We start from the raw sequence: 57,384 nt of genomic DNA, 5'->3' as shown, positions 1-57,384 counted from the left end.
GCGCGGTACGTGCTTTTCAGGGGACTATTTCCAGGCGAAGACAGGTTGTTCGAGCTCGTCGACGGGATCGTGACGGCCTTCCAGGCACAGCCACCGAAGTTGAAGCAGCACAGCACCTGTGGGCGCATGGATGAGGTCGTTGCCCAACGGCATCTGCACGACGGGACGCGGGCTCTCCGGGATGGTGATGAACCGCGGCGAATCCGGGCGCTGCAATTGGTGCAGTCCTACCCGATAGACGGCGACAACCTCGTCGGGCGCCGGACGCGGGTCCAGGCGCCCGCCTCCCCAGATCACCACCGGGGTGATGATGTAGCCCGACCGCGTCGGGTAGTCGTCGAGCACACCGAGCACCGATGAATGGGGCAGCGTGATCCCGACTTCCTCGTCGAGCTCACGCAACGCCGCGTCGATCGCGGTCTCCCCCGGGTCCAGCCTGCCGCCGGGAAGAGCCCACTGCGCAGCATGCGAGTTCAACCGGGAAGCCCTGCGACACAACAGAAATGCGGCACCGCCCGAGACTTCGACCATCCGGCCGTCCAAGCCGGGTTCCATCGGCCGGCCGGCAATCCAGTCGTCGACGGGAGCCGGGTCGACCCTGTCCTCACCCGCGTCGGAGTCGACGAGCACCACCGCGACGGCGGCATGCCGCTTGGTGGGGTCGGCCGCCGAGCGACGTTGATGGCCGCTCAAGTGATCGCGGATCTGGTCCCGCAGCGCATCGTCGTAGGTGATCGTCACTGTTCGACCATAGAGCGATGTCCCGGATGCCCACACGCGAGGACGCCGCGGGTGCCGTCACCCCAGGCGATCAGACGGCATCCCGCGGCGTCATGCGGCGATCAGTAGGTCGGGACGAAGACCCCGTTGATCCAGACGCCCCAGTGATTCCAGCCCTCGTCCCACACCTGCTTGTTGCCGGCGGCCCAGGTCGGGTCCACGGGCTTCGGCGGCGCCCAGGCCGGCGGAGAGCCCGCATCGGGTCCGGCCGGCGGCAGCGCGGGCTGGACAGGGCCGGGAGGCGGGGTCCAGCCGGGGTCGGCGCCCGCGGTCGCGGCGCTCAATCCCAGTGCGGTTGCAGCCAATCCGCCGGCGACAGCGGCACCGGCGACAATCTCGATCAACTTCATGGCTTCGTGCTCCAATCGTGCGTCAATCGTGCGTGAGTAACGACCTGCCTGGTACCGGTACTAGCTATCCAGATCTGAGATCGGTAAACATGCGACGCACTGAACAGGGCAAAAACCCGAGCGTCAGTTCGGTCCCATTGCCGCGGTGATCGACTGTGCCATCAGCCGCGCCGCGTCGTTGCGATCCATCGATGCCAGCAACTGCCCGACACCGCGCATCTGCTCACCGACGAGCACCGTCGGCCCGTTGGTGAGGTTCGCGAAGGCTTCGGCCACCACGTCTTCGACCGGTACCGCGTCCTTGGGTGTCTCGTCTTCCGAGGCAAGGGTGCCGCGTTGGTGTTCGAGCTTGCGCAGCGCGGGGGTGTCGGTCTTGCCGAGGATCAGCCCGATGACGTCGACGCCCTTGTCGTGCAGCTCGCTCCAGAGCGCTTCGGCGAACACCATGTCGAAGGCCTTTGACGCGCCGTAGGCCACCATGTTCGGCCCGCCGAAAAAGCCGGCCCCGGAGCCGAACACGACGATCCCGCCCCGGCCCCGCTCGACCATCGGTGCCGCGTAGTGGTGGCACAGCTGCATCGGCACAACGCAGTTGCGCTGCACCATGTTCTCGGCCGCCTCGATCGAATTGCTCAGGAACGGCCTGAAGTCGGGGTCAGCGCCCGCGCAGTACACCAGAAAGCCGATGTCGAGATCTGCCGTCGCCTCGACCACGGCGGCCGCCGCACCCGCTCCTGCGAGATCGATTGCCAGCGTCCTGGTTTCGATTCCGTGCCGGCCGCGGATGTCCGCGGCGACATCGTCGAGTACCGGTTGCCGGCGCGCGAGCAACACAACATCGAGCCCGCGCGCGGCCAGTGCGTCCGCGAAGGCGGCACCCACGCCGTCGGAGGCACCGGCGACCAGCGCCCAGGGTCCGTATCGCTCGGCGAAGTTGTCAGCCATCAGTACACCACCTGCACAGTGGTGAAGGTGCGCCGGGCGATCCGCCAGCCGGCGTCGGTGCGGACGATCTCGTCGTCGTAGAAGCCCCTGGCGTTCACCCCGGAGTTGTTGTCCGCAGCCATGATCCACGCATCGACGTAGCAGCGGCTGGTGGCCCGATCGTCCTGCAGATCGATGACGATGTTGCTGATGCGATGCATGAGGTAGCCGGCGGCGGCATGCGCGACGTCCATGAATTCGGTGACCTCATCGACGCCGTCCCACACTCCGATCTGGCCGTAGTCCAGGTGGCAGTCGGCAGTGAACACGGTCCGGAACAGGTCCCAGTCGCGCCGGTCGATGCCGCTGGCGTAGCGGATCAGGAGATCTGAAATATCCTGCCGGTCTTGAAGTTCGGTCACGCGGGCCGTGCCCTACTTGCGCGCGAGCGGGCTGTAGAAGACCAGGCCGTTGCCCTTGTTGTCGTAGACGACGGCTCGACGTTCGTGCGCGTCGTCGTAGGGACCCTTGACGATTCCGCCACCACTGGCCTCGACGGCCTTCGCGGCTGCGTCGACGTCGGCCGTCTTGATTCCGACCACGACCTGTCCGGGGATCGGGTGGTCGACCTCCGTCGCCAGCGCCACAGTGACCGGACCGCCGTCGAGCGCCGCGAAATGCGTGCCGTCGCGGAACTTCACGGCCATTCCGAGGGTGTCACTGTAGAACCTGATCGATTCATCCAGATCGTCAGTCGACAGGATGATCATCTTGACTTCGTGCTCGCTCACTGGCGCCTCCTGTGTGTGAAGCGCATTCAGAGTACGACAGTGCGGCGCGCTTGGGGCTCAACATCGGCACCGGTGCGCACAACCGGGTGCAGCCAACTCGCGGCGTTGCGCACATAGTCCGTGAACACCCTCAGCCGGGCCGGATCGGCCAGGATCTGGCTCCCGGGCGGCTCACTGACGAACGACGGCGCTCCACGATTCACATCCCAGTTGTAGTCGGCGAAGTGGTGGAACGTCGATTCCGCGAGCGCCCGCCCCATCGGCAACCCGTCGTAGGTCTCACCGTCGATCGCGACGGCGAGGTTGAATCGGCGGCCACTGGCGCTGCTTCGCCCCTCGGCCACGACGACCGCGCAGGGAACGCTCGCCGAGACCGCGCCCTCGTGGGGGTGTGCGGGGAACCATTCGACTCGGCCACTGGCGGAGTGTCCAGTGCGCAGCAGCGGGTGCACCGGGTCCGTGGCGAGGACCGGCTGGTAGTCCCCGTTGGCTCCGGAATGGAAGTTGGGCCAGGAGATGCTCGGGGTGCCCTGATCGTCACAGAGGTGGCTTTGATCGACCGTCTTGTCCTGGAACTCGTTGACCAGTCCCAACGACCCGAGCCGGGTAAGGCAGGACCCCAGGTCCTGGTGATCACGGGCGGTCAGCACTCCGCCGCCACCGCGGCGGAACCTGGCGATGGCGTCGGCTTCGGCGTCGGTCAGGCCGTCGCCGGTGTCGACGGCCATCAACCACAGCTGATCGAACCCCAGGTCGTCCAGGGCGCTGAGCACCGGATCGTCGTCGTGGGATGCGCGGTTGCGGGCGAGCACGTCATGCCCGGCGGCGCGCAATTCGGCGGCAAGGAGTGCGAAGCGGTCGATGTCCCAGTCATCCGGCTGGGCGGTGATGGTGGTTTGAAGCAGGATGCGAGACACAGTCATTCAGTCCTTTCCGGCGGCGGGTTCGGCCGCTACCCGCAGGTGTTTGCGGGCGGTCAGTTCGCTATCGTCGACGAGCTCGAGCATCGGCCGGCCCGGGACGCACACCATCGTGACGACGAACCGGCTCTTGACGTCGTCTCGGTTGTTGGCGTCCGAGTAGTGGATGACGTCGCCGCCGGGCTCCCAGAAGGCTTCGCCCGCGCGGATGACACGTGGTGGCTCGCCTTCGAGTTCAAAGAGCATCTCGCCTTCCAGCATGTAACCGAACGCCGGCCCGCTCGGATGGCGGTGCGGTGGGGCCCCAGGACTGCCCGGCGGGTACTCGATGACGACAGTCATCACATCGGCACCCTCTGGGATGAACGGCGGGTGCACGTCCTGAACGACGGTCAGTGCGTTCTCCCATTGCGGGTCATGGTTTTTCGTCATGATTATTCTCCTTGGTGTCAGACGGCGGTCCCGCCGCCGTCCGCGTGCAGGGTCGATCCGGTGATGAAGCTCGACCGGGGGGACGCGAGGAAGAGCACCGCGTTGGCGATCTCCTCGGGGCGGGCGGTGCGCCCGAGGGGCAGCGCACGGCCGAGTTCGTCGTTGGTGTCACCCCATTGCGCGACGACGCCTTCGGTATCGGTGGGCCCGGGCGCAACGCTGTTGACGCGCACGCCGAAGGGGCCGAACTCGACGGCCCACGATCGCGTCAGTGCTTCGACCGCGGCCTTCGACGCGCCGTAGGTGGATGCGCCGCCAACCCCTTTGGACGCGACCATCGATGTGATGTTCACGATGCTGCCCCGGCGTCGGCGCAGCATGCCCGGGACCAAGCCCGCGGTCAGAAAGTACGTTCCCCGCACGTTGGTGTCGAACGTCGTCTGAAACGTCGTGAGGTCTTGGTCGACGGTGAGTGCTCCGGGAAAGCTGGCGGCGTTGTTGACCAGGATGTCCACCTCACCCACCCGGTCGACCAGTGCCTGTACCGCGCCGGCATCGGAGAGGTCCGCTGCCACGAAGCTCGCCTGGCCGGAGATTTGGCCGACCGCGGCCGCGCCGCGCCGACGGTCTCTACCGGTGACGATCACGGTGGCGCCGGCGCCGGCCAACAGCCGGGCGCATGCCAGCCCGATCCCGGCAGTGCCTCCGGTGACCAGCGCCGTCTGCCCGCTGAGTTCCGTCGCGGTGCTCATGCGATCTGAGCGGTCGGTGCGTACGCGCTGGCGTCGAGAGCCACCCGCAGCCGCGCCCGGCCGCGGGAGGCCCGGGACATCACCGTGCCGCGCGGGATGTTCAGGATCATCGCGGTCTCGGCGTAGGTGTGGCCCTGGACCTCGGCGTAGAACAGCACCGTGCGGAAATCCTCGGGCAAGGTGGCCATCGCCGAACGGAGGTCGCCGTCGGGCAGCCGGGTGAGCGCCTCGGACTCGGCCGAGCGCGAGGCGGTGGATGTCCGGGCTGCGCTGACGGCAAGGTCGCCCTCGGCGACATCGTCCACCGGGACCTCCGACGGCCGGCGCTGCTTGGCACGGAAGCCGCTCACCCAGCGGTTGTAGAGAATCCGGAGCAGCCATGCCTTGAAGTCGGTGCCGTCGCGGAACGTGTGATAGCCCATGAACGCGTGCAGCAGGGTGTCCTGCACCAGGTCCTCGGCGTCGGCCGTGGTCTTGGTCAATCCCCTGGCCCGGCGCAGCAGGGCCCCGAACAGGGGCTGTGCGTCGCGGGCGAACCGGTCCGCGGCCTCTGAGTCGGTTGGCCGGGGAACACACGTGACGGTCATGAACGGTCTCCTGGGTGCGAAGTGCTGATGACCTCAGCCTCGCGGTCACGCCGCCCAGGCGAACCCTTGAAAACCCGTAGTCCGTAGTCGTCGGCCCGTGGTCAGGCCTAACTTGCCCAGGACATCGCCCGCAGTTGTCTGCGTGAGGTGATGCCGAGCTTGGCGAACACCTTTCGCAGGTGCCACTCGACGGTGTGCGTGCTGATGAACAGCTGCGCGCCGATCTCTTGGTTCGTCAGGCCTTCGGCTGCCAGTCGCGCGATCTGCGCCTCTTGCGCCGTGAGCTCACCGCCCGAGGCCGGCTGCTGCGCGCGCACCTTCTCTCCGGTGGCCGCCAGCTCGCGGCGGGCACGCTCGGCGAAAGCGCCGGCACCCATCCGGACGAACATGTCGTGAGCCTCGGTCAGCTGCCGCCGCGCGTCGGCTCGGCGAAGCACCCGTCGCAGCCACTCCCCGTACACGAGATGCGCGCGGGCCCGGTGCACAGCGATCGTGGTGCGCCCCAACCTCTCGATGGCTTCGGTAAAAAGCGCGTCGGCGTCCTCGTCGTCGGCGAGCATCGCCTGGGCCGCGGCCAATGCGCCCAGGCCCCAGTCGGTTCCGCTTGCTCCCGCGCGATCGGCGAGGTCGTGGATGGCCGCGGCCGCAGTGTCCCGCGCGCCGCTGCGTGCGGCCGCTTCGACCAGTTCGTACAGACACCAGCTGTAGAAGCCGATGTCCTGGTATTCGCACACCGTCCGGGCGGCGGCCAGCGCCTCGTCGTAGCGGCCGAGTCCGTTGTATAGCACCGCCGCGGCGTACCCGGTCAGCCCCAGAACCCGGCCCTCACCCCGGCTGATTCCGTCCGCTTCGGTGGCCTTGATCAACCGTTCGGCTTCGGCCGCGTCGCCCCGCCAGGCGGTGAGCATCAATGCGTGATACTTGACCGCCGCGTAGTGGTCGGTGGCGGACGTGATCGCGTTCGCTTCTTCGACAAGTGTTGCTGCCGTGCGGAATTCGCCTTCGAGCAGGTGGACGCCGGCCTGGTACACCAGCGCACGCGGCAGGATGGCAAGGGCACCGGCGTTGCGCGCAGCGCGCACAGCCGCGGCGGAGAGCTGTTGCACGGTGGCCTGGTCCCACAGTTCGTGGGCCGACGATTCTTGCAGGATCGGGAACGCCGGTACCAGCCACCGCAGGACGTTGCGGTCGTCGGCCGCGGCCTGAATGCACATGTGATCCAAGCCGATTCGCATCGATTCGGCCCCTGCGCCGACTCCCTGGGTGATACGCGCGGCGATACCCTTGAGTAAGAAGTCCACCGAACGGGACAGTTCGGCCTCACGGTCCAGTGCGGCCAGGGCCGCCTGCGCGGCATAGGTCAGCGCCCGCGGGTCACCGAGGCGTCCGGCATACAACAGCGCCGCGATCGCTTCGAGGTAACTCTCTCGAGATGCGTAGTCGTCGAGGTGTTCCAGCGCGCGAGCGGCATCCAGCAATGCCTGCGCGGTATCGCGCACCGACGGCGCTCCCGCCTCCCCGGCTCGGCTGCGGACGAAGTCCATCTGGGCGCGCAGGCGCGCCACCTGAGCCCGTTGCAGCCCTGACAACGGTCCCCGCTCCGCGACGTCGAGCAAGTCACGGGCGGCGGCCGGCGCCGCGGCATCCCGCTTGGCCTGGGCGGCAGCCAACGCCCGCGCGCCGCGCAGGTCCGGATCGGCTGTCAGGATCGCGGAGCGCTCGAGAAACGCTGCCGCCGCGGCGATTCCGCCACGGCTCTGGGCCCGCGCCGCCGAGGTCTCCAGCTCCTGCGCCACCGCGTCATCTGGTCCTGCCGCAGCGTTGGCGGCATGCCACGCGCGCCGATCGGGATCCGCGTCGGGGTCGGTGGCGTCGGCCAGAGCGCGGTGGATCGCTCGGCGGTCGGCTAGATCGGCGGCGCGGTAGGCCGCGGACCTCAGCAGCGGGTGCCGGAACCGCATCCGCGGTCCGAACTCGATCACGCCGGCGGCTTCGGCCGGCGCTAGCGCGTCGATGGGGATACCCAGCGCGGCGGCGGCGCGCAGGAACAATGCCGCATCGCCGACCGGCTCGGCCGCCGCCACCAGCAGTAGCCGACGCGTCGGCTCCGGAAGCGCCTGGATTCGCTGCACATAACGTGTCTCGATCGCACCCGGCGCCGATGCCGAGCCCGCGATGTAGAAGCCGCCGGCGAGCTCGGTGGCCGATGCGTTACGCGGAACCTCAAGCAGCGCAAGTGGATTGCCTCTGGTCTCGGAGACGATGCGATCACGTACGGGCGGGTCGATGCCGCCGAGCATGACCGAGTCCAGTAGCTCGCGCGCATCGCCGTCGGACAGCCCGCGGACGGTCAGCTCAGGAAGCCCGGCGAGCGGCTGGGCGCCGTCATCGCGGGCGGCGAACACCAATCCGATCGGCTCGGCCAGCAGGCGGCGCGCCACGAAGCCCAGGGTTTGTACGGTCACCTGGTCGAGCCATTGCGCGTCGTCGACCACGCACAGCAGGGGCTGACGTTGCGCGGCAGCCGCCATCAGGCTCAGCACCGCCAGACCCACCAGGAACCGGTCAGGCGGATCGCCCACTCCGCGACCGAAGGCGACGTCGAGCGCGCAACGTTGCGGATCCGGGAGGTCACCGAGGTGCTCCAGGAGCGGCGCGCACAGTTGCTGCAAGCCGGCGTACGCGAGCTCCATGTCCGACTGAATGCCCGCGACGTGCAGGACGCGCAGCGCCGACGCCTGCTCCGAGAGATACCCGAGCAACGCCGTCTTACCTACGCCGGCCTCGCCGCGCAGCACCAGCACCTGGGAATCGCCACCGGCGACGGTCGAGACCACCGATCGCAGCGCTCGGCACTCGGCGGCACGACCATGCAAGTGCTCTGACCGCCCGTCGCTCGAGATAGGCACCACCGTCTGCCCCTAGCGGACCTCACCGGAATTTCCGGTCTTGATCGTAACCGGGGGTGGGGGCGCCGCGGTCGGTGGATCTATCCGGGCAGAAACGTGACGGTCTCGTCAAGCGGGGCACGACCGGTGCGTGAGTAGCTGACCGAGATGTCCTCGTAGCCAACGGACATGCCACAGAACAGCATCAGCTCGTCGGGCGGAGACACCACATCGGCAACGGTTCGGCGAACCTGCGACCAGGCCATCTGCGGGCAACTGTGCAGTCCTTCAGCACGAAGCAGCAGCATGACGGTTTGCAGATACATGCCGAGGTCGGCCCACTGCGGCAGGCCGAGATGCCGATCGATGTAGCAGAACAGCGCGACCGGCGCGCCGAAGCAATCCCAGTTCGCGACGGCTGCCCGCTGCCGGGCTTCCCAGTCCTCTCGAGCGATACCGAGTGCGGCGTACCGCTGCTGACCGAAGGCGGAGCGGCGCTCCCGGTAGGGCGACGCCATCTCGGCGGGATACATCTCGAATTCCCGGTCGTCCCAGGCTTCACCTGTAACGACACGCTCGACGGCGATCTTCTTCAGCTCGGCCAGCGGCGCACCGGTCACGACATAGACGTGCCACGGCTGGATGTTGGACCCCGAGGGTGACCAGGATGCCGCTGCCAGCACCCGCTGCAGGATCTCGGGCGTGACGGGCCGATCGGTGAACCCGCGGACGGCTCGTCTGCTCCGCACCGCGTCGTATACGTCCACGTCTCGGTCTAGGACTTCGCGGCCGATTCGAGGAGCCAGTCCTCGAACCGGGTGTCGAACAGTGTCGCGCCCGGGCCGGGCACCAACGTGCGCTCGTCGATGTCGACCCCCCAGTACGACGCGGCGGGATCGCTGACGACGGTGCGACGGTCACCACGGGAGGTCAGCGCGGTGCGGATGAGGTCGGGAAGCAAAACCATGTCGGGGCCGCCGATCTCGGCGATGCCGTTGACCGGTTCCCCGACAGCGGCGATCGCGACTCCCTCGGCGACATCGGCAGCCGCCATCGGCTGGAAGTACTTCGGCGGCAGCACCACGGTGTCCCCCTCGGTCGCGGCGTCGGCGAGCGTGTTGACAAACTCGAAGAACTGCGTCGCGTGCACGATCGAAAAGGGGATCGACCCCGCACTGATCAGCTTCTCCTGGAGGAGCTTGCCCTGGAAGTAGCCGCTCTGTGCGGCGAGGTCCTCGGTACCCACCACCGACAGCGCGACGTGGTGGGTAACGCCGGCGCTCTGCTCGGCGGTCAGCAGGTTGGTGGTCGCGGTGCGGAAGAATTCGATCGCCGAGTCATCCAGCGCGGGCGAGTTGGAGACGTCGACGACGACTGAGGCTCCCGCCATCACCTCGGCCAACCCCTCGCCCGTGAAGGTGTTCACGCCGGTCGAGGGCGCTGCGGCGACAGCCTCGTGGCCGCGGGCGGTCAGATTCTGCACCACTTTCGAGCCCACCAGGCCGGTGCCACCGATTACGACGAGTTTCATGATGATCCCTTCTGGCTTTCGGGAACAGGACAGCTCCCTTACGGCCAGAACGGATGACGGCTGGAAAACTCATCCCGACTGTTGATCCGGGTCAGGACGTGTGCGCGGACAGCTCCACCGGCGAGGCCGTCTGCGTCGCTGTCACCAGCGTGTAGAGCGGCGTGACCCACGCGTGGGGACCGCTGAGGGTCGGCGCGTACGAGGTATGGATGGCGATCGCCGCGTCGGAGATCGTCCCCGTGTCGGGGTTGTAGTCGCACACCGGGTCACCGACATCGCAGACGCTGATGGTCCGGGTGCCGATCGCGGGCGGCAGCGTAGACGTGTTGGTCGACGCCAGGAACGAGTGGTCTTGCGCGACGCCCTCACCGTGACCCAGTGCGACGGCCGTCGACCCCATTTTGATCGTGGTGTCGACCGGCAGCCGGTCGCCATCGGCGATCAACAGCGCGGCGGCCAGGTGCGGGTCGTCCGCGAGGTCGTACAAGTTGCGGTGGACGATCATGGCGCCCTGCGAGTAGCCGGCCAGGACCACCTTGCTGTCCGGGCAACGCTCGGTGAACGCCTTGTACTGCTTTTCGGTCGCGTCCGTACCGTCGCCGACGCTGCCGAGGAAGTCCAGCCAGCCACTGATGCCGCCCTCCAGTGGCACCGGAGCCGCGGGGTACTGGACCGCCTCGGCGTCGATGGTCCGGCCGTCCGCGGCGAGCTGTGATTTGAGCTGCTGGTAGGACTGGTACACCACGGAGCCCATCCCGCCGTTGGCGGTCAGGTTGGCACTGTCGCGTTGACCGGAACCGGCCGCGCCGATCCAGTGGTAGTCAGCGCACCCCGGTGTCGCCGACGCGGTTGCCGCCGTCAGCCCGGCCAGTGCTATACCCGCGGCCAGCACGGCCGATCCCAGGCGTCCGATCACAATGCATTCCCTCCACGGTGTGTCAGCATATTGATCGCCGAACGGGCCACATGCCGTTACATCGGTGGGCCAAACCAGCTGGTCAGCGCCTCGCTCAGGCCGTCCGAGGAACTCTCACCGACCCAGGCGACGTGCCCGTCCGGGCGGATCAGCACCGCGGTGGGCGCCGTCACCTCGCCGAGTGCCGGAAGCTCCCAGACGCCTGGGTAGTGCGCCTTGACCAGGCTGACGCGATTCCCCCATCCGGCGAGATCGATCCCGCCCCGCTCGTCGAGGTCCAGCAGCACAGGACGGGCGGCGTGGAGTAGTTCGAACACGTGCGTTGGCCCGGCTGCCGTCGCAATGTCGAGATCTGGCATCCGACGGCCCAGCAGCGGATGACCCGTCCCAAGGTCGTAGCGGATGTCCAGACCGGACATGCGAGCGGCGAAGGTCTTGCGGGCTGCATCTATTTCGAGCATTTCGGAGATGTTGTCGTGCAACGCTTTGGTGCGAGCATCGGTGCGCAGCAACGCCATCTGCGCCATTGTGGTCTGCAGCACGCGCGCACCCACCGGGTGCCGCTCGGCATGGTAGGTGTCGAGCAGGGTGTCCGGCGCGGTTCCGTTGACCACCTGGGCGAGCTTCCACCCCAGGTTGACCGCATCCTGCAGACCGGTATTGAGACCCTGGCCGCCGATCGGGTGATGGATGTGGGCGGCGTCGCCGGCAAGCAGGACCCGGCGGTCGCGGTAGGCGGCCGCCTGCCGCGCCGCATCGGTGAAGCGTGCAATCGAAGTGGGGCTGTGGATCCCGAAGTCGGTGCCGTAGACCGCGGTAAGTGCCTCGCTCAGATCAGCCAGCGTGGGTTCTGTTGTCGGCCCGACGATTCGCTCGGTCACCATCACCCGAACCGGTTCGGTGTCGCTCTGCCGGTCGAGCCCGTGGATACCGAGGGCGTCGCGGTGAATACCCCACGGCGGTTCGTCGCGGACCTCGACCTGAGCGATCAGATAGCTCGTCGTCGGATCCCAGCCAGGGAAGCCGACGCCGGCCGCCTTGCGAACCAGGCTGCGACCGCCGTCGCATCCGAGGAGATATCCGGCGCGAAGGCCGCCACCATCAGACAGCTCGACCTCGACTCCGGCCTCCCGTTGGGTGAAGCCCGTCACCCCTGCTCCCCGACGGATTGGCACACCCAGTTCCTCCACCCACTCGGCGAGGAGCCGTTCGATCTCGTTCTGCCACAACGCTAATCCGTAAGGATGGGGTGTGGGAAAGTCGCTGATGTCCAGCCGGATCTGCGCGAACCCGGCGACTTGAACTGCCTGCCCGGCGGCCAGGAACCGGTCGGCGATCCCCCGCTGATCGAGTAGTTCGATCGTCCGGCAGTGCAGACCGCCGGCCCGCTGACCGATCACCTCCTGGCTGGTGCGGCGTTCCACGATCGCGACGTCCACCCCGGCCAGCGCCAGCTCGCCCGCGAGCATCAGCCCGGTCGGCCCTCCCCCGGCGATCACCACGGCGTGGTCGTAGTCAGAATCACGCATTCATGCCCCCTGTGCAGTGAGTTTCCCTTGAGGGCAGCGATTTTGCGCCATGCAGGGGGTCTTGCCGCAAGCCCCCCGGTGCGCTATATGTTGAAAGTGGCGGGGGGATGTCGTCCCGCAAATCCCAGTGACCGGACGCGCCTGCGTCGGCTACAGCACGGCGTCGGCAAGTAGGTCGACCTGGTCGATCGACGCGACGGCGGGATGAAAGAGCAGCCGATCAAACCCGAGGTCTCGGTATGCGCGTACCGCCGCCCGCGCATCATCAGCGGAGTGAATCATGTCGTCCACGTTGAGTTTTGCGTACTCAGGCCTGAAGCCGTAGTAGCGGGCCAGGTGGTCTCGTCCCTGCTGTGGTACGTCGCCATCCCCGAGCGCGAAGTTCACCGAGGCGTGAATCTGGGGGGTTCCCGCGCGCCCCGCCGCCTGCCACCCCGCGCGTATCCGCTCGGCGAATGCCGACTGCGTGTCGAAGTCGCGCAGCGCCCCGGCCACCCATCCGTCGCCGACGGTGGTGGCCCTGCGGATCGTGGCCTCCGACCGTCCGCCGAAGAGCAGTGGAATCGACACGGACTCAGGGCAATACCCCGCATCAGCGCTCCAATCGCGCCGCATCGCGATCAGCTGCTCGTCGAGGATGCGCCCCCGCCTGGTGAAGTTCACGCCCACCGCGTCGTAGTCGTCAGCCCGCGATCCGACTCCGATGCCGAGCGTCAGACGGGACCCCGCACACGCCGCCAGGCTGCCGAGTTGTTTTGCCAGCACAGGCGTCGAATAGAGAGGTGCCAGAAGCACATTCGTCACCAGTCCGAGCGTGCTCGTCGCACCCGCCGCCACCGACAGCGAGATGACCGAGTCCAGACTCGGGTACAGCAGCCGGTCGATGGTCGTGAGGGATTCGAACCCGCGCTCCTCGGCGCGACGGGCCCACGAACCGATCACCGCACCGCTGACACCTGCGACATGGTTTGGCAGCCCGATACCGATTCTCATGACATCCTCCGATTCCATCGGCCACGGCCGCGTCGCTCGTCCAGTCAGCCCAGTCTCGGATCGTCTGGTCAGATCCACCACATCTTCGCTCAGATGCGGCGGCTATCGTCATTGGCGTCAACTTCTGCGTACCGTTATCTGCATGACAGCCCCGCTGGACGGCAAAATTCTGCACGCGCTTCAGCTGTCCCCGCGCGTGTCGTTCCGGCGGATCGGTGACGTACTGGGCGTTCCCGAACAGACCGTCGCACGCAGATATCGCGCGCTGCTCCGCGACGGTGCGATCCGCGTTGTCGGCCTGGTGGACCCACGGGTGTATGGCGAGTGCCAGTGGGTCGTCCGACTGCGAACCAGGCCCGACGCATTGCTCAGCGTGGCCGAGGCCCTCACCCAGCGACCGGAAGTCACCCACGCGAACGTGTTGTCCGGATCCACCGAGCTGGTGTGCATCGTTCGCGCACCGCTGGCCGAGCACAGCGACGGGATCCTGCATCGCCTGCCGCGCACCTCGGCGGTGTTGAGCATGACGGTCGATCTGGTGCTGCACGTCTTCGGAGACTCCTCCGGTGCGGTGTGGACCGGCTACGGTCACACCCTGACCGCCGCGCAGATAGCGGCCTTGGTAGACGTTCGACCCGAACAGTCCGGTGTTGTGGTCCCGCCGGCCAGCGAGGATCTTCCCCTGCTCGACGCACTGGCACGAGATGGCCGGATTTCCCACGCACAGTTGGCCGAGTTGACCGGCTGGTCGCCCGCCCGGGTCAAACGCCGCATTGCGGCGATGGAGTCAGCGGGCACCCTGACCTATGACGTGGACGTGCTCACCGAGCGGTTGGGCTTTGGAGTCCATGCCCTGATCTGGATGGCGGTTGCCCCCCGCGATCTGACGAGTGCCGCCGAACAGCTTCTCGCACATGCCGAGATCGCCTCGGTGGTCGCCGTGAGCGGACCCCATAACCTGCTGGCGGTCGTCATTGCCCACGATGTCGATCACCTGCACCGCTACCTCACCGATCAGCTGGGGACCGTGCGTCCTGTGCAGGGGTATGACGTCAGCGTACGAACACAGCGGCTCAAGCAGGCCGGCTCGCTGATCTCGCACGGTCGACTGCTGAGCATGCGGCCGACTCGGAGATAGGCCATCATCTACGAACATGACTCGGGAGCACCGTCGGCGGGCCTGCCGGATATGAGCGCGACGCCGGCCGAACCCGTGGCCTGGCCCGCAGGTAAGCGGGCCGCGGCATGTTTCACGTTCGACATCGATGCCGAATCGGCTGTATTGAACATCGATGCGGCGCATGCCGATCGGATGTCGGTGATGTCCCACCAGGCCTACGGGCCGCTCGTCGGGGTGCCCCGGCTTCTGGCACTGCTGGCACGACACGAGGTCCGCTCGACGTTCTTCGTCCCCGGTTACACCGCGGTCCGCTATCCCGATGTGGTGCGCGCGATCGTCGACGGCGGCCACGAGGTCGCGCACCACGGCTATCTGCACGAGGTCCTCACCGGCATGACCCCTGCGCAGGAGGGGGCGGTCCTGGACCGCGGCACCGAGGCACTGGCTGCGATCACCGGTGAGGCCCCGGTCGGCTTCCGGGCTCCGATGTGGGAATTGAACTGGCACTCACCAGGATTGCTCGCCGAGCGGGGCTTCCTCTACGACACCAGCCTGATGGACGCCGACTATCCGTACGAACTGCGGGTGGGCGCCACCGGCACCAGTCTCGTCGAGATCCCGGTGCAGTGGGCGCTCGACGACTGGGAGCAGTACTGCTACCTGCCGGATATCTCCGGCAGCGGACTGATCGAGAGCCCCCGCAAGGCCGCCGAGATCTGGCGGCTGGAGTTCGAGGGTCTGCGCGCGGTCGGCGGCTGCTTCGTACTGACGAACCATCCTTTCCTGTCGGGACGGCCTTCTCGAGCTGCCGCGCTGGAGGAATTGGTCGAGCACGTGGTGTCATGCTCGGATGTCTGGGTGGCACCGCTGCGGGACATCGCCCTGCATGTCCGCGGTCTGGGCCTGCCACCCCGCTCGGTCGAACGGCCTGATCCGGCGGACTTCTGACGCTGGCGCGTAACCCCGGTCAGGTGTCGGTGTTGTTGGCCGCTTCGAAAAACGCCAGTTCCAACTGCATCGCCCGCCGGTACGCGCTGCGCACCTCGGGACTGTCCGGTGACTGCTCGTCAAGCAGGTTTTCCAGCTGGCGCGTGATTCCGTCGAATTCCGGTGCGGCATATGTCTGTACCCACTGCGCGTACGGCCCGGCCGAGTCGGCGTCGAGCGACTGGCCGAGCCACGCGTACAGCCGCATGCACGGCGTCATCGCCGCATAGGTGACCTCTGGCGGTCGCGTCGCCGCGGTCGCGAGAAGGAACTCGGTGTAGGCACTCGTTGCCGCCAATGGTTCGACGTCCGCCATGTCGATGTCCCACGAGCCGGCGTAGGACGCATGCAGTCCCAACTCCTCGCGAACCCCGGCGATCAAATCGGCCAGAACCAGCAGCGTCGAGGTGTCCGGACTGCGAACCAAGGCCAATGCATATGCGCGGGCGAAGGATTCGAGGAAGAACGCGTCCTGGGCGAGGTATGCGGCGAAGCGCTTGCGCGGCAACGATCCGTCTGCGATACCGCGAACAAACGGATGCGCCAAGATTTCGGCGGCCAGATCGGCATTGCGCGACCACAACTGAGCAGACAACGTCATATCGCTCGAGCCTAGCCGCGGAACTGGGTGTGCTGCGCCTCGGCGAGCAACACCCGGGCCACCCACTCCACGTGGTTCAGCGATTCGTCCAAGGTCAGTCGGCCGGCGCGCAAGCCGGCGAGCGCGGCGCTCAGCGCGGCGTTGAGGCCGAAACTGACCTGCGGGATCAGCTCTGGCGCGACGCCGGTCAGCAGGCGGTTGTACAGCTCGACGTTGGTGCGCTCCATCTGATCGATCGACGAACGCACTTCGGGATCGGTCGACGTCATCATCTGCAGCATCAGGGCGGTCATCGCCGGATTGCGGTTGAACGCCCGCTGGGCACGGCGCAGGTAGTCCAGAACAGCAGGCAGCGGGTCGCTGTCGGCGGGGCCGCCGCCAGACAGCATGCGGCGGGTCAACCGCTTCTGCCAATCCGCCAGTGCGGCGGCCAACAGGTTCTCCTTGGAACTGAAGTATCGGTACAGGGTGGCCAGTGCGACCCCCGCGCGTTGAGCCACGTCCCGCATCTGGACCGCATCGGCACCGACCTCACCGATCAGATCGATCACCTCTTCGATGATCTTGGCGCGACGGGCGAGCTGACCGCTGGTCATGTCCGACATCGGGATGATCCGGCCCGTCGGCGACATCAGATCGGGAGCTGGTGTGTTCACGCTGTCACCTCCGATCAGCCCAGAACGGTCTTCTGCGATGCTACGGCAGGTTAGTCGAGAATGGGGATGTAATGCCAGCTAGCGGCTTGACACAAAGTAGAACCGTGTTTCACTATGGTGGTCGCGGCGGCACCCCGCCGGTCTCTTGGGATGGGAGGACGCCATGGCCGGACCGGTCGGTCTGCCGGTGATCGACACGATGATCGGTTTCCCGCACGAGGGGACCGCTCAGTACGACTTCATCCGCAAGCAGACCAAGGATCGCCAGTCCAGAGAGGACTTCGACTTCCCGGTCGAGTACATGTTCAAAGACGTGCCCAAGGGCCTGCCCACCGATGATCCCGTATCGCTGCTGCTGCAGCAGATGGACCGGTTCGGCATCGAGAAGTCGATGATCGGCGTGAGCGAGGGTTCTGCGGCGGAGCTCGCGCTCAAGATGTTCCCCGATCGGTTCATTGCCTCGGGCAATGTCAACGACCCGAACGACGTCATGGGCACCGTCAACAACATCCGCCGGGAATACGAGACATACGGTATCCGCGCTGTGTCGTGTTTCCCGTCGGGCACCTTTCCCCAGGTGCCGATCGACGACCCGAAGATGTACCCGGTCTACGCGACCTGCGTCGAACTAGGCCTCCCGATCTTCTGCTGCGCCGGTGTCCCCGGCCCGCGCATTCCGATGGCGCCACAAGAGGTTTCGCGCATCGACATCGTGATGTTCGACTTCCCCGACCTGGTCTTCGTCACCCGCCACGGCTGCGAGCCCTGGCAGGACCTCGCCGTCAAGCTGATGCTCAAGTGGCCCAACCTGTATTACTCGACCTCGGCATTCGCACCGAAGTATTACCCCAAGGAAATCATCGACTACGCGAACACCCGCGGGGCCGACAAGATCATCTACGCCGGCTATTTCCCGATGGGTCTGTCGCTGGAACGCATCTTCAGCGATCTGCCCAAGGTGCCGTTCAAGGACGAGGTGTGGCCGAAGTTCCTATACGGCAATGCCGCTCGGATTCTAGGACTGGAGAACTAACGCAGTGTTGGCGATCACGATCGAGCAGGAGCAGCTGGCCGAGGCCGTGAGCCAGTTCGCGGCCCGGCACGCCCCGATCGACAAGACGCGGGCCGCCCTGGACTCGATCGCAGCCGGTGAATTGCCAACGTGGTGGGAGGAATTCACCGCCAACGGCTTTCATGCGGTGCACCTTCCCGAAGACGTCGGCGGCCAGGGCGGCACGCTCGCGGATATGGCGTGCGTCATCGAAGCAGCCGCGGCTGCGCTACTGCCGGGCCCGCTGCTCAGCACGGTCTCCGCCAGCGCCGTTGCGAGCCTGGCCGACGAGTCGGCGGCGGCACTCCTGTCCGACCTCGCCGGCGGTGCGACGGCCGCGGTGGTGCTGCCCGAAGACTCCGGTGTGCGGGCGGTGTCCGACGGCGACGGCTGGCGATTGACCGGATCGATCGATAGCACGCTGGGATTAGTTGCCGCGCAGCGCATCCTGCTGTCAGCGCACACCGAGGACGGAGCGGAGCTGTGGTTCGGCCTGCCGGTGGGACCGGACATCGCAGTCGAGCAGCAGCGGGGCACCGACCTGAGCACTGACGTCGGCGTGCTCACACTCGACGGCTATCCGGCGACCGCGGGTCAACGGCTATCGGGTATCGACACCGAACGCGCTCGGTGTCTCGTCGCGGCGCTGACGGCGTGCGCCTCGGCGGGTACGGTGCGCAAGGGCGTCGAGACCGCGGTGAACTACATCCGCACCCGCGAGCAGTTCGGCAAGCCCGTCGGGTCGTTCCAGGCACTGCAGCATAAGGCCGCGATCCTTCTGGTCAACGCGGAACTGGCCTCGGCGTCGGCATGGGATGCGGTGCGCGCGATCGACGAGAGCATCGAGCAGCACCGGCTGGCCGCCGCCTCGGCCGCGTTGATGGCGGTCTGCGCCGGCCCCGACCTGATGCTGGACGCACTGCTGATGTTCGGCGCGATCGGCTACACCTGGGAACACGACACCCACCTGTACTGGCGGCGCGCCACCAGCCTGGCCGCATCGCTGGGACCGTCGCCACGGTGGGCCCGGGAGGCAGGTGAACTGTCCCGCACGCTGAAGCGCTCTACCGCAATCAATCTCGGCGACGACGTCGAGTCGGAGTTCCGCGCCGGCCTGGTCAAGACGCTCGACCAGGCCATGGAGCTACGGAACGAGACGCCCACCGACGACCGTCGGGCGCCCGGGCTCGCCTACGGCTCGCAACGGGACCTGCTCGCAGACGCCGGCTTGGTTGCCCCGCACCTGCCCGCGCCGTGGGGCGTCGCGGCCACACCGGTACAGCAGGTGATCATCACCGAGGAGTTCGACAAGCGCCCGGATCTCGTGCGGCCCTCGCTCAACATCGCGGAGTGGATCCTGCCGACGATCCTCGACAGCGGAACCGACTCACAGCGTGAACGATTCGCGTGGCCGATGCTGCGAGGCACCGAGCGCTGGTGCCAGCTGTTCAGCGAGCCGGGCGCAGGCTCGGATCTCGCGTCGCTGACCACACGCGCCGCGAAGGTCGACGGCGGCTGGCTGGTCAACGGGCACAAGATCTGGACCTCGTCGGCGCACGTCGCCCAGTTCGGGGCGATGCTGGCACGCACCGACCCGGATGCGTCGAAACACGGTGGCATCAGCTACTTCCTGGTCGACATGTCCTCCCCCGGCATCGAGATCAGCCCGATCAAGCAAGCCAGCGGACACTTCGACTTCAACGAAGTCTTCCTCACCGACGTCTTCATCCCCGACGACATGCTGGTCGGTGAACCCGGCCAGGGCTGGGACCTTGCCGTGGCCACCATGGCCGTCGAACGCACGGCGATCGGCAACTACGTCAACCTCGATCGGTCCGAAGCCCTGCGGCGGGTGGCCGACGCCGACGGGCCCGATCACGACACCGTCCTGCAGGCGCTTGGCGGAATCGAAGCGCACACCACCGCCATCAAAGCGATGGTCCTGCGTGAGACATTGCGCCTGGTGCAAGGGCAGGGCCCGGGACCGACATCGAGCATCGCCAAGTATGCGATGGTTCTGTTGCTGCGCCGTGCCTCCACTGCCACGCTGAGTCTCACCGGACGCCTTGCCATGCTTGAGGATTCGGATCCCCCGGTGATCAGTCCCTACTTCGACATGCCGTCCGAGCTCATCGGCGGAGGCACAGCAGAGATTCAGCTGACCATCATCGCCTCGATGATTCTTGGCCTGCCGCGGAAATAGTTGGAAAGGACCGAGCCATGACCACAGCGCTGCCGTTCACGTTCTTCGACTGTGACAACCACTATTACGAGGCCGAGGACGCGTTCACGCGCTACATCGACCCGAAGCTCAAGAAACGCGCCATCCAGTGGGCACAGCTCGACGGCCGACAGCGGCTGCTGGTCGGTGGCAGGGTCAATCGATTCATCCCCAACCCGACGTTCGATCCGGTGGGCAAGCCCGGCGCCCTCGACGAGTACTTCCGCGGTCGCAATCCGCATGGTTCCGACCTGAATTCGCTGTTCGGGGAGCTCGAGCCGATCCGGCCGGAGTATCGCAACCGTGACGCGCGGCTGGCGACCATGGATGCCCAGGGCATGCAGGGCTGCATCATGTTGCCCACCCTCGGAGTCGGTATGGAGCAGGCACTGCTTCCCGACTTCGACGCGACGGTCGCCACGTTCCGGGCATTCAACCGCTGGCTGGACGACGACTGGGGATTCGCTTATCAGGAGCGGATTTTCACCGCACCCTACATCACCATGTGCCGTCCGGCCGAAGCGGTGCGCGAGCTCGAATGGGCGCTGGAACGCGACGCGCGTTTCATCGTCATGATCCCCGGTCCGATCACCACCGAGGTCGGCATGCGTCCGCCCGGCGATCCGATGTTCGACGAATTCTGGCAGCTGGCCAACGATTCCGGGATCACGGTGTGCTACCACTCCGGGGAGACCTACTACTCGAAGTTCATGCCGGCGTGGGGCGAGTCCGACTACATGATGTCCTTCAACGCGCTGCTGGGCTTTCGCAGTCTGTTCAGCGGTGACGCGATCCAGGACACGTTCGCCAACCATCTGCACAACGGGCTGTTCCTACGGTTCCCGAATCTGCGGATCGCCTGTATCGAAAGCGGATCGACGTGGGTGTTTCATCTCTTCGAGAAGCTCACCAAGTCCTGGGGTCAGATCCCGTTTATCTACAAGGAAGATCCGCGCGAAACGTTCAGACGTCACGTCTGGGTGTCGCCGTTCTACGAGGACGAACTGGCCAGCCTGCTCAAGCTGATGGGTGACGACCACATCCTCATGGGTTCGGACTACCCCCACGTCGAAGGTCTGGCCGAACCGGCGTCCTACATCAAGGACCTGCAGAACTTCGACTACACGCCCGATCAGTGCCGTAAAGTCATGCGCGACAACGGTATCGAGCTGTCGATCCGCCGCCCGGTGTAGTTGCCGTTCGTGAAAGTCGCCAAGGCGGGCCTGGTCGCCATGCTGCTGGAGGCCGGCGAGGAAAATGCCGCCGTTCTGCTGGCCCGCTCGACGCTGCCCGATGAGCTGGACATCGACACCGATCTCGACATCCTGCTCACTTTCGGGCTGGAGCGTGATCTCGTCGACGAGGTGGCGCGGATGACGATCGGAGCGATCGAGCCCGACGACGTGAACACCCGCCGCCGGCGCGACCTTCTGGACAAGACCATCTCCCGACGATGGGCCGCGCTCGTCGACCGCTGGGTCACTTAGCGTTTCGCCGGCTACATCCGGTAGGCGATCCAGTCGCCCAGCGGAATCATCGCTGCCGCTGCGATGAGACCGATCGGAATGCCGAGCAGCGGCGTCCACCGGATACGGGTGGCGAGATACGCACCGGCCAGAGCGGTCACTGCGCCCACCGCGAGACATGCCCAGGGAATCCCTACAAGTACGTTCTGGCCGCGGGCCGTCAGCGAGCAGACCCGCTCGGTGCTGCCGTCGTGGCAGCCGGCGGTGGCCATGGCGAGCGGGAACAGCGAGAGGAACGCGACGACCAGTCCCGCGGTCAGCAGCAGCGCGAGGATCGCGCCGAACCATATCCAGTGCGTATCGAAGCGCCCGTGCCCGGGGCGCTCGGCAGAGGAACCGGGTGCGCTCATGGGTTCACGCTAACGCTCGCACCGAGCGCGGGAGCTGTCGTCGGGAATTCCGAGAATGTCGGCGACAACCCGCACGCTCGACGGGTGCCGCGGGAGTCGACGTTGTGATGCAACAGAATTGACCACAGGTCTCGACCGCGGCCAGTTCGCCCGGTAGTCTCGAACAGTCGAGAAGGACCAGGAGCGGTACCGGTAAGCCCGCTCCCTTCCGCAAGGAAGCTCCGTGCCGCCCCGGCGGACCCGCGACAAGCAACTGGCGCTGCTGCGCCGGTGGCTTGGCGCGCATGTCGAGAGCGTAGCCCTCAGTCGCCGGTGCCAGAGCGCCTCCGAACAGGAGGAAGTCATGCCATTCATCCGAACCGACGCCGGAATCGTCACCCAGATCAACACGTTCACGGTGCCCGAAGGCGGGCAGCAGCCGCTGATCGAATTGCTCGAAGAGGCGGCGCGATTCGCCAGTACCACTCCCGGCTGGCGCTCGGCCAGTCTGCATCGCAGCCACGACGGCACCCGGGTGGTGAACTTAGCCCAAAGCGACAGCCTCGAGGCGGCACTGCGGGTGATCGAACGTTTACGTGCAGCAGGATTTCTGGAGCGCAACGCCGAACTCGGCGAGGCCCATCCCGGGCTCTACGACGTGGTCTTCGCATTAGAGCGCTGAATCCACACCAGTGAGGCACAGTATCCCTGGTGGACAACTACCTCTCCGACAAGATCGCCGTTGTCACCGGTGCCAGTAAGGGAATCGGTTTGGCCATCAGCCAAACCATGGCCGCCGCGGGCGCGCACGTCATTGCCGGAGCCCGGCACAACAGCGCCGAGCTGGAAGAGCTCGAGGCTACCGGCCTGGCCACGTTCGTCGCCGCGGACCTCGCGACTCCCGAGGGGGCTAGGGCCGTGGTAGAGGCGGCCGCGCAGCGCGGCGGACTCGACATCCTGGTGAACAACGCCGGCGCCGTCACGCCGCGATTCGACGGCGTGCTGTCGGTCACCGACGACGACTGGTCGGCGAGTCTATCGGTGAACTTCCTTTCCGCCGTGCGGGTCACGCGGGAAGCCATCCCGCACCTGCTGCGCCGCGGTGGCGGTTCGATCGTGATGATCGGCTCGGTCAATGCGACCCTGCCGGAGTGGAACATCGTCGATTACGGCGCCGCCAAGGCCGCCTTGGCCAACTTCGCGAAGGCCGTTTCGAAAGAGTTCGGGCACAACGGTATTCGAGTGAACACCGTCAGCCCCGGACCGGTGGCCACTCCACTGTGGCTGGCCGAGAAGGGTATCGCCGCGCAGTTCGCCGCAGCCAGCGGGGCCACCCCGGATCAGGTCATCGACTCCGTGGTCGCCGCCTCGGCGACCGGACGATTCACCACCGCGCAGGAGGTGGCCGACCTCGTCATGTTCCTTGCGGGTGAGCACTCCGCGAACATCACCGGCTCCGACATCCGGATCGACGGTGGCTACGTCACCACCCTGTAGGCCCCGAAAGGAGCTTTGTGAGTACCAAACTCAATTCCGTCATCTTCATCCACGGCCTATGGATCCACGCCAGCGCGTGGCAGCCGTGGCTGGACGTGTTCACCCAACGCGGCTACGCGGTGTCGGCGCCGGGCTGGCCGGGCGACAGCGACAGCGTTGCCGCTACTCGCGACAACGCCGATGCCCTCAACGACATCGGGATCGAGGCCATCGTCGACAACTACGCGGAGATCATCACCGCGGGCGGCAAGCACGCGGTGAAGCCCGTCGTCATCGGGCATTCCTTCGGCGGTCTCATCGCCCAGGAGCTACTCGCCGGCGGCCACGCCGCGGCGGCGGTCGCCATCGATCCCGCACCCATCAAGGGGGTGAAGACACTGCCTTGGGCCCAGCTGCGCTCAGCGTTCCCGGTTCTCGGCAACCCGGCCAACAGGCACAAGACGGTGTCGTTGAGCGACAAACAGTTCCACTACGCCTTCGGCAATATGCTGACCGAGGAGGAGTCCGCCGAGCTGCACGACAAGTGGGCGATTCCCGGCCCGGGTCGCCCACTGTTCGAGGATGCCACCGCCAACTTCCACAAGGACTCGCCGGCCAAGGTCGACACCCACCTCGTCGATCGGGGGCCGCTGCTGTTGACCTCGGGCACCGAAGACCACACGGTGCCGCTGAAGGTCACCAAGGAGGTCTACGAGCTGTACGCCAAGGGCGGCTCCGACACCGAGTTCCACCAGTTCGCGGGCCGCGGTCACTCGCTGACCATTGACGCCGGCTGGCGTGACGTGGCCGACGTGGCCCTCGAGTGGTTGGCCCGCAAGGGATTTTGACGATGGCGGACATGACTGCGCTGCGCGCACACCGCCGCGGCGGGCCTGAGGTCCTGGTCGTGGAGCGGGCACCGATTCCCGTGCCCGCTGCCGGCGAGGTTCTGGTCGAAGTGCATGCCGCTGCCATCACGTTCGACGAACTGACCTGGGACGAGACCTGGCAGCGCAACGGTGCCGACCGCACTCCGACGATCCCGTCGCACGAGGTATCCGGTGTCGTCGTGGGCACCACCGACGAGGTCTACGGCTTGATCCCCTTCGACCGAGACGGTGCCGCAGCCGAATACGTCGCCGTGCCCTCGTCGTGCCTGGCCACCCGTCCTGCCACCTGTTCCCATCTGGCGGCCGCTGCGTTGCCGCTTGCCGGGCTGACCGCATGGCAGGCTCTCGTCGAGCACGCCGATGTGCAACCGGGTGAACGCGTGCTGGTTCACGGCGGCGCCGGCGGAGTCGGTGGACTTGTCATCCAGCTCGCCGCCCGGATGGGCGCGGACGTCACCACGACAGTTCGGAGCGATGTCACCGGCCTCATGCGTGAGCTGGGCGCGACGACAGTGATCGACACGCGCGCCGATGCGTTCGACGCTCCGGGCGCGGTGTACGACGTCGTGGTCGACACCGTCGGCGGGCAGACGATGGAACGATCCTTCGGGGTGCTACGTCCCGGCGGGCGACTGGTCACGCTCGCGGCTCCACCTCCGCCGGGCAAAGCCGAGGAGTTCGACGTCGACGCCACGTTCTTCATCGTGACCCCCGACCGCGCCCAGTTGGCCGAGCTGGCCGCACTGGTGGACGCCGGCGGGATGCAAATCGCCATCGCTGAGACTTTTCCCCTTCGGGACGGCCGTGCGGCATTCGAGAGCGGCGCCCGACCGCACAGGCGACCGGGTAAGACCGTCCTGATCGTGCGCGACTGACGAAAGCAGCAACAGATGCATGACCTCGAGAACGCGATCCGCGACCGCCGGTCCATCCGCTTGTTTCTCCGCGACAAGCCGGTGCCCAAGGAGTTGATCACCGAATCACTCGAGCTCGCGATACGCGCGCCGTCCAACTCAAACATTCAGCCGTGGCACGTGGTCTTCGCATCGGGCCCGGCCCGGGATCGGCTGGCCGAGGCGCTGCTGGAACAGGCCGATATCGAGGCTCCGAACGTACCCGAGTTGCCGGAGTCGTTCGCCCACCTCCGCCGCGAGCTGGGCGCACTGGTTTACGGCGCGATGGGCGTGGCCCGCGACGATGCCGAAGCCAGACGCCTCGCAGTCCTGCGCAACTGGGAGTTCTTCCGCGCACCCCTGGCCGGAATCGTCTGCATGCACCGGGATTTGGGCGATGTCGACGCGGTCGGGGTCGGGATGTTCCTGCAGACCTTCCTGCTCGCCCTCACCGCGCGTGGGCTCGGCAGCTGCGTCCAGGTGTCCGTGGCCGGCTATCCCGAGGTGCTGCGCGAGCAGCTGGGCATCGGCGATGAGATGCGCATCCTGTGCGGGGTTTCGATCGGCTATCCCGATCCGGAATTCGCGTGCAACCAGCTGAACGTGCCGCGAAATCCGCTGGAGGCCAACGTCACCTTCATCGACAGCTGATCAGCGCGCCAGGTCCCACTGGCCGAAGTCAGGCGCCAGCACGTCGTCGACATCGACATGCACGCCGTCGATGAGCACACCCGGATCCGACGCTGTCACGACCTCCCGCTGGAAGAGCACAGCGGCAGGCTCGCGCACACCGCCCGACCACGCTTTGGTCTGCCAGGCCCACCGATAGCCGGGTGTCGTGGAATGTCCTACGACGCCGTCGCCGATCGCCCATCCCACTTGCCGCGCCCCGCCGTAAATTCCGGTGCGCTCGACGCCGATCACCGAGTTGATGCCGCGAAACCATTGGATCGCGGTGCTTGTCCAGGTGTCGGAGCTGATGTCCTCGTCGACGCTGAAGAAGATCGGCGCCGAGTTCGGGCCGCCGGCGGCGCCGTGAATTCGCAGCGCGGTCTGCGCGTCGGCAACGCCCCCGTCGAAGCCGCGGGTGAAGTCCGACGGCGTCGGCCAGCCCGGCTTGCCGAACTGGTAGCAGCTCACGACGTGCAGACCCGCCGCGAGGAGTCCGTCGGCGTAGTCGCGGGTGACCGGCTTGAAATCGAAGGTGGCGCCCGGCCGCAGCTCGGACACGTACACCAGCGCCCCGGCGTAGCCGGCGGCTTTGATCTGCTCCGGGCTCACCAGACGGTCGGCGAAATCGACGAGTTGCAGCCCGTCGGCAGCTGCCTCGGGCGCATCCAGCACTGCGGCGCCGGCCAGCGCCATGAGGGCATACCGAAAGATATCCCGCCGATTCGGCCCGGTCACGACCGCGCCGTGATCAGCGAGGGGTCACCCACTCCGATGGTGATCTGCGGATTGGCCGCGGGGTCAAGCCAATTCAGGATCGACCGCATCTCGTCGCGGCCGATGGCGACACATCCCCAGGTGGGATCACCGTCGGACACGTGCAGGAAGATCCCGGCCAACTTGCCGGGGATCCGGTTCGGGTTGGACGTGATGTTGACCGCGTAGTCGTAGACCGGACCGGAGTCGTAGAGGTTCTCCGCGATCGCCGAGGGCTGATCGCCACTGCGGACATGGGTGTTGTATCCCGGCGATTTGGGGTCCTCGTCCCACCAGTCCTGGTCGGTGGCCTGGAAGTACGGCATCTTGGTTCCGGGGTTGGGCTGGCGTCCGAAGGCCTGGTCGAATCCGAAGGTGCCTTCCGGAGTGCGGTAGACACCGTCGGCCGGGGCGCCGACGCCGAGTTCGCCGACCTTGGCAGGCGTGGGGCCCAACACCACCTTCCAGTCCTGTCCCACCCGCTGGAAGGCGGTCAACGTTCCGGTGGTGGCATTCGCGGCGGGCACGCCGACGACGATCCACTGTGAGGAGTCCGGCGCCGCATTCGCCGTGGGCGCCAACAGCAAGCTCAACAGCATTGCCAGGCCGATCCGCATCACGACGCTCGCCACGGCGTTCATGGTAACCGGGGGGTGCGGGCGATCGGCGGTAGCGAAATGGCCTTTCGCCGGGATTGGACAGTACTGGACCGTACTGCCTGGGCGCTCTATGGTGGGCGCTGTGACCAGGATCGTCGACTACGCGGCGGAATCGTCGCCGTGGTCGGCGCGCGAGGCGGAGCTGCTCGCGGCCACGCTGCAGCTGTTGCAACAGCACGGGTACGAGCGGTTGACCGTGGATGCGGTTGCCGCGACCGCCAAGGCGAGCAAGGCCACGGTCTATCGGCGCTGGCCGTCGAAGGGCGAGCTGGTGCTGGCGGCCTTCATCGAGGGAGTCCGGTGCGCGGCGGTCCGCCCCGACACCGGGTCGCTGCGGGAAGACCTGCTGCGTCTGGGCGAGGCGATCACCGAGCACGCCGCGGAGCATTCCGCGACGATCCGTGCGGTCATGGTCGAGGTTTCCCGCGATCCGGCCCTGCGCGAGGCGATGCAGCATCAGTTCCTGGATCAGCGAAAGGCCTTGATCGAGTCGGTGCTGCAACACGCTGTCGACCGTGGTGAGATCCAGGCGGAGGCGATCACCGAGGAACTCTGGGACCTGATGCCCGGATACCTGATCTTCCGGTCGATCGTGCCCAATCGCCCTCCTGATCGGCGGACGGTGCAGGTGATCGTCGACAACGTCATCGTCCCCAGCCTCACGCGTCCTATCAGCTGAAACGAAGTGTTGCCTCAGGTGATCCAGTACCGTACCGTACCGCCTAGAGCGATCAGCCCCTGCTGACCGGGAAAAGATCTCTCCCCGCCAAGTAATCGTGTTCGCCGGTTATCGAAAGGCTAACGGGTGCAGAGGGTTTCGACGGAGGCTCCAGACCAGCAGGCAGCAGATCGCACGCTGACCCACCGGTTCGCGCGGCTGACCCGCACGCTATGCATCCCCATCCTGCTGTTCTGGCTGGCGGTCGCTGCGCTCAGTAACGCGTTGGTGCCCCAGTTGGAAGTCGTCGGCCAGGCCCAGAACGTGGCCTTGAGCTCACCCGATTCACCATCGCTGCAGGCATTCAAGCGGATCGGCAAAGTGTTCGGTGAATTCGATTCCGACAGCGTTGCGATGATCGTGCTCGAGGGCGACCAACCGCTCGGCGCCGACGCGCACCGTTACTACGACGAGTTGCTCAAGCGAGTGGCCGCCGACCGTAAACACGTTCAGCACATTCAAGATTTCTGGGGCGATCCCCTAACCGCCGCCGGTGCGCAGAGTCCGGATGGCAAAGCCGCCTATGTGCAGGTGTACCTCTTCGGAAATCAGGGCGAAGCACTGTCGCTCGAATCCGTCGACGCTGTTCGCGACATCGTCGATCACACGCCCGCGCCCCCCGGGGTCAAGGCCTATGTCACCGGCGCGGCACCGCAGGTCGCCGATCAGTTCGAGACCGGTGACAAGGGCACCGTGAAAGTCACCCTGCTGACCATCGGCGTGATCGCGATCATGCTGCTGCTGGTCTACCGCTCGGTGGTCACGATGGTGCTGATGCTCATCACCGTGCTCATCGAGATGTCGGCCGCGCGCGGTGTCGTGTCGTTTCTGGCCAACACCGGACTCATCGGGCTGTCCACGTACGCGACCAATCTCCTGACGCTGCTCGTGATTGCGGCCGGCACCGATTACGCGATCTTTCTCGTGGGCCGCTATCACGAAGAGCGGTCCGCAGGCGTGGACCGGCAGACGGCGTTCTTCGACACCTACCGGGGCACCTCCCATGTCATCCTCGGCTCGGGCCTGACGATCGTCGGGGCCGTCTATTGCTTGGACTTCACCCGCAATCCCTATTTCCGAACCTTGGGTATCCCGTCGGCGATCGGCGTCTTCGTCACGCTGATCGCGGCGCTGACCTTGGCCCCGGCGATCCTGGTGATCGGCAGTCACTTCGGCCTGATGGATCCCAAGCGGCGAGCCAAGACTCGTGGCTGGCGGCGTATCGGCACCGCGATCGTGCGCTGGCCCGGGCCGATCCTCGTCGTCTCGCTGGGGATCGCGCTGATCGGCCTGCTGGCACTGCCCGGTTACAAGACCAGTTACGACGTCGGGGCCTACATGCCCGCCGACGCCCCCTCCAACGTCGGCTACACCGCAGCGGAACGACACTTCTCCAAGGCGCGACTCAATCCAGAACTGGTGATGATCGAATCCGATCATGATCTGCGCAACCCCACCGACATGATCTTGCTGGAGCGGGTGGCCAAAGCTGTGTTCCACACACCCGGCATCGCCCTGGTCCAATCCATCACGCGCCCGCTGGGCACACCGCTGGACCACAGCTCGGTGCCATTTCAGATCAGTGCTCAAAGCAGCGCGCAGATCAACAACCTGCCGTTCCAACAGGCCCGGGCAGCCGACCTGCTCAAGCAGGTCGGCGAGATCGACAAGACGATCAACATTCTGCGTGAGCAGTACTCGCTGCAGCAGCAGAGCTCGGAAGCAACCCACGAACAGGTCGAGGCGTTCCACAAGACCGTCGAGGTGGCGCAGGATCTGCGCAACAAGATCGCCAATTTCGACGACTTCTTCCGGCCGCTGCGCAACTACTTCTACTGGGAGCCGCACTGTTTCGACATTCCGATCTGTGCAGCACTGCGATCGGTGTTCGATGCACTTGACGGCATCGATGCTCTGACCGACCAGTTGGCCAATGTCACAGCCAGTTTGGACAAACTGGATGCGCTCCAACCGAAGCTGCTGGCCCTGATCCCGCAACAGATCGACAGTCAGCAGGCCAATCGCGATCTGTCGATGACGAACTACGCCACCCAGTCCGGTATCTACGACCAAACGGCGGCCGCACTGCAGAACGCAACGGCCCTCGGCGCGGCGTTCGACGCGTCGAAGACTGACGACTCCTTCTATCTGCCCCCAGAAGTGTTCAGCAACAGCGAGTTCCAGCGCGGCCTCAAACAGTTCCTGTCTCCGGACGGCAAGGCCGCGAGGATGATCGTCACTCACGACGTGGATCCCGCGACGCCCGAAGGGCTTGCGCATATCGACGCGATCAGGCACTCCGTGCAGGAGGCCGTCAAGGGGACGCCGCTGGCCGGGTCGAGCATCTACATCGGTGGTACGGCGGCAACCTACAAAGACATCGCCGATATGGCGAAGTACGACTTGATGATCGCGGGCATCGCGGCGCTGAGCCTCATCCTGCTGATCATGATGTTCGTCACCAGGAGCATCGTGGCCGCGTTGGTGATCGTCGGAACGGTGGCGCTCTCGCTGGGCGCCTCGTTCGGTCTTTCAGTGCTGGTATGGCAAGACCTGCTGGGCAAGCCGCTGTACTGGGTGGTGCTCGCGTTGGCGGTGATCCTGCTACTTGCGGTGGGTTCGGACTACAACCTGCTGCTGATATCGCGGTTTCAAGAGGAGATCGGGGCCGGCCTGAACACCGGCATCATCCGCGCCATGGCCAGCACTGGTGGCGTCGTCACCGCGGCGGGCCTGGTGTTCGCCTTCACCATGGGCTCGTTCGTCTTCAGCGATCTGCTCGTACTCGGCCAGATCGGCACGACCATCGGGCTGGGGCTGCTGTTCGACACCTTGATCGTGCGGTCGTTCATGACGCCTTCGATCGCCGCGCTGCTGGGCAGGTGGTTCTGGTGGCCGCTGCGCGTGCGACCACGGCCGGCCAGCACGATGTTGCGCCCCTACGGATCCCGGCCCGCGGTGCGCCAACTGCTGCTGTGGGACGACTGACGGCACTGTCAGCTAAAACACATTGTTTCCACATTGAGATCCACGTTTGTCTCATTTGCAACACGGGTAACTTTAGTAACAGCGTCGTGGTATAGGCGCCGCCCTGAACAGCTAAGAAAGAAGCGAATGGATCATCGTGATGAACACAATCCTGTACTTCAGCACCAACGGCCCCGTCTATGAGACACGCGCCTACTCCAAGGCCGATATCGACCGCCTGTTCCAAGGCCGTCAGCTTCACTGCCTGACCAGTCCCGACCGCCAATTCGACTTCTGGTTCAGCCCCTCCTCGCCAGGCTGCCAGAGCCGGATCAATGAGCAAGCCACTGAAGTGCTCCTGGCGACAACCAATTTCACCGCCAAGTCGGTGCCGCTGCTCCCCGGCTGTGTTGTCGTCGCCACCCACGATGCGGACGGCGACCTCGATGGCCTGAGCTGGCAGCAACTCGATCTGCTGGTCCGAAAGAACCGTTCGCTCACCACTCGCGAGCTGCGCGTTCTGGATAAGCGGATTCAGCGCCAGAACCGGCGCCAGGCCCGGCCCGCCCGCCCGGCCGCCGCCACGCCGACGCCCGTTGCCAAGGCGCCGCGGCGCACACCGGTCACCCACTGAGCATCTGCCTCAAGACCCTTCCCCGAGCCGGGCCGTCGATCCCGGCAAAGGCTAGCCACGGACCGAATCCGTTGCCGGATATACGGTTTCGCAGCGCCGAGTGGCAGCCACTCACATAGTCGAGCAGTGCCTCGGTATCGTCGGACAGATGGCGTCCGATCGGTCGGCCTCGGCGGCACGTCGCCGAGGGCTGAATATCACCCTGCGGGGTCGGCGCGACCCCGCCCCCGGAGCGGGCCAGCGCACTCGCGACTCAGCCGGCCTGGGAGACCGCCACACCCGACGGGTCCTCGACCTCACCATCCGGCTGGCCGAAGTGATGTTGTCGTCGGGATCGGGAACGGCCGATGTTGTGGCCACCGCCCAAGACGTGGCGCAGGCCTACCAACTCAATGACTGCGTGGTCGACGTATTCGTCACCACAATCTTTGTGTCCGCGCTACCCACCGCCGACAGTCCGCCGGTGACCATTGTGCGGTCGGTGCAGGCCCGCTCAACCGACTACACCCGGCTGGCCGAACTGGACGGTCTGGTCCGTCGCATCACCTCAGGCGGCGTCTCTGTAGACGACGCCCACGAGGCGATGGACGAACTGACGGCACAGCCCCATCCCTATCCGCGCTGGTTGGCGACCGCGGGATGGGCCGGTTTTGCCATCGGCATCGCGATGCTGATGGGAGGCACGTGGCTGACCTGCCTTCTGGCCGCGATGTCGGCAGCGCTCATCGACCGGGTCGCACGGGTGCTGAACCGCGCCGGCACCCCGTTTTTCTTCCAGCAGGCCGCCGGCGCCATGATCGCCACGATGATCGCGGTGCTGGCATACCTATTCGCGGGACAAGGTCCTACCGCACTGGTCGCTACCGGGATCGTGGTGTTGCTGTCCGGGATGACCCTGGTGGGCTCGGTACAGGACGCCTTGACCGGTTACATGCTGACCGCCGTCGCCCGGCTCGGTGACGTACTGTTCCTTACCGCCGGCATCGTCGTAGGCATCCTCGCCGGCCTGCAAATGGCCGCGCTTGCGGGCATTCAGATCGAGCTTCGTGTCGATGCCACCGAATCGTTTGTCATCCCGAACCGGCCGATTCCGATCGTGCTCGCGGTCTCCGGCGCCGCGTTGGCCGGCGCGTGCCTGGCTCTTGCCAGTTATGCCCGCCCGCGCGCGATGGTCACCGCCGGGGCGGTGGCCGGTCTCGCTGAACTGGCGTTGATCGGTCTTGGCAACGCAGACTTCGGACAAGTGGTCGCCACCGGTATCGCAGCGGCCGGAGTGGGCCTGCTGGCCACGTTTCTCTCGATTCGGCAGCAAGCGCCCTCCCTGGTGACGGCGACGGCAGGTATCACGCCAATGTTGCCCGGCCTGGCCGTCTTTCGAGCGGTGTTCTTCCTCGCCGTCGACGGTGACTACGTCGGCGGGGCGACCCAGGCTCTGGCAGCGGCCGCCACCGCGCTGGCCATCGGGGCGGGCGTGGTCATGGGCGAGTTGCTCGGATCCCCCTTGCGCTATCGCGCAGGCAGGATAGGCGACCTCTTCCGAGTCGAGGGACCGCCGGGCCTACGTCGCGCGGTCGGACGCGTCGTTCGACTGCGACCGGTTGCCGAGCGTCCCGCCCGACGCGCACCCCACCAACGATCGTGGAGCGTGGCGCTGGAGCCCACCCCGGCCGACGACGGCCAGCCTGAGCAGCCTCAGTCCGGTGACCGACCGGGCGCGCCGTAGCGCAGTCTGCTGAGGAGCGGCCGCACCGCGCGACAACTATTGCCCGCCCGTACCCGCCAGGCAATAGTTGCCGCCACGCAACAGTAGCCGCTCGTCAACAGCTGTTCGGGAGTTTCTTTCTCACTCTGGGTTTCGTCTGCCAGAGAACTGGGAACGCGCTGTGGGCGGATCTACCGCACCGATCAGCTACCCGAAGGAGGCTCCCTGTGGACGCCGGAGAAGACCGACCGCCGGTCGTCGACAAGGAACCCTCGCCGGGCGTGTTGAAGAAGGCCATCGCCGCCTCGGCCATCGGCAACGCAACGGAATGGTTCGACTACGGCATCTACGCCTATGGCGTCACCTACATCTCGGCGGCGATTTTTCCCGGGGACACCGAACAGGCAACGCTGCTGGCTCTCATGACATTCGCGGTGTCATTCCTGGTCAGGCCGCTCGGCGGGTTCGTATGGGGGCCGCTCGGCGACCGTCTGGGTCGAAAAGCCGTACTGGCCATCACAATTCTGCTCATGGCCAGCGCCACGTTCTTGGTCGGCCTGGTCCCGACGTACGCGACGATCGGGATCTGGGCCCCGGTTCTGCTGGTTCTGCTGCGGATGATCCAAGGGTTCTCCACGGGCGGTGAGTACGGCGGTGCGGCCACCTTCATGGCCGAATACGCTCCGAGCCGTCGTCGCGGCGTGTTGGGCAGCTTTCTCGAGTTCGGCACCCTGGCGGGGTTCTCCTTCGGCGCTCTACTGATGCTGGGCTGCTCGCTGGTGCTTGGCGACGACCAGATGCAGGCGTGGGGATGGCGGCTTCCGTTTCTCGTCGCAGCGCCACTGGGCTTGATCGGGGTCTACCTGCGGTCTCGGCTGCAAGACACCCCGGTGTTCCGCGAATTCGAAGCCCACGGCGATACCGAGGACCAGACGACGACACAATTTCGCGACCTCATCACCAGGTACTGGCGGCCGATCCTGCAGCTGGGCGGGATGGTCGTCGCACTCAACGTCGTCAACTACACGCTGCTGACCTACATGCCGACCTATCTGGAGAACGAGATCGGTCTCTCGGCCGACCAGTCGCTGTTGGTGCCGATCATCGGGATGTTGTCGATGATGGTCTTCGTCCCGTTCGCGGGTCTGCTCTCGGATCGGGTGGGCCGCAAGCCGCTGTGGTGGTTTTCGTTGATCGGGCTGTTCGTGGCAGGCCTGCCGATGTTTCTTCTGATGAGCACCGGCCTGGCGGGAGCGGTCATCGGGTTCGCAGTACTGGGATTGCTGTATGTGCCTCAGCTGGCCACGATTTCGGCGACCTTTCCCGCCATGTTTCCGACCCAGGTGCGCTACGCCGGTTTCGCGATTGCCTACAACGTCTCGACATCCCTGTTCGGCGGCACCGCGCCGGCGGTCAACGACTGGCTCACCACCCGCACCGGCGATGCCCTGGTTCCTGCGTATTACATGATGGGCGCCTGCGTGATCGGCGCGCTCGCCCTGATCAAGGTGCCCGAGACCACCCGCTGTCCGCTCAACGGCACCGCCATGCCGGGTACCGATGACGCACCTCCCCCCGTCGCCTACGAGAAGGTGACCGCCTGACCCGGCGGTTCATGGTGAGCCCGGACACGCAGGCGGGATAATGCGTCGATGCCACACGTTCATCGACACGGGCTCATCAAGCCAACGCCGGAAGATCTGATGGAAGACACCGGCTCGGGGCTGGACTACGGCACCCGCCCCGACCGGATGCTCGGCGACATCGTCGGCACCGATCGTTTTTTCGTGCGCAGCCACGCCGACACACCGGTTATCGATGCCACCGGCTGGAAGCTGCAGATCACTGGTGACGCTGTACGGCAACCGATTTCGCTCAGTTACGACGATCTGTGCACCGGTTTTCCGCTGACGTCCATCGTGCGCACCATCGAATGCGCCGGCAACCGGCGGGTGCAGTTCGGGCGCGAGGTGGGCCAGCCTTTCGAAGGCACTCAGTGGGGACGCACCGCGATCGGCACCGCGGAGTGGACCGGCGTGCGGTTACGCGACCTGCTGGAGCCGGCCGGAATCACCGCCAATGCCTGCGAAGTAGTGCCCGAATCGCTCGACTCGATCCGGGCCAGGCGCCCACTGCCGTTGGCCAAAGCCCTCGCCGACGACACCATCGTGGCGTGGGCCATGAACGGCGAAGAGTTGCCGCCTGATCACGGCTTCCCGGCACGGCTGGTCGTATCGGGATGGCTCGGTGCCGCCAGCATCAAATGGCTTGGCCGGATCGACGTCGCCACGCACCACGTCGAAGTTCCCTGGAACACCATCGATTACGTGATGATAGGTCCGGGCTATCCCGCCGAAGGCGACCAGGCTCGAGGGCCCGCCATCACCGAACCCGCGCTGTCCAGTCTGGTCGAACTGCCCTGGCCTGCACGCCTGAGCCCGGGCCCGCAGATCATCCGAGGCCGGGCGTTCGCCGGTGAGGCCCGGGTGACCGCCGTCGACTACCGGATCGACGACCACAGTTGGCAGAGCGCCACCATCACCTCGGCTGGTGAGCCTGGTGTCTGGGCCCGCTGGCAGTTCGTCTGGGACGCCGCGCCGGGCGACCACGTCCTACGAGTGCGCGCCTCCGACGACCGGGGCCGCGTCCAGCCGGATTCCACTCCCTGGAACGAGCTGGGCTACATGCACGAATCGGTTCTCGCCCATCCGATCTCAGTTGTCGATCGCCCCTGACCACCGCACCACGCGCAGCCCGCACCGAGCCGGTCGGCCCAACCTGACTAGGCTGTGCCAGTATCCCGATGACTGCTCTCACCCCCCTCCTCGACGACCCCGCCGATCTGTCCGCTGTTCGCGCGCTGGGCGCCGACCCGGACCGGCTGTTCACCACCTTCGCCGGCTGGGCCGAGGTCAACGGCACCCCGCTGTACCCGGCGCAGGAGGAGGCGCTGATCGAACTGGTCAGCGGCGCCAACGTCGTCCTGGCCACACCGACGGGCTCCGGGAAGTCCCTGGTCGCGACCGGGGCGTTGTACGCAGCCCTGGCGGCGGAGCGGCGAAGCTACTACGCGGCGCCGATCAAAGCTCTGGTCAGCGAAAAGTTCTTCGCGCTGTGCGCGACATTCGGCGCCGCGAACGTGGGCATGCTCACCGGCGACGCTGCGGTCAACGCGAGTGCGCCGATCATCGCCTGCACCGCCGAGATCCTGGCCAACATCGCGCTTCGCGAAGGAGCGGATGCCGATATCGGTGTGGTCGTGATGGACGAGTTCCATTTCTACGGCGACCCCGACCGCGGCTGGGCCTGGCAGGTGCCGCTCCTGGAGTTGCCGCATGCCCAGTTCCTGTTGATGTCGGCAACGCTCGGCGACGTCGGCTTCCTGCGCGAGGACCTCACCCGCCGCACCGGGAGGCCGACCGCTCTTGTGGCCGGCGCCGAGCGTCCCGTGCCGCTGTTCTACTCGTACGCGACCACACCCATGCACGAGACGATCACCGAACTGCTGCAGACGAAGCAGGCGCCGATCTACATCGTCCACTTCACCCAGGCGTCCGCCCTGGAACGCGCGCAGGCGCTGATGAGTGTCAACGTCAGCACCAAGGAGGAGAAGGCGTCGATCGCCGAGCACATCGGTAGCTTTCGGTTCTCGACTGCGTTCGGCTCGACGCTGTCACGCCTGGTCCGCCACGGTATCGGGGTCCATCACGCGGGAATGCTGCCCAAGTACCGGCGGTTGGTCGAACAGCTGGCGCAGGCCGGGCTGCTCAAAGTCATCTGTGGCACCGACACTTTGGGCGTCGGCATCAACGTGCCGATTCGCACGGTCGTCTTCTCGGCGCTGTCGAAGTATGACGGGACACGCACCCGGCTGCTCAATGCCCGCGAGTTCCACCAAATCGCCGGTCGCGCCGGCCGGGCCGGCTACGACACGGCCGGCACCGTCGTCGTGCAGGCGCCCGACCACGAAGTCGAGAACCTCAAGCAGTTCGCCAAAACCGCTGATGATCCGAAGAAGCGCCGAAAACTGGTGCGCCGCAAGGTACCCGAAGGGATGGTGCCGTGGAGCGAAGCCACCATGACGCGGCTGGTAGATGCCACCCCGGAACCCCTGACCAGCAACATGCGGGTGTCCACGGCGATGATCCTCGACGTGGTGGACCGCCCCGGTGACCCGTTCGTCGCGATGCGGCGACTACTCACCGACAACCACGAGCCCCGCAAGCGCCAGCTGCAGCACATTCGGGAGGCCGTCGGCATCGCCCGCTCGCTCCTGCAGGCCGGGGTCCTCGAGCGGCTCGCCGAACCACAACCCGACGGGCGCCGCTACCGGCTGACGGTCGATCTGCCGCGCGACTTCGCCCTCAACCAGCCACTGTCGACGTTCGCGCTGGCCGCGGTCGGCGTCCTCGATCCCGACTCGGAAACCTTTGCGCTGGATGTTGTTTCGGTGGTGGAGGCAACGCTGGAAGATCCGCGCCAGATCCTGGCCGCACAGTTGAACAAAGCCAGGGGCGAAGCCGTCGCCGCGATGAAGGCCGACGGCATCGAGTACGACGAGCGCATCGAACTGCTCGACGATGTCAGCTATCCCAAACCGCTCGAGGAGCTCCTCGCACACACCTTTGAGGTGTATCTGCACACCAACCCGTGGGCGGCCGACGCCCGCCTGTCGCCGAAATCCGTTGTCCGCGAGATGTGGGAGCGAGGATTCACCTTCCGTGAATTCGTCAGCGTCTACGGACTGACCCGGTCCGAAGGGGCGGTTCTGCGCTATCTGTCCGACGCGTTCAAGGCGCTGCGGTCGTCGGTGCCGACCGCAGCGCGGACCGACGAGTTCACCGACATCGTCGAGTGGCTCGGCGAACTTGTACGCCAGGTGGACTCAAGCCTGCTGGACGAGTGGGAGGAGCTGACCAGTCCCGACCAACCGCACGACGTCCCCGTGGCGGTGCCGATGCGGCCCCGGCCGGTGACCGGCAATGTGCGGGCCTTCACCGCCATGGTCCGCAACGCCCTCTTCCGGCGGGTGGATCTATTCGCCCGCCAGCGCTGGCACGAGCTGGGCGAACTGGATGCCGGTTCGGGATGGTCCGCGCAGCGCTGGCACGAGATCGGCGGCGACTATTTCGATGAGCACAGCGAAGTGGGCACCGGAGCCGACGCCCGTGGACCCGCGTTGCTGATCATCGACCGAGGACCTGACGTGTGGCGGGTGCGGCAGATCCTCGACGACCCCGCCGGCGACCACGATTGGGGCATCGCGGTCGAGGTGGACGTGGACGCCTCGGACGAGGCCGGGTCACCCGTGTTGCGGATCGTCGAGGTCGGCCGGCTGGACTGAACGTCAGCCTGATCATCCAGCCGCCCAGGCCGACATCCTCGGCCACCCTCCGCCTGGTCGCCAAAACGATTGGGCAGTAACGCAGAAGCCCCTCGAACGGTTTACCGGGTGCACGCGGACTCAGGATCTGGCTACTCACGCGAACTCTGGACGAGATCGACCGGGTGCCGCTATTGTCAGCATCGCTAAATATCTTGCGCGATGATGTGGGCGGGGGCCGACGTGACATCCATGAGGCGTGCTGGGCGAGTCACGACGTTCGGGTTCGCGGTCGGCGCCGGTTTGCTGATCGCCTCGGGCGCCGGAGCAGCGGTCGCCGTCGCAGCACCCGGCGATTCCGGCCACGCGTCATCCAGCAGTTCCGCCGCCTCGAGTGCGTCGGCATCGTCGGCGCGCTCAGCACGCCCGTCCAGCAATGCCGCGGCCAAGCCAAAGCCTGCGCACAGTGCCAGTGCCCGAAGCGGCTATTCGGCGCCCGTGGTGCAGCTGAAGGCGAAGCGGTCCCTTATTCCGGAAAGCACGGCGGTCACCCGGGAGTCCGACATCGTCGCCGCCGTCCCCGCCAAGCAAGGCTCGGCGAAACGCGCTGCGGCACTGCCGACTCCGACGCAACTGCAGCAGTCGATCACCGTCGGCTTGGATGCGGCCCGACGCAGCCTCGACGAGCTTCGCGAGAAGATCCAGACGCTCGTCCAGAATCAGATCGTCGGTTTCCGGGACAACCTGGTCACCCTGCGTATCGACCTCGATCGGCTGTTCCACCCGAACCGGCAGATCATCTACGGCAATGTGGCCAATAGCCAATATTGGGCGGCCGGCGGCGCGCAAACCTCGGGACTGATGGCCGCGGCGATGGTGATCAGCAAACTCACCGGGCAAACCGTGACCGCGCAGGACATCATCGCCGAAGCGACGAGCACAGACAGCGTTGCCCAACCCGGCCGGAAGATGTATCTGGGCACCGCCACCAACGACTGGGTGTGGGCACTTGATTCGGTGCAACTGATGGAGACCCATGGCCTCAAGGTGAGTACCGTCTACTACAGCAAATCCCAGCAACAACGCGCGTGGAACGGTCTGCTGGCCGGACTGTCAGACGGTAAGTCGGTGATCGTGTCGATCAGCGGCGACGTCCGCTCCGCGATAGATGGCAACACCGCGGTGTGGAACACCGAGCACCAGGCGGTGCTGCTCGGGATCAACATCAGCAAGAATCTGGTGTACCTCAACGACGGCGCCTACCCAGGAGGCGGCGGTCAGAACCTGACCATGTCGATCGATGACTTCTTGGACGCTTGGCAAGCCGGCCGTTACACAGCCATCTTCGCCGAATTGGCGCCTGCCACAGCACAAGCCATAGCCTCAGAAGAGAGCCTCGCAGCATGACTTCCATCAAGCGGGCTGGGCGAATCGCGACGTTCGGGTTCGCCCTCGGTGCCGGTTTACTGATCGCTTCGGGTGCGGGTGCCGCGGTGGCGAGCGCCGCACCCGATGATTCGAGTCATGCGTCGACGAGTAAGTCGTCTGCATCGAGTGCGCGCACGCACAAGCCGGTCGCAGCGGCCGCCACCCGCGCATCCGCCAGACCCAAGCCTCCCTCGGCATCGGCCGTGCAACTTCCGGCCAAGCGCACAACGGCAGCGACGAGCCCCTCCTCGCTGCGTTCAGTGAGCCTGGTATCCACCGACGCTCCGACCGCGCCGACCGCTTCTGCGAAGCAGTATCGGGCCCAACGCCTTCCCACACCGACCGAGATCGAACAGGCCGTTGTGGCCGGCCTGGACGCGGCCCGGCGGACTCTCGACACCATGCGCCGCGATTTCGAGCTACTCGTCAAGCATCAGATCGAAGGCGTCCGCGACAACCTGACGACCCTGCGCTATGACCTCGAGGCCATCTTCGGCCCGAGTCGACGTCCAGTGAATCCGGACATTCCGCCGGACGGCACATCGGGAATCATCGGGAACCCACTCGACAAGGTCGGCTACTTCATCTATCAAGACGGGAAGAACATCTGTCTCTTGGTGTCGTCGGCCATGGTCATGGGCCAGCTTCTGGGTCCCGACAAGATGCCGACCGCGGCCGAAATCATCAACGAAGCCGCGACGACGCCGAGCACTGTGACAGCCGGGGCCAAGATCTACGACCCGGTGGCGGACTCCTACGTGCAGAACGCCGACGCGTTGGCGCTGCTGGACGCGCACGGCATCACGGCGATGTCGACCCAGTACTCCAAGAACCAGGGCGACCTCGCCTACGCCAACCTCAAGAAAGCATTGATCGACGGCAACTCGGTCATCGTCACGATCAAGGCCCAGATCGCCTGGGGCCAAGGCACCCCTGACATGGCGTATTCGGGCGACCACGCCATCACGGTCTTGGGCATCGACACCGACAAGGACGTCATCTTCGTCAATGACGGTGCCTGGAAGAACGGTGGGCAGGGCATGGGCCTCCCGCTGAACACGTTCATGAAGGCGTGGCGGGCCAACGACTACCAGACCATCACCGCTTACGTCACTCCAGCCCAGGATTAGAGGTTTTGCGTCGTCGGCAAATACCATCGACGGCGCGATGAGTGATCACGACCTCGACATCCCGGCGGCGCCGACGACGGCTGCGGCGAACCGACTCGCGACCGAAGCCGGTCGCAGGCGCACTTTCGCCGTCATCAGCCACCCTGACGCCGGCAAGTCGACACTGACCGAGGCCCTGGTGCTGCACGCGCGGGTCATCACGCAGGCCGGTGCCATCCACGGCAAAGCCGGACGACGGGCCACGGTGTCGGACTGGATGGAGATGGAACAGGCCCGGGGTATCTCCATCACCTCCACGGCACTGCAATTCCCGTATCACTCCCCCGAGGGGCAGGACTGCGTCATCAACCTGCTCGACACCCCCGGGCACGCCGACTTCTCCGAGGACACCTACCGGGTGCTCAGCGCCGTCGACTGCGCCGTCATGCTGATCGACGCCGCAAAGGGTCTTGAACCGCAGACCCTCAAGCTGTTTCAGGTCTGCAAGCACCGCGGATTGCCCATCCTCACCGTCATCAACAAGTGGGACCGGCCCGGGCGCCACGCGCTGGAACTGCTCGACGAGATCCAGGCACGTATCGGCCTCAAGCCGACCCCGCTGACCTGGCCGGTCGGCATTGCCGGTGACTTCAAGGGTGTCCTGGATCGCCGCACCGGCAACTTCATTCGGTTCACCCGCACCGCGGGCGGTGCCACCGCCGCACCCGAGGAGCACATCGCACCCGAGCGTGCCCACGACGCAGCGGGCATCGACTGGGACAACGCGGTCGAGGAATGCGAACTGCTCTCCGCCGACGACGGCGACCATGACCAGGAAGCCTTCCTGCAGGGCGTCACGACGCCGGTCCTGTTCACCTCCGCCGCACTGAATTTCGGTGTGAATCAGCTTCTGGACAACCTGATCAGGCTCGCCCCTCCGCCGAGCGGCCAGGTCGACGTCGACGGCAATGTGCGGCCGGTTGACGCCCCGTTCAGCGCGTTCGTCTTCAAGGTCCAGGCCGGCATGGACTCCGCGCACCGCGACCGGATTGCCTACGCGCGGGTGTGTTCGGGAACGTTCGAGCGCGGGGACGTCCTGACCCATGCCGCAACCGGCAAGCCGTTCGTCACCAAGTACGCGCAGTCGGTGTTCGGTCAACAACGCTCCACGCTGGACAATGCGTGGCCGGGCGATGTCATCGGGCTGGCGAACGCGGCCGCACTGCGGCCGGGTGACACCCTCTTTCGCGATGTGCCCGTTCAGTTTCCGCCGATCCCGAGCTTCGCCCCGGTGCATTTCTCAGTCGCCCGGGGCACTGATCCGAGTAAGCACAAGCAGTTCCGCAAGGGGATCGAACAACTCGAGCAGGAAGGCGTGGTGCAAGTTCTGCGGTCGGACCGCCGAGGCGAGCAGGCGCCGGTGCTCGCCGCCGTGGGCCCGCTGCAGTTCGAGGTGACAAGTCACCGGATGGCCACGGAGTTCAACGCACCTATCGCACTGGACCCGCTGCCCTACACCGTGGCGCGCGCCGTCGATCCCGTGGACGCGCCGTTCGTGGACAAGCAGGTGTCCACCGAAGTTCTGACCCGCACCGACGGCGTCATGCTCGCCCTGTTCACCACGAAGTGGCGGCTGCAGGGCTTCTGTGAGGACAACCCTGCGGTAACGCTGCGCCCGTTGGTTGCCGCCGGCGACGACTGACCGCCAGGCGACTTCGGCGCGGAAACCGGCGCCAGGCCCAGGAAAGCGCGCCGAAATCGCGGGGTCGGGCTAGCCGTTCGCGGTGGCCAGTCCGGCCTTGACCTGCTTGGTCAGGTCATCGGCGAGGATCTCGGGCCGGCCGCTGAATAGTCCGTCCACCGCCAGCTTCGCCACCACTGCGGGATCGGCCTTCTGGTCGGCGGGGACAAAGGAGGCCATATCGGTGTCCATGAACCCGACGTGCAGGGCTGCGACGTGAACGCCCCTGGGCGCCAGTTCAGTTCGCAGTGCATCCGTCATGGCCCAGCCGGCCGCTTTGGCTGCCGAGTAGGCCCCGAACGACGGTGCGTGATACCAGGACAGCACCGACAGAACATTCAGGATGGAGCCGCCACCGTTCTTCTCGATGACCGGGACGAACTCGCGGGTGACGTTGAGCGTGCCGAAGTAATGCGTTTCCATCTCCAGCCGGATGTCCTCGATCGGTCCGCTGAGCAAATCGGCCTCTGTTGAGACGCCGGCGTTGTTGATCAGGACCGTGACGTCCTCGGCGACCGCCGCCGCCCGACGGACCGACTCCGGATCGGTGATGTCCAGCTGGATCGGCACCACGCCGGGCAGGTCGATCGTTTCGGGCCTGCGGGCCGCGGCGTACACCTTGACTCCCCGCGAGATCAGTTCGGCGGCGAACTTTCGTCCCAATCCGCGGTTCGCGCCCGTTACCAGCGCGGTGGTCTGCTCTGTCATCGAAGTTCTCCCTTTGCCGACGTCTTCTTTGGCGACAACACTAGGGGGAGCTGAGTTAATTCCGCTAGACCCAGCCGGGGCAATCCCGGTGGAAGTCTCCGCCTCCCAGCTGCGAGCAGCGCGGACGTGGCAGTCTGCATCGGATCAGTTCCACGATGGTGCGATGCAGCATCACAGGCACGTCGCACGTAGCGCCGCGGCGCTCGCGGCCGCAATGGGCATCGGCCGATTCGTGTACACCCCGATCCTTCCGCTGATGACGGCACAGACCGGCATCGCACCGCATGCGGCGGCCACCCTGGCCACCGCGAACTACATCGGCTACCTCGTCGGCGCGGTGGCGGGTTTCAGCTGGCCGCCACTGGCCCGGTCCATTGCGGTCTGCCGCGCATCGCTGGTCGTGCTAGTCGCGAGTCTGGCCGGCATGCCGTTGACCAACACCGTGCTCGAATGGACGCTACTGCGAGGCCTGGCGGGCGTGACCAGTGCGTTGGTGTTCGTGATCGCCGTCAACATTCTGCTGGAGCACCTGCACGGGCACCCCGCCCATCTGGCCGGGTGGGGATTCGGCGGCATCGGCGCGGGGATCGCGTTGTCGGCCGTATTGGTGCTGGCCAGTGAGCAGTGGCGGCTCGCCTGGTGGACCTCCGCGGCTGCCGCCGCTGTCCTGACTACCGCGGCCTGGACGATGCACCGCACACCCGCGGTCCCGCCGTCACCAGCCGCGGAGCGAAAACACCTGCCGCACAGACTGTTCAGTCTGCTGGCGATGAGCTACTCACTCGAGGGCGTCGGCTACATCATCGCCGGGACGTTCCTGGTCGCCGCGGTCGCCCAGGACGCGCCGCACTGGCTCGGGGGTGCCACGTGGCTCGTGGTGGGCCTGGCGACCATCCCCTCCGCGGCGCTGTGGGCAGCGTTGAGCTCGCGATGGTCCCATCCGGCACTGCTGGCGACAGCGTTGTGCGCACAGGCCGGGGGAATCGCGGTGGCGGGCGTCTTCGGCGGCGTCGCGGCAGCGCTGATCGGGGCGGCGCTCTTCGGCGGCACCTTCATCGGAATCAGCACGCTGACGCTCTCGGCAGCGCGACTGCTGCGTTATCCAAGGGCTGTCGCGCTGCTCACCGCGGGGTACTCGGTGGGCCAGATACTGGGGCCGGTCGTGGTCGCCCCCCTCTTACAGGACGGCTTTCGGCCTGCCCTGGTCGTGGGTGCGGTGGTGGTGTTAGCCGCCGCCCTGGTCGCAGGGTCGATGCGGATCATCGGCTGGAAGCCAGACCGACGCCTCATTCAGTCCGAAATCACCGATGCCACGGGTGAATTCATCGACCAACGCGGCCACGGCGGGGTTGTCGTCGTCGCGCCGCCACACCAGTGACCACGTCCACATCGGGACCGGGTTGATGACCGCGCGTCGCACCAGGTCCTTGGGCACCGGGTGATCCTGACCCTTCGGGTTGTTGAGCACCGGGCGGCCGAGCCCGCGGACATGGTCGAGGAACGTCGGTCCGGTGACGCCGCCGTCGTCCGTGCGCATGACGCGGGCACCGGTCGCAGCCGAAAACTGCTCGGCGTAGCGGTTCCACGACGACCAGCTGGCGGTGTCCGCGTCGATCAATACAACGGTGTCAGCGGCCTCGACGACCGAATCGTCCGACCCCGGGGCCAATGCGTAGAGCCGGTCCACTCCCACCAACCGGGCCTGCAGTGACAGCGCTTCCAGATCGTCGTTCTGCACCCAACAGATCGCCAGGTCGAGGCTCCCGTCGGCGACCCGTGCGGCCTGCGTGTGCGACGGCATGACCCAGGTGTCCACCCGCAGCTGTGCGATCCCCGCCGCCCGCGCGGACCAGTCCGTTGGGCACCAGTTGACATAGCCGACGCGCACCGGCTCTGACTCCCCGAACTTCGCAGCGCGCCTGCGTAATTCGTCTGCCTGCGCGATCAGCGCCCTGGCATCGGGCAGCAGTGCAGCACCGGCAGGCGTCAGAGCCACCGAACGGCGGTCGCGGTCGAACAGGCTGATCTTGAGGTCGCGTTCAAGGGCCTTGATCTGCTGGGACAGCGATGGACCGGCGATGCGCAGACGCGCAGCCGCGCGACCGAAGTTCAACTCCTCGGCCACGGTCACGAAGTAGCGCAGCTGCCGCAACTCCATCGCTGCAGCCTAATAGGCGCAACCTCCCAGCAGGGAGCGGATCTCTCGCCCGGGCGTGGCATCGGTTCAGCTCCGGGGGCGTTGCGCAGGGAACACAACGTAGAAGGGATCCTCGAATGGACACTGCAACAAGGGTGGTCGTCATCACCGGCGCGTCCCAGGGTATCGGTGCCGGGTTGGTGGCCGGGTACCGCCGGCTTGGCTACACGGTCGTCGCCAACTCCCGAAGCATCGGCGAGAGCGACGACCCGTCGGTGCTCGCCGTCGCTGCCGACATCTCACGACCGGGTGTGGGAGAACGCATCATCGACGCCGCGGTGCAACGCTTCGGCCGCGTCGACACGGTGGTGAACAATGCGGGCATCTTTATCCCCAAGCCCTTCACCGACTACACCGACGCCGACTACGACGCCATCACCGGGGTCAATCTGCGGGGTTTCTTCGACGTGACCCGGGCGGCGCTCCGGGTGCTGGGTCCCGGCGGCCACATCGTCACTATCTCCACCAGCCTGGTAGACCAGGCCAATTCGCACGTTCCCTCCGCACTGGCGTCCCTGACCAAGGGCGGCCTCAACGCTGCGACCAAAGCCTTGGCTGTCGAATATGCCGGCCGCGGAATCCGGGTCAACGCGGTCGCTCTCGGTGTCGTCAATACGCCGATGCACGATCCGTCCACCCACGACGCGTTGGCCGGCCTCAATCCCATGGGCAGGCTCGGTGAGATCGACGACGCCGTCGACGCGGTGCTGTACCTGGAGCAGGCTGGATTCGTCACGGGTGAGATCCTCCATGTGGACGGAGGCCAGAGTGCCGGACACTGAAGCCGTCCTGCGATCTGTACTGGATGAGTGGAAAGCCGGTATCGACACCCACGATCCCCAGGCGGTCGCGGCGGTTTTCACCGCCGACGCGATCTTCCAAGGTCTGCGACCGTTCAGCGTCGGACCGCAAGGAGTCTTCGACTATTACGACTCGCAACCGGCGGGGATGACGGTGGACTACTCCCTGCTGGAGTCCAGGCGTATCGCCGCGGGCGCCGTACTCGGTTATGTCGCTGCGATGTTCACGTTCCCTGACGGTTCGGCCAAGGACCTTCGGTTGGGAGTTGTCATCACCGGAAGGGGCGAAGACTGGCGGATCGCCTACTAGCAAGCCAGCCCCGCGCCGAATCAGTGACCGAGGTGGATTTGCAGTCCGTGGCTGCGCAGCTGTTCGAAGCTGTAGCTGAAATCGCCTCGCCGGCCGATGGATACCACGTAGCGGTCCTGGCCCTCATCGATGGCGAACGTGAACGAGAACGTGCAGTTCGCGCTGTCACCGGTACCGGCACCCAGCGATGTGGTGGTGAGAATGTCTCCCTTGCCGTTCTTGACTGTCACCGGGGTGGTGCGACCGATATCGGCGTAGCCGTCCGTACCGTGACAGGTGCCACCGTCGACGACGATCGAACCGGTACCGAGGCTGTCAGTCAGGACGAAAACCCCTGAGATCTTGGCAGATTCGAGAATACGGAAGCCCTTGTTGAATTTCGGGCAGAACACGTCGACGGCGATCTTGTCCGCGAGCAGACCCTGCTGTTGCCCGCCGTGTTCGAGTTGATTGCACACCTCGTGCCCATGGGCGATGGCATTGGCCTCGGAATTGAACTGATCGAACAGCCCCGCGGTCTGCAAGGCCTGCACGTAGTCCACTTCAGGCGGCGGCGACGGCCGGTGCCGCGCCCAGAGCAAGCCTGCGACCACACCGGCGACCATCACGATGACGGCGGTCGTGACCCCCGTGGCCAGCCAGGTCAACCGGATGCTCGATCGAGCCACCGGCACCTCGACGTACGACGGCAACATCTGCCCGCCGACGGGGTCGTTCGACTCCGACCTGCCGTTGCGCACCCGATTGGTGGCATGCCCGGCCGTGTAATACCGGCCTTCGTAGCGGGCGGTGGGATCCGGCCGCCAGCCCGTCGGCGGCGTCGGCTTCAGCACGCCGCCGCAACGCGCGCACGTGCCGCTTGCGTCGAGGTCAGCCCCGCAATAGGGACAGGCCGCGGGCGCTCCCTTCATTGCTCACCCCAACCGCCGTAGGCTCGGTTCTCCGTGACAGCCGAATCGTATCGGCGTGTCACGCTATGTTCTCTGCGCGTTAGGGTGCTGTGGTCGGCTTCAGTGAACAAGCCGATAGAAAAGTTGAGCAATCTATGACCGCACCAGCAGAAACGTCGCCGATCGAAGCACGGGTCGGCCACTACTACCGGATGGACGGCACCTACCTCGTCGGCCGGGAGAAGCTCCGTGAATACGCCCGCGCGGTGCAGGACTATCACCCGGCCCACTGGGACGTCGCCGCGGCAGCTGAGCTGGGCTATTCAGACGTCGTGGCACCGCTGACCTTCACCTCGGCGCCGGGCATGCAGTGCAACCGCCGGATGTTCGAGTCGATCGTCGTCGGCTACGACACCTACCTGCAGACCGAAGAGGTCTTCGAGCAGCACCGCCCGATCGTCGCCGGCGACGAACTCGTGATCGACGTCGAGCTGACCTCGGTGCGGCGGACCGCGGGGCGAGACTTCATCACCGTCACCAACACGTTCACCGACACTCACGGGGAACGGGTGCACACCCTGCACACCACCGTCGTCGGCGTGACCGCGGAGGACATCGACGCGGGCGTGAAGGTCGCCGTCCAGAACGCGATGATGCACGACATGAACATCCTCGATATCGGCGGCGACGACGCCGATTACGAGAAGGAACTGCGCCCCGACGGCGAGATCCGGATCTCCGACGGCGGTCTGACCCGGTCGCCGGGCACGCGGTCGTTCGACAGTTTGGCCGTCGGCGAGGAGCTACCCGCCCACCACACTCGGGTGTCCCGGGGCGATCTCGTGAACTACGCCGGCGTCGCCGGCGACGCCAATCCGATCCACTGGGATGAAGAGATCGCCAAGCTGGCGGGTCTCCCCGACGTGATCGCTCACGGCATGTTGACCATGGGCCTCGGCGCCGGATACCACTCGGTCTGGTCGGGCGACCCGGGAGCGGTCACCCGGTTCGCAGTGCGGCTGTCGCAACCCGCGGTCGTGTCGGCCAAGGAGGGTGCCGACATCGAGTTCAGCGGCAAGGTCAAGTCGCTGGATCCCGAAACCCGCTCAGGGGTCGTCCTTGTGGGCGCGAAGTCGGCGGGCAAGAAGATCTTCGGTCTGGCGACGATGAACGTGCGGTTCAGCTGAGGCGGCCTCAGCCGCCCATTCCGGAAAGCCATCGCCCGATGCCGGCGGGATCCGCGACATGATCCGGCTCCACGCGGCGCAGTGCGGCGTTGACGGCTACAGCCGCCTCGCACGTGTCCGGATCCTGGAGAACAACTCGCCCCCCGCCGGCCTTCACGTCTTCGCAGCCGCGGGCCCCGTCGTCGCTGGCACACGAAAGCAGCACGGCTGTAACCGAATTGACCAATTGCGCCGCGCTGGAGAACAACGCGTCGAGTGAGGGCCGCGAGTGCAGGATCGGCGGGTCCAATGTCAGGTGTGCCCGCACAGCGGAGCCTGTTTCGTACTGCTCAACCGGGGTAGCCGGTTCCGTCGACGGATTCCGCTCGTTGCCCACCAGCAGGTGATAGCCGGCGGGAGCCAGCGTCACCTCTCCCGTCGAACACGCCCAGGGACTGGCGGTGGGTTCGTTGACCGGGATTGCGGTGTAGCCCTGCAGGACCCGGTCGAGCCCCCGGTACTGAGGCGCGCGATGCAACACCACGAGCACCACTGTGTTGCGGACGTCGACGAGGGTCTCGAAGATGCCGCGTAACGCCTTGATGCCGCCGGCACTACCGCCGATGACAACGACGTCAGGGCCGGGCACGCTGGTTCTGGGTCTTGGCGTAAATCCCCAGTCGGCGGTCCTGCGCCTTGAACAACTTCATGCCGTCGACGGTGAGGCCTTCGCGCGGGCCGATGACGAGATGCCCGAAGGGCGCCAGGCTGTCCCAGAACATGCGCTCGGCCCTGCGCTGCAACGTCTCCTCGAAGTAGATGAAGACGTTTCTGCACAGGATCAGATGGAACTCGCCGAACGTGCTGTCAGTGGCCAGATTATGGGAGAAGAACTCGAGTCGGGACCGCAGCGCCGGGTTGAGAATGGATCTGTCGTATTTGGCGACATACCAGTCGGAGAACGGCCTTTCACCTCCGCTGGCCTGGTAGTTCCGGGTCGCGCCCACCATCGTGTCGGCGGGGTAGATCGCCGATGCGGCAACCCGGAGCGATTCGCTGTCGATGTCGGTCGCATAGATCGTGGACCGATCCAGCAGACCGGCCTCATCCAGCAGAATGGCCATGGAGTAGGCCTCTTCCCCCGTCGCGCACCCCGCCACCCAGATCCGGATTCGGGGATAGGTCGCCAGCCGTGGCAGCAGATCAGTGCGAATTTTGGTGAACACCGAGGGATCCCGGAACATCTCGGTCACGTTGATCGTCATCGTCGACAGAAACGAGGCCAGCAGGCTCGGGTCGCGAAGCACCCGGTCCTGCGCTCTGGAGATGCTGCCCAGCGAATGACGATCGACGAACGCCATCAGCCGCCTGTTGCGTGACGCATCTGTGTAGTGCCGAAAGTCGTAGCCGAGGAACTCGAAGACCGTGTAGAAGAACGCCTCCGCCTCGATCGCCATCAGTTCTTTGGACCGAGCCGGGTCGATCTCCGCGGGATCAGTCATTGGCGCTTGCCGCCCCCTGCTGGCCACGTAACCGACTTCCGAGCCAGACTCGCAGCACCGAGGTGAGTTGATCCATGTCGACCGGTTTGGTCACGTAGTCGGAGGCGCCGGCATCCAGACATTTCTGGCGGTCACCCTTCATCGCTTTCGCGGTCAGGGCCACGATAGGCAAATTGCGCCAACGTGATTCAGCCCGGATCCGGCGCATCGCCTCGTAACCGTCCATGACGGGCATCATGATGTCCATCAGCACCAGGCCCACCTCCGGATGGGCGGCGAGGCTGTCGAGTCCCTCCTGCCCGTTGCGGGCGGGAATCACGGTGATGCCGTATCTCTTCAACGCGCTGCCCAGGGAGAAGACGTTGCGGACATCGTCGTCGACGAGCAAGACGGTGTTGCCCTTCAGGCTTTCGTCGATTCGCTTGGGATTCGACAGGATCTCGCGCGCCGAGTCAGGCATGTCGTTGGTCACACGATGCAGAAACAGCGCTGTCTCGTCCAGCAAGCGCTCGGGTGACTTGGCGTTCTTCAACACGATCGCGGAGGCAAGGACTTCCAGTCGCTGCGTCTCTGCCGCCGTCAATTCCCGCCCGGTGTGCACGATTACCGGCAGGTGCTTCTGCTCGAGCTGGTCCTTGACCCGCTCGATGAGGTCGATGCCGTCCATGTCGGGTAGTCCGAGATCAAGGACCAGGCAATCGTAGGACGTCGGCCCGGCCAGTTCGGCCAGCACCTGCTGACCGGTTCCCACGCAGGTGATAGCAATGTCGTCGCTCTCGATCATGTGCTTGACGACCTGACGCTGACTGGCGTCGTCCTCGGCAACGAGCACATGTCGCGGTCCCGGCTTCAGGAATTCGGCAACGGCGCCGAACATTGAACGTAGGTCGGCGATTTCGGCGGGCTTGTTCAACGTGTGAATGGCGCCCATCCGCCTACCCCGGCCGTCGTCATTGGAGCCCGAGATCACGTTGACCGGGATGTGGCGCGTGGCGAGATCATGCTTGAGGACATCGAGGACCACCCAGCCTGCCATGTCCGGCAAGCCGATATCCAGGGTGATCGCGGCCGGCTGGCGTTCCTTGGCCAGTGCCAGAGCGGTTCGTCCACTGGCGGTGACAACCGCGTCGAAGCCTGCTTCGGTGGCCAGTTCGACCAACAGACCCGCGAATGTGGCGTCGTCCTCGACCACCAACAGGACGGGCTGTGTTCCACGCGGCCAGTCGATATCGGAAATATCCACCGCGTCGATGCGCGCGAACGCGCCGTCGAGTTGCGGCGACGATGTTCCCTCAACGCCCCGCCCTGCTCCGTTACCAGCCGCTTGTGGTGGGGCCGGCTCGGCCGGCCGTATGTTCGGCGTCCGGGCGGAGCCCATCGTGGCAGGGGGCGCCAACTCGGTCCCTTGCGGGCTCGCGACGGGCAGGTGGCAGGTGAACGTAGAGCCCTCGCCGAGCGTGCTGCGGAGCGTGATCTCGCCGCCGAGGTTGCGGGCCAATTCCCGGCTGATCGCCAGTCCGAGGCCGGTGCCGCCGTACTGCCGGTTGGTACCCCGGGCCGCCTGCTGAAAGGACTCGAAGATCAGGTGATGATCGTTCTCGTCGATGCCGATCCCGGTGTCGGTGACGGCCAGCGCGAGATAACCCGTACCCGGGCAGCCTTCCTTGTCACCTGCCGCCGACAAACTCACCGTCACCGATCCCTCGTCGGTGAACTTGATCGCATTGGCGATGAGATTCTTGGCGATCTGCTTGACCCGCGTGTAGTCACTGGTGAGTTGTTCTGGGGCAGAGGCACTCACCACGACCCGGAAGTCCACGCCCTTGTTCTCCGCTATCGGCCGGAACGTGCGTTCGAGGAAGGCGACGAGATCGCTCACCACGATCACTTCGCGCTCCAGGCGCAAGGATCCGGATTCGACCTTCGCGAGGTCGAGAACCTCGTCGATGAGATTCAACAGATCCTTGCCGGACTGTTGAATCGTCTCGGCGAATTCCTGCTGTTTATCGTTGAGCGGATCATCGGAATCAGCCAGGAGACCGGCGAGGATCAAAATGCTGTTCAGCGGTGTGCGGAGTTCATGCGACATGTTCGCCAGGAACTCCGACTTGTACCGCGACGACACAGCCAGTTCCTCTGCCTTGGCCTCCAGCGTCTGGCTGAGCCGATGCAGCTCGTCGTTCTTGGCCTCCAGAGACTGTGCCTGGGTCTCCAGTCGTTCCGAGCTCGCCTTGAGCTCCTCCTGCTGAGAGCGCAGTTCCTCGGTCGTCTCCTCCAGTTCGGCATTTTGCGCCGACAGCTGGTCCTCGCGTTGAGTCAGCTGCTCGTTCGCCGTCCGCAGCTCTTCTTCCTGGGCTTGCAATTCCTCGGTCTGCGCTTGCGACAGCCGCAACAACTCGCTGGTCTTCTGCGCCGATTCGATTGCGTTAAGGGCGACGCCTGCGCCCAGCGCGATGTTCTCCGCGAGTTCGACATCGTCGTCGGAGAACTGCCGCAAACCGGCAAGCTCGAGAACGCCATGGACCTCGGACTCGGACTTGATCGGGATCAAGATGAGCGAGACCGGCTCCATCTTGCCCAGCCCCGAGACGATCTCGACGTAATCGCCTGGTGCGCCAATCACTTCGATCCGATTACCTTCCAGGGCGCACTGGCCGACCAGACCATCTCCGAACCCGAAGGAGTACGGCAGGTCCTTGCGCCGGTGGAAGGCATACGACGCGACCAGAGCGAACCGGTCGGGGTCGTCTGCCTGGCGCAGGTATAGGGCACCGTGCTTGGCGTCGAGTGCCTGAGCGGTGCGCGATACGATGATCGACGCCGCGGCTGCCAGGTCCGCAGCGGTCTGCACCTCGGTCATCAGACTCGCCTGGATCTCCTTGGCGCGCCTGGCTCGCTCGTTCTGTTCGGCAGCCCGTGTCACGGTGCGGTGGATGTTGCGACTGGTGAAGTACAGCAGGACGCCCAGCACCAGAACGATGGCGCTGGCGAAGATCCACAGCATGGTCTTGGCGAAGTTGACTGCCTTGGCCGCCTTGGTGTTGGCATTGTCGACGGCCTTCACGGCTTCCTGCTCGACGTTGCTCAGCTGACTCTCCAGGACAGCGACCTGACCTTCGATGCCGCGGCCAGAAAGCCCTGGCGTTGAGCCACTTTGGGCGCTCTGGAGCTCGGGCCGCAACGTCGTCCACGTTGACAATGCTTGTTGGGACAGCACGCGGATGGTGCTGTTGTCATTGGTCTCCGCGGCCGCCCGAAGCTCGGTGTCGACGACTTGCCCGAGGTTGTCGAGCTCGCCGCTGAGTTCTGAGCGGCGAGCCGGGTCGTTGGAGAGCAGCAACCTGTCGCGTGTGACGAGCAAGCCCTTCAGATCGCGTTGAACGTCGAGCGCGGCAACCTGGCCATTGCGCGCTTGGGCGCGCTCCTCGTACAGATCGGTGATTCGCCGCAATTGAATGGTGTAGAGCGCGTTCGCCAGGATGACGGCGAGCAGCGCGCATCCGCACACGATCGCCAATCGGGTCGCAAGCTTCATATCACCTTCGCCTCACCGGAATCGAGATTCGCCGACGCACTGGACCACTTCTTGATTCGGGCGTCGAGGTCGACCGCCTCGATCGGATGGGCGTACGAAAATCCCTGTTGCAGAAGACATCCCGCGTCCCTGAGCCAGTCGGCCTGCTTCTGGTTCTCCACGCCCTCGGCGATCAGGTCCACGTGCATGCAGGCAGCCAGAGCGATCTGGCTGCGCACGAGTCGTTGGACGCGCTGGTCGTCATGCACCTCGGTGACGAAGGTGCGGTCGATCTTCAGCCAGTCGATGGGGACGTGCAGCAGATTCCTCATGCTGGCGTGGTCAACACCGAAATCATCTATCGCCAGGGTGAATCCGATGCTGCGAGCATGCCGCAACGCCACACAGGCCGGCGCCGGATCGGCGTAGAACGTTCGTTCGGTCAACTCCAGGCAGATGTTCTCCGGTGGTATCCCGAAGTCGCGCTGAGCGCCGATCAGGTCATCGAGGAAGCTGCCGTCCTGGACGTGGTCGGGGGAGAGGTTCACGTGCAGTTTGAGGTCGTCCCGTCCCAGGGCGGCGTAGTCCTCGAAACTGCGGGTCAGAACCCAGCGGCCCAGCGGGGCGATCTGACCGGCGCTCTCGGCCAGCGCGATGATGTCCGTGGCCGGCATCTCCTCGTCGCCGACTCGCCACCGAACCAGAGCCTCGAGGCCGAAAAGCGCTCCGGTGGCCGAGTTCACGATGGGTTGATAGGCCATCCGGAACTCCGATCGGGCGATCGCGCCCGCCACCTCCGATCGCAGATCCACTTTCCCCTTGTGCTGTGAACCGATCGTGTCGGTGTAGAGCACGCATTCGTCCAGTCGGTTTTTCTTGGACTCGAACATGGCGATATCGGCCTGCGACAGCAGCTCTTCCGCGGTGCGAGCACTGCCACCGAGGAAAGAGATACCCATGCTCAACGACGGATGCAGCGTCACCGCTTTGCAGCGGACCGGCTCGCCCTGCACTCGCTGCAGAATCCGGTTCCCCTCTGCCACAGCATGATCGACGGATGGCACGTCTTCGAGTACGACGATGAATTCGTCGCCGCCGATCCGGCAGACCAGCGCGTCGGTCCCGGCAGCCGACCGAAGTCGGGCAGCCACTTCCACGAGCAATTCGTCGCCGGTGTCATGACCATAGGTGTCGTTGACCGACTTGAACCTGTTGACGTCCATGTACAGCAGTGCCACGAGTTTCCCGTCGCGCCTGCGCGACAGCTCCGCGAGCCGTTCGTTGAGTTGCCGGCGATTGGCCAGATCCGTCAGCGGGTCATGGCTTGCCAGATGGCTGATCACCATCTGGGCCTGTTTGATCTCGGTCAGGTCGTGAACCACGACCGCCACGTGTAGATCCACGGATTCACCAATCGGCGACAACGTGATCAGGACGTCGACCGGGCGACGGGTACCGGCGGCCAATGCCATCTCCATCGACACTTCCTGGTGGGTGGCCAGGGTGAAATCCAGCTGCTCGCGCAGCCGGTCCCGGTGGGCGTCGGTGGCGAGATCGACGATGGACCGGCCGATCAGCGTGTCGGCGTGCCCGCTGAACAAGGCGGTCGCGGCTTTGTTGCAGCTGCGAATCGCGCCCGACACGTCCACGGCGAGTATCGCGTCGGCGGTGGCCTGCATGACGGCTGCATACTCGGCTTGGACGCGGTAGAGGGTGGCATTGGAAATCGCGAGCGCGGCTGCCGCCGAGACGCCCCGGAACAACGCCGCCTCGACGTCGGAGAACGCTGGGCCATCAGTTCGGCCGACACAGACGAAGCCGACATGTTCGCCGCGGGCCATCAACTCCTCGACCAACACCGCCTCATGTGGTGTGGCGCCCTCTACGGCACCGGTCGTTTGCGCGGCGAGCCACGACTGAACAGCTTCGGGCGTTCGATCCGCCTCCGGGTCCGAAAACGTTTCGTGCCAATCGTTGTCACGAACGGGAACACGGAGCAAACACTCGGCGGAGAAGATCCGGCTCAACTCGGTGACGATTGTCTTCTCCAGCGCAGACAGATCAAGACTGCCCTCGGTGAAGATGGTTGCCAGTCTTGCCCGCCGTCGCGCGAGAGCCAGTTCCTCGCGCTGCCGACTCTCGGCGGCTCGTGCGATCTGCAGTTGTTGTTCATGCAGCTTCGCTGCCTCGATGCGCAACCTGGCGAACGATCGGTCCAGCTCCAGCAAAGCCTTCACTTTGGCGTAGAGCACCGCTGCGGAAACCGGCTTGAGCAGAAAGTCGACCGCGCCGAGGTCGTAGCCGCGATCCAGATCGCCGTCGTCGGCCTGGCCGGTGAGGAAAATGATCGGCGTCGAGGCCAACTCGTCGGCTTCCCGGATGAGTTGCGCCGTCTCGAATCCGCCCATCCCGGGCATGTTGATGTCCAGGACGATGACAGCCACCTTGTGCTTCAGCAGCGCGGTCAGCGCCTCTTCGCCCGAACCAGCCTGGACGAGCTCGCAGTCGAGCGGTGTCAGAACAGTGCACAGCAGGTCCCGGAGCCGGGCGTCGTCGTCGACCACCAAGACCGTCTGCTTGCTCTCGGTGGTCGTGGGCCCCTCCGCCACGCCATCCATCAGCACAGGATCAATGTTCCCCTCCCCCGCGAGGTCCCGCACAAGCACTCGAACGTTCACCCCACGAGTCTTTTCATGAACAACAATTCGTTCCGCAAGTGTGCCGCCGGGCAGCCCCGGGACAGCGGGCAATCTGGAAAATCAGCAAATTTCCGGGTCCGCCCCATTGCCAGACCGGCGCGGCACGTCGTCGCCCGGTGTCTAGTGCTTGAAGTCCGGGACGGTGGCGCCTTCCTCGGTCAAGGTCTCGTCCTCGATCCGCATCGTCAGCTGGTTACGGAAACCTTTGGTCAAGTAGACCAGCACCGCGATGCCGATCGCCAACCAGATGCCGCCGTACAGCAGCGCATCGAAATGAAGGTTGACCCATAGCGCCCCGGTCAGCGCCATACCGATCGCCGGAAGCACGATGTTCGTGGCGATCTCTTTCGGGGTGCGGCGGCGCTTCAGGCGGAACGCGAACAACACGATGATCGTCAGATTCACCACGGTGAATGCGATGAGTGCACCGAAGTTGATCATCGACGAGGCGAACTCCAGGGTGAATTTCACCGCGAGCAATGACACCACTCCGACGATGATGACGGCGTGGGCGGGGGTAAGGAACCGCGGGTGGATGTAGGACAGGAACCGCCCGAATCGCCCCCTTCCGTTGCGGCCCATCACGTAGATCATCCGCGCGACGCTGGCGTGCGAGGCGAGGCTCGACGCCACCACCGCGGCCAGAGCGGCTGACACGAAGAAAACCTTGAACAACATGCCGCCGACCTTCAGCGCCATCTCGGGCAGCGTGTCATCGGTGACCTCGAACCCGTCGAGGGTGGGGAACA

Annotated in this window: 53 protein-coding genes and 1 pseudogene (1 of these 54 cut by a window edge); 25 read left to right on the top strand and 29 right to left on the bottom strand. The window is 65.8% G+C overall.

Going from position 1 to position 57,384, the window contains the following annotated elements:
* Positions 1-24: 24 nt before the first annotated feature.
* The 15 genes from G6N32_RS00505 to G6N32_RS00435 form a co-directional block, all read right to left on the bottom strand.
* Positions 25-741, bottom strand: a complete 717-nt coding sequence (locus G6N32_RS00505; RefSeq protein ID WP_115317829.1) for an NUDIX hydrolase — start codon at positions 739-741, stop codon at positions 25-27.
* Positions 742-842: 101 nt separating this feature from the next.
* A complete protein-coding gene (locus tag G6N32_RS00500; protein WP_115317830.1) occupies positions 843-1,130 on the bottom strand; it encodes a hypothetical protein in 288 nt (95 codons plus the stop codon).
* A 123-nt stretch (positions 1,131-1,253) separates the two neighbouring features.
* On the bottom strand, positions 1,254-2,075 hold the full coding sequence (locus G6N32_RS00495; RefSeq protein ID WP_115317831.1) for an SDR family NAD(P)-dependent oxidoreductase: 822 nt from the start codon (positions 2,073-2,075) through the stop codon (positions 1,254-1,256).
* A complete protein-coding gene (locus G6N32_RS00490; RefSeq protein WP_115317832.1) occupies positions 2,075-2,476 on the bottom strand; it encodes a nuclear transport factor 2 family protein in 402 nt (133 codons plus the stop codon). The genes G6N32_RS00495 and G6N32_RS00490 overlap by 1 nt, the downstream gene beginning before the upstream one ends.
* Before the next feature lie 12 nt (positions 2,477-2,488).
* Entirely contained in the window at positions 2,489-2,845 is a 357-nt protein-coding gene (locus G6N32_RS00485; protein ID WP_083117830.1) for a VOC family protein, read from the bottom strand.
* Between the two features lie 26 nt (positions 2,846-2,871).
* Complete coding sequence (locus tag G6N32_RS00480) at positions 2,872-3,762, bottom strand: hypothetical protein (RefSeq protein WP_172507259.1); 891 nt, start codon at positions 3,760-3,762, stop codon at positions 2,872-2,874.
* Between the two features lie 6 nt (positions 3,763-3,768).
* A complete protein-coding gene (locus tag G6N32_RS00475) occupies positions 3,769-4,197 on the bottom strand; it encodes a cupin domain-containing protein (protein WP_115317834.1) in 429 nt (142 codons plus the stop codon).
* A 17-nt stretch (positions 4,198-4,214) separates the two neighbouring features.
* Complete coding sequence (locus G6N32_RS00470) at positions 4,215-4,949, bottom strand: SDR family NAD(P)-dependent oxidoreductase (protein ID WP_115317835.1); 735 nt, start codon at positions 4,947-4,949, stop codon at positions 4,215-4,217.
* Entirely contained in the window at positions 4,946-5,536 is a 591-nt protein-coding gene (locus tag G6N32_RS00465; protein WP_115317836.1) for a sigma-70 family RNA polymerase sigma factor, read from the bottom strand. The genes G6N32_RS00470 and G6N32_RS00465 overlap by 4 nt, the downstream gene beginning before the upstream one ends.
* 107 nt (positions 5,537-5,643) lie before the next feature.
* The gene (locus tag G6N32_RS00460; protein ID WP_115318928.1) at positions 5,644-8,439 is read right to left on the bottom strand and encodes a helix-turn-helix transcriptional regulator; all 2,796 of its coding nucleotides are present in this window, start codon (positions 8,437-8,439) and stop codon (positions 5,644-5,646) included.
* A gap of 86 nt (positions 8,440-8,525) precedes the next feature.
* On the bottom strand, positions 8,526-9,191 hold the full coding sequence (locus G6N32_RS00455; RefSeq protein ID WP_115317837.1) for a nitroreductase: 666 nt from the start codon (positions 9,189-9,191) through the stop codon (positions 8,526-8,528).
* 8 nt (positions 9,192-9,199) lie between these two features.
* Positions 9,200-9,955, bottom strand: a complete 756-nt coding sequence (locus G6N32_RS00450; protein ID WP_115317838.1) for an SDR family oxidoreductase — start codon at positions 9,953-9,955, stop codon at positions 9,200-9,202.
* A gap of 91 nt (positions 9,956-10,046) precedes the next feature.
* Positions 10,047-10,871, bottom strand: a complete 825-nt coding sequence (locus tag G6N32_RS00445) for a cutinase family protein (protein ID WP_115317839.1) — start codon at positions 10,869-10,871, stop codon at positions 10,047-10,049.
* A 56-nt stretch (positions 10,872-10,927) separates the two neighbouring features.
* Positions 10,928-12,400, bottom strand: a complete 1,473-nt coding sequence (locus tag G6N32_RS00440; protein ID WP_115317840.1) for an FAD-dependent monooxygenase — start codon at positions 12,398-12,400, stop codon at positions 10,928-10,930.
* A 150-nt stretch (positions 12,401-12,550) separates the two neighbouring features.
* A complete protein-coding gene (locus G6N32_RS00435) occupies positions 12,551-13,393 on the bottom strand; it encodes an LLM class flavin-dependent oxidoreductase (RefSeq protein WP_115318929.1) in 843 nt (280 codons plus the stop codon).
* A gap of 142 nt (positions 13,394-13,535) precedes the next feature.
* On the opposite strand from G6N32_RS00435, the gene G6N32_RS00430 reads away from it, so the two are divergent.
* Positions 13,536-14,531: an Lrp/AsnC family transcriptional regulator gene (locus G6N32_RS00430; protein ID WP_115317841.1), complete on the top strand. Its 996-nt coding sequence runs from the start codon at positions 13,536-13,538 to the stop codon at positions 14,529-14,531.
* A gap of 51 nt (positions 14,532-14,582) precedes the next feature.
* A complete protein-coding gene (locus tag G6N32_RS00425; RefSeq protein WP_115317842.1) occupies positions 14,583-15,461 on the top strand; it encodes a polysaccharide deacetylase family protein in 879 nt (292 codons plus the stop codon).
* Positions 15,462-15,480: 19 nt separating this feature from the next.
* Here G6N32_RS00425 and G6N32_RS00420 read toward each other — a convergent pair whose 3' ends face one another.
* Positions 15,481-16,101 (bottom strand): TenA family protein, encoded by a 621-nt coding sequence (locus G6N32_RS00420; RefSeq protein ID WP_115317843.1) that lies wholly within the window; start codon positions 16,099-16,101, stop codon positions 15,481-15,483.
* Between the two features lie 11 nt (positions 16,102-16,112).
* Positions 16,113-16,757, bottom strand: a complete 645-nt coding sequence (locus G6N32_RS00415) for a TetR family transcriptional regulator (protein ID WP_232077417.1) — start codon at positions 16,755-16,757, stop codon at positions 16,113-16,115.
* 163 nt (positions 16,758-16,920) lie between these two features.
* Between G6N32_RS00415 and G6N32_RS00410 the strand changes: the two genes are divergently transcribed.
* From G6N32_RS00410 to G6N32_RS00395, 4 genes are read left to right on the top strand one after another with little or no spacing between them, the layout of a single operon-like run.
* Positions 16,921-17,790, top strand: coding sequence for an amidohydrolase family protein (locus tag G6N32_RS00410; RefSeq protein WP_115317844.1), 870 nt, complete (start codon positions 16,921-16,923; stop codon positions 17,788-17,790).
* A gap of 4 nt (positions 17,791-17,794) precedes the next feature.
* Entirely contained in the window at positions 17,795-20,011 is a 2,217-nt protein-coding gene (locus G6N32_RS00405; RefSeq protein ID WP_115317845.1) for an acyl-CoA dehydrogenase family protein, read from the top strand.
* A gap of 17 nt (positions 20,012-20,028) precedes the next feature.
* A complete protein-coding gene (locus G6N32_RS00400; protein ID WP_115317846.1) occupies positions 20,029-21,222 on the top strand; it encodes an amidohydrolase family protein in 1,194 nt (397 codons plus the stop codon).
* Positions 21,223-21,231: 9 nt separating this feature from the next.
* Positions 21,232-21,516: a hypothetical protein gene (locus G6N32_RS00395; RefSeq protein WP_147291965.1), complete on the top strand. Its 285-nt coding sequence runs from the start codon at positions 21,232-21,234 to the stop codon at positions 21,514-21,516.
* A gap of 11 nt (positions 21,517-21,527) precedes the next feature.
* On the opposite strand, the gene G6N32_RS00390 is transcribed toward G6N32_RS00395, so the two are convergent.
* A complete protein-coding gene (locus tag G6N32_RS00390; protein ID WP_115317848.1) occupies positions 21,528-21,905 on the bottom strand; it encodes a hypothetical protein in 378 nt (125 codons plus the stop codon).
* A gap of 223 nt (positions 21,906-22,128) precedes the next feature.
* Here G6N32_RS00390 and G6N32_RS00385 point away from each other — a divergent pair, with 223 nt between their 5' ends.
* Genes G6N32_RS00385 through G6N32_RS00365 form a run of 5 tightly spaced genes read left to right on the top strand, consistent with a single transcriptional unit; the run spans position 22,129 to position 25,794 of the window.
* Positions 22,129-22,566, top strand: a complete 438-nt coding sequence (locus G6N32_RS00385; RefSeq protein ID WP_197935798.1) for an antibiotic biosynthesis monooxygenase family protein — start codon at positions 22,129-22,131, stop codon at positions 22,564-22,566.
* A gap of 29 nt (positions 22,567-22,595) precedes the next feature.
* Positions 22,596-23,381, top strand: a complete 786-nt coding sequence (locus G6N32_RS00380; RefSeq protein ID WP_115317850.1) for an SDR family NAD(P)-dependent oxidoreductase — start codon at positions 22,596-22,598, stop codon at positions 23,379-23,381.
* Positions 23,382-23,398: 17 nt separating this feature from the next.
* The gene (locus G6N32_RS00375) at positions 23,399-24,208 is read left to right on the top strand and encodes an alpha/beta hydrolase (protein ID WP_197935796.1); all 810 of its coding nucleotides are present in this window, start codon (positions 23,399-23,401) and stop codon (positions 24,206-24,208) included.
* Between the two features lie 11 nt (positions 24,209-24,219).
* Entirely contained in the window at positions 24,220-25,125 is a 906-nt protein-coding gene (locus tag G6N32_RS00370) for an NADP-dependent oxidoreductase (RefSeq protein ID WP_115318932.1), read from the top strand.
* 15 nt (positions 25,126-25,140) lie between these two features.
* Entirely contained in the window at positions 25,141-25,794 is a 654-nt protein-coding gene (locus G6N32_RS00365) for a nitroreductase (RefSeq protein WP_115317851.1), read from the top strand.
* Here G6N32_RS00365 and G6N32_RS00360 read toward each other — a convergent pair whose 3' ends face one another.
* Complete coding sequence (locus tag G6N32_RS00360) at positions 25,795-26,508, bottom strand: DUF1906 domain-containing protein (protein ID WP_115317852.1); 714 nt, start codon at positions 26,506-26,508, stop codon at positions 25,795-25,797.
* Positions 26,509-26,546: 38 nt separating this feature from the next.
* Positions 26,547-27,209 carry a L,D-transpeptidase family protein gene (locus G6N32_RS00355; protein WP_232077414.1) on the bottom strand — a complete coding sequence of 221 codons (663 nt, stop codon included), beginning with the start codon at positions 27,207-27,209 and terminating at the stop codon, positions 26,547-26,549.
* A gap of 88 nt (positions 27,210-27,297) precedes the next feature.
* Between G6N32_RS00355 and G6N32_RS00350 the strand changes: the two genes are divergently transcribed.
* From G6N32_RS00350 to G6N32_RS00320, 7 genes are all read left to right on the top strand, one after another.
* Entirely contained in the window at positions 27,298-27,906 is a 609-nt protein-coding gene (locus G6N32_RS00350) for a TetR-like C-terminal domain-containing protein (protein ID WP_115317853.1), read from the top strand.
* Between the two features lie 177 nt (positions 27,907-28,083).
* The gene (locus tag G6N32_RS00345; RefSeq protein ID WP_115318934.1) at positions 28,084-30,933 is read left to right on the top strand and encodes an MMPL/RND family transporter; all 2,850 of its coding nucleotides are present in this window, start codon (positions 28,084-28,086) and stop codon (positions 30,931-30,933) included.
* A gap of 139 nt (positions 30,934-31,072) precedes the next feature.
* Positions 31,073-31,546 (top strand): hypothetical protein, encoded by a 474-nt coding sequence (locus tag G6N32_RS00340; RefSeq protein ID WP_115317854.1) that lies wholly within the window; start codon positions 31,073-31,075, stop codon positions 31,544-31,546.
* Between the two features lie 148 nt (positions 31,547-31,694).
* Positions 31,695-33,269, top strand: coding sequence for a threonine/serine exporter family protein (locus G6N32_RS00335; RefSeq protein ID WP_115318935.1), 1,575 nt, complete (start codon positions 31,695-31,697; stop codon positions 33,267-33,269).
* 206 nt (positions 33,270-33,475) lie between these two features.
* Entirely contained in the window at positions 33,476-34,852 is a 1,377-nt protein-coding gene (locus tag G6N32_RS00330; RefSeq protein ID WP_115317855.1) for an MFS transporter, read from the top strand.
* A 48-nt stretch (positions 34,853-34,900) separates the two neighbouring features.
* Positions 34,901-35,983: a sulfite oxidase gene (locus G6N32_RS00325; protein WP_115317856.1), complete on the top strand. Its 1,083-nt coding sequence runs from the start codon at positions 34,901-34,903 to the stop codon at positions 35,981-35,983.
* 68 nt (positions 35,984-36,051) lie between these two features.
* On the top strand, positions 36,052-38,592 hold the full coding sequence (locus tag G6N32_RS00320) for a DEAD/DEAH box helicase (protein ID WP_115317857.1): 2,541 nt from the start codon (positions 36,052-36,054) through the stop codon (positions 38,590-38,592).
* Positions 38,593-38,777: 185 nt separating this feature from the next.
* Here the strand turns inward: G6N32_RS00320 and G6N32_RS28690 are convergent, their stop codons facing one another.
* Entirely contained in the window at positions 38,778-39,020 is a 243-nt protein-coding gene (locus tag G6N32_RS28690) for a hypothetical protein (protein WP_232077412.1), read from the bottom strand.
* A 49-nt stretch (positions 39,021-39,069) separates the two neighbouring features.
* Between G6N32_RS28690 and G6N32_RS00315 the strand changes: the two genes are divergently transcribed.
* Genes G6N32_RS00315 through G6N32_RS00305 form a run of 3 tightly spaced genes read left to right on the top strand, consistent with a single transcriptional unit; the run spans position 39,070 to position 42,810 of the window.
* Positions 39,070-39,978: a C39 family peptidase gene (locus G6N32_RS00315; protein WP_232077410.1), complete on the top strand. Its 909-nt coding sequence runs from the start codon at positions 39,070-39,072 to the stop codon at positions 39,976-39,978.
* Positions 39,975-41,129 (top strand): C39 family peptidase, encoded by a 1,155-nt coding sequence (locus tag G6N32_RS00310; protein WP_115317858.1) that lies wholly within the window; start codon positions 39,975-39,977, stop codon positions 41,127-41,129. Before G6N32_RS00315 ends, G6N32_RS00310 begins: the two co-directional genes overlap by 4 nt.
* Before the next feature lie 37 nt (positions 41,130-41,166).
* On the top strand, positions 41,167-42,810 hold the full coding sequence (locus G6N32_RS00305) for a peptide chain release factor 3 (RefSeq protein WP_115317859.1): 1,644 nt from the start codon (positions 41,167-41,169) through the stop codon (positions 42,808-42,810).
* Between the two features lie 69 nt (positions 42,811-42,879).
* On the opposite strand, the gene G6N32_RS00300 is transcribed toward G6N32_RS00305, so the two are convergent.
* Positions 42,880-43,557: an SDR family oxidoreductase gene (locus G6N32_RS00300; protein WP_115317860.1), complete on the bottom strand. Its 678-nt coding sequence runs from the start codon at positions 43,555-43,557 to the stop codon at positions 42,880-42,882.
* A gap of 163 nt (positions 43,558-43,720) precedes the next feature.
* Between G6N32_RS00300 and G6N32_RS00295 the strand changes: the two are divergent.
* Positions 43,721-44,740, top strand: a pseudogene (locus tag G6N32_RS00295) (YbfB/YjiJ family MFS transporter); the annotation flags it as partial.
* A gap of 42 nt (positions 44,741-44,782) precedes the next feature.
* Here G6N32_RS00295 and G6N32_RS00290 read toward each other — a convergent pair.
* Positions 44,783-45,715 (bottom strand): LysR family transcriptional regulator, encoded by a 933-nt coding sequence (locus G6N32_RS00290; protein WP_115317861.1) that lies wholly within the window; start codon positions 45,713-45,715, stop codon positions 44,783-44,785.
* A gap of 116 nt (positions 45,716-45,831) precedes the next feature.
* Here G6N32_RS00290 and G6N32_RS00285 point away from each other — a divergent pair, with 116 nt between their 5' ends.
* Positions 45,832-46,536, top strand: a complete 705-nt coding sequence (locus G6N32_RS00285; protein WP_115317862.1) for an SDR family NAD(P)-dependent oxidoreductase — start codon at positions 45,832-45,834, stop codon at positions 46,534-46,536.
* Positions 46,523-46,864: a nuclear transport factor 2 family protein gene (locus tag G6N32_RS00280; protein ID WP_115317863.1), complete on the top strand. Its 342-nt coding sequence runs from the start codon at positions 46,523-46,525 to the stop codon at positions 46,862-46,864. Before G6N32_RS00285 ends, G6N32_RS00280 begins: the two co-directional genes overlap by 14 nt.
* A 20-nt stretch (positions 46,865-46,884) precedes the next feature.
* Here the strand turns inward: G6N32_RS00280 and G6N32_RS00275 are convergent, their stop codons facing one another.
* Entirely contained in the window at positions 46,885-47,775 is an 891-nt protein-coding gene (locus tag G6N32_RS00275; protein WP_115317864.1) for a DUF732 domain-containing protein, read from the bottom strand.
* Positions 47,776-47,909: 134 nt separating this feature from the next.
* Between G6N32_RS00275 and G6N32_RS00270 the strand changes: the two genes are divergently transcribed.
* Positions 47,910-48,941 carry a fused (3R)-hydroxyacyl-ACP dehydratase subunits HadA/HadB gene (locus G6N32_RS00270; protein ID WP_115317865.1) on the top strand — a complete coding sequence of 344 codons (1,032 nt, stop codon included), beginning with the start codon at positions 47,910-47,912 and terminating at the stop codon, positions 48,939-48,941.
* A 7-nt stretch (positions 48,942-48,948) separates the two neighbouring features.
* On the opposite strand, the gene G6N32_RS00265 is transcribed toward G6N32_RS00270, so the two are convergent.
* The 5 genes from G6N32_RS00265 to G6N32_RS00245 all read right to left on the bottom strand — a co-directional run.
* Entirely contained in the window at positions 48,949-49,569 is a 621-nt protein-coding gene (locus tag G6N32_RS00265; protein ID WP_115317866.1) for a chemotaxis protein CheB, read from the bottom strand.
* A complete protein-coding gene (locus G6N32_RS00260) occupies positions 49,556-50,422 on the bottom strand; it encodes a CheR family methyltransferase (RefSeq protein WP_115317867.1) in 867 nt (288 codons plus the stop codon). The genes G6N32_RS00265 and G6N32_RS00260 overlap by 14 nt, the downstream gene beginning before the upstream one ends.
* Positions 50,415-53,957 (bottom strand): response regulator, encoded by a 3,543-nt coding sequence (locus tag G6N32_RS00255; protein ID WP_115317868.1) that lies wholly within the window; start codon positions 53,955-53,957, stop codon positions 50,415-50,417. Before G6N32_RS00255 ends, G6N32_RS00260 begins: the two co-directional genes overlap by 8 nt.
* Positions 53,954-56,554, bottom strand: coding sequence for a two-component system response regulator (locus G6N32_RS00250; RefSeq protein ID WP_170310570.1), 2,601 nt, complete (start codon positions 56,552-56,554; stop codon positions 53,954-53,956). Before G6N32_RS00250 ends, G6N32_RS00255 begins: the two co-directional genes overlap by 4 nt.
* 201 nt (positions 56,555-56,755) lie before the next feature.
* Positions 56,756-57,384 carry the final stretch of an APC family permease gene (locus tag G6N32_RS00245; protein WP_197935794.1) on the bottom strand. The gene runs 715 nt beyond the window's last position, so 629 of the gene's 1,344 nt are visible here — the last part of the coding sequence; its start codon lies off the right edge, out of view — the gene reads right to left on this strand; it ends in the stop codon at positions 56,756-56,758.

This window comes from Mycolicibacterium aichiense (genome assembly GCF_010726245.1).
GTDB lineage: Bacteria > Actinomycetota > Actinomycetes > Mycobacteriales > Mycobacteriaceae > Mycobacterium > Mycobacterium aichiense.
This window is presented reverse-complemented; position numbering and strand designations above follow the sequence as displayed.

What these genes read in the sequence shown, in the direction of transcription:
- G6N32_RS00500 (WP_115317830.1), bottom strand. Translation starts at nt 1,130, where the DNA reads ATGAAGTTGATCGAGATTGTCGCCGGTGCCGCTGTCGCCGGCGGATTG.
- G6N32_RS00495 (WP_115317831.1), bottom strand. Translation starts at nt 2,075, where the DNA reads ATGGCTGACAACTTCGCCGAGCGATACGGACCCTGGGCGCTGGTCGCC.
- G6N32_RS00475 (WP_115317834.1), bottom strand. Translation starts at nt 4,197, where the DNA reads ATGACGAAAAACCATGACCCGCAATGGGAGAACGCACTGACCGTCGTT.
- G6N32_RS00470 (WP_115317835.1), bottom strand. Translation starts at nt 4,949, where the DNA reads ATGAGCACCGCGACGGAACTCAGCGGGCAGACGGCGCTGGTCACCGGA.
- G6N32_RS00465 (WP_115317836.1), bottom strand. Translation starts at nt 5,536, where the DNA reads ATGACCGTCACGTGTGTTCCCCGGCCAACCGACTCAGAGGCCGCGGAC.
- G6N32_RS00450 (WP_115317838.1), bottom strand. Translation starts at nt 9,955, where the DNA reads ATGAAACTCGTCGTAATCGGTGGCACCGGCCTGGTGGGCTCGAAAGTG.
- G6N32_RS00440 (WP_115317840.1), bottom strand. Translation starts at nt 12,400, where the DNA reads ATGCGTGATTCTGACTACGACCACGCCGTGGTGATCGCCGGGGGAGGG.
- G6N32_RS00435 (WP_115318929.1), bottom strand. Translation starts at nt 13,393, where the DNA reads ATGAGAATCGGTATCGGGCTGCCAAACCATGTCGCAGGTGTCAGCGGT.
- G6N32_RS00430 (WP_115317841.1), top strand. Translation starts at nt 13,536, where the DNA reads ATGACAGCCCCGCTGGACGGCAAAATTCTGCACGCGCTTCAGCTGTCC.
- G6N32_RS00425 (WP_115317842.1), top strand. Translation starts at nt 14,583, where the DNA reads ATGAGCGCGACGCCGGCCGAACCCGTGGCCTGGCCCGCAGGTAAGCGG.
- G6N32_RS00420 (WP_115317843.1), bottom strand. Translation starts at nt 16,101, where the DNA reads ATGACGTTGTCTGCTCAGTTGTGGTCGCGCAATGCCGATCTGGCCGCC.
- G6N32_RS00410 (WP_115317844.1), top strand. Translation starts at nt 16,921, where the DNA reads ATGGCCGGACCGGTCGGTCTGCCGGTGATCGACACGATGATCGGTTTC.
- G6N32_RS00400 (WP_115317846.1), top strand. Translation starts at nt 20,029, where the DNA reads ATGACCACAGCGCTGCCGTTCACGTTCTTCGACTGTGACAACCACTAT.
- G6N32_RS00390 (WP_115317848.1), bottom strand. Translation starts at nt 21,905, where the DNA reads ATGAGCGCACCCGGTTCCTCTGCCGAGCGCCCCGGGCACGGGCGCTTC.
- G6N32_RS00370 (WP_115318932.1), top strand. Translation starts at nt 24,220, where the DNA reads ATGACTGCGCTGCGCGCACACCGCCGCGGCGGGCCTGAGGTCCTGGTC.
- G6N32_RS00365 (WP_115317851.1), top strand. Translation starts at nt 25,141, where the DNA reads ATGCATGACCTCGAGAACGCGATCCGCGACCGCCGGTCCATCCGCTTG.
- G6N32_RS00360 (WP_115317852.1), bottom strand. Translation starts at nt 26,508, where the DNA reads ATGGCGCTGGCCGGCGCCGCAGTGCTGGATGCGCCCGAGGCAGCTGCC.
- G6N32_RS00355 (WP_232077414.1), bottom strand. Translation starts at nt 27,209, where the DNA reads ATGAACGCCGTGGCGAGCGTCGTGATGCGGATCGGCCTGGCAATGCTG.
- G6N32_RS00350 (WP_115317853.1), top strand. Translation starts at nt 27,298, where the DNA reads ATGGTGGGCGCTGTGACCAGGATCGTCGACTACGCGGCGGAATCGTCG.
- G6N32_RS00340 (WP_115317854.1), top strand. Translation starts at nt 31,073, where the DNA reads ATGAACACAATCCTGTACTTCAGCACCAACGGCCCCGTCTATGAGACA.
- G6N32_RS00335 (WP_115318935.1), top strand. Translation starts at nt 31,695, where the DNA reads ATGGCGTCCGATCGGTCGGCCTCGGCGGCACGTCGCCGAGGGCTGAAT.
- G6N32_RS00325 (WP_115317856.1), top strand. Translation starts at nt 34,901, where the DNA reads ATGCCACACGTTCATCGACACGGGCTCATCAAGCCAACGCCGGAAGAT.
- G6N32_RS00320 (WP_115317857.1), top strand. Translation starts at nt 36,052, where the DNA reads ATGACTGCTCTCACCCCCCTCCTCGACGACCCCGCCGATCTGTCCGCT.
- G6N32_RS00310 (WP_115317858.1), top strand. Translation starts at nt 39,975, where the DNA reads ATGACTTCCATCAAGCGGGCTGGGCGAATCGCGACGTTCGGGTTCGCC.
- G6N32_RS00305 (WP_115317859.1), top strand. Translation starts at nt 41,167, where the DNA reads ATGAGTGATCACGACCTCGACATCCCGGCGGCGCCGACGACGGCTGCG.
- G6N32_RS00300 (WP_115317860.1), bottom strand. Translation starts at nt 43,557, where the DNA reads ATGACAGAGCAGACCACCGCGCTGGTAACGGGCGCGAACCGCGGATTG.
- G6N32_RS00290 (WP_115317861.1), bottom strand. Translation starts at nt 45,715, where the DNA reads ATGGAGTTGCGGCAGCTGCGCTACTTCGTGACCGTGGCCGAGGAGTTG.
- G6N32_RS00285 (WP_115317862.1), top strand. Translation starts at nt 45,832, where the DNA reads ATGGACACTGCAACAAGGGTGGTCGTCATCACCGGCGCGTCCCAGGGT.
- G6N32_RS00275 (WP_115317864.1), bottom strand. Translation starts at nt 47,775, where the DNA reads ATGAAGGGAGCGCCCGCGGCCTGTCCCTATTGCGGGGCTGACCTCGAC.
- G6N32_RS00270 (WP_115317865.1), top strand. Translation starts at nt 47,910, where the DNA reads ATGACCGCACCAGCAGAAACGTCGCCGATCGAAGCACGGGTCGGCCAC.
- G6N32_RS00260 (WP_115317867.1), bottom strand. Translation starts at nt 50,422, where the DNA reads ATGACTGATCCCGCGGAGATCGACCCGGCTCGGTCCAAAGAACTGATG.
- G6N32_RS00255 (WP_115317868.1), bottom strand. Translation starts at nt 53,957, where the DNA reads ATGAAGCTTGCGACCCGATTGGCGATCGTGTGCGGATGCGCGCTGCTC.
- G6N32_RS00250 (WP_170310570.1), bottom strand. Translation starts at nt 56,554, where the DNA reads ATGGATGGCGTGGCGGAGGGGCCCACGACCACCGAGAGCAAGCAGACG.